Source organism: Rahnella selenatireducens, from assembly GCF_046449555.1.
Classification (GTDB): Bacteria; Pseudomonadota; Gammaproteobacteria; order Enterobacterales; family Enterobacteriaceae; genus Rahnella; species Rahnella selenatireducens.
In genome coordinates this window covers 229197-286867 of sequence record NZ_JBKEZJ010000003.1, presented here as the reverse complement: position 1 = coordinate 286867, position 57671 = coordinate 229197, and the positions used below count along the sequence as shown (strand labels likewise).

Genomic DNA, 57671 nt, shown 5'->3' with positions numbered 1-57671 from the left:
CGTTCGTCGTACTCGCGTCACTGCTGTCCTTGCTGATTTTCATCGGCGAAGCGGTTCGCGACGCCTTCAATCCTTTAGCACAACACGTCGAGGCGCTCTGAGATGACGGACTCTTTATTGCAAATCCGCAACCTGAGCGTGGCTTTCCTTCAGGGAAATCAGCAGCGCGAAGTGGTCAGCGATGTCTCCCTGCATATTCATGCGGGCGAAACGCTGGCGCTGGTGGGTGAATCCGGTTCCGGCAAAAGTGTGACCGCGCTGTCCGTGTTGCGCCTGCTGCCTTCTGTCGCCACCTATCCGCGAGGGGATATTCTCTTTGAAGGCCGGTCGCTGCTCAAGGCCGATGGCACGGCCCTGCGCCAAATTCGCGGTAACCAGATTTCGATGATTTTTCAGGAACCGATGGTTTCACTGAACCCGCTGCATACGCTTGAAAAGCAGCTGACCGAAGTGCTGACGCTGCATCGTGGTCTGCGGGGTGATGCGGCGCGGAGTGAGATCCTAAACGGCCTGGATCGTGTGGGTATCCGTCAGGCTGCTTCCCGTCTGCGGGATTTCCCACATCAGCTTTCCGGTGGCGAACGCCAGCGCGTCATGATTGCGATGGCGGTGCTGACAAAACCGAAACTGCTGATTGCCGATGAACCGACTACCGCGCTGGACGTTTCCGTTCAGGCGCAGATTTTGTCCCTGCTCGACGAACTGAAGCAGGAAATGGGCATGGCGATGCTGTTTATTACTCATAACCTGCGTATCGTGCGGCGTCTGGCGGATAACGTTGCCGTGATGCAACAAGGACGTCTGGTCGAGCAGCAGCCGCGTGCCACCCTTTTCAGCCAGCCTCAGCATCCTTACACGCAGCACCTGTTGCAGGCCGAACCGCAGGGGCGTCCGCAGCCGCTGAAAGGGGAGCCTGCAGTTTTGCTGGACGTGAAAAATCTCGATGTGGGTTTCGCGATTAAACGAGGTTTGTTACGGCGGACCGTCGGCGTTAAACACGCCGTTAATCAGGTGAGTTTTCAGCTGCGGCGTGGCGAAAGTCTGGGCGTGGTGGGCGAATCAGGTTCAGGAAAGAGCACGACCGGGCTGGCGCTTTTACGCCTGATGAAATCTCAGGGGGAAATCTGGTTTGACGGCCAGCCGCTGCACACGTTTTCGCGCAAGCAAATGCTGCCATTCCGCAGCCGGATACAGGTCGTGTTTCAGGACCCTTTCTCTGCGCTGAACCCGCGGTTTACCGTGGAGCAGATTATTGCGGAAGGTTTACGGGTTCACCGGAAAGTGAGTGCGCAGCAGCGCGAACAGGAAATGATACGGGCGATGCAGGAAGTCGGACTGGATCCCCAGAGCCGTCACCGTTATCCGACGGAATTCTCCGGCGGACAGCGCCAGCGGATTGCTATCGCCCGCGCCCTGATTTTACAGCCTGAAATGTTGATTCTGGATGAACCGACATCGTCTCTGGATAAATCGGTACAGGCGCAGATTCTGGCGATCCTGAGCGAACTTCAGCAACGCCACGGCCTGACTTATCTATTTATCAGCCATGATTTGCATGTCGTCCGGTCTTTGTGTCACCAGCTTTTGGTGCTCAGGAACGGGGAAGTGGTCGAACAGGGAGATTGCGAGCAGATTTTTACCGCGCCGCAGCAGGCTTACACCCGTGAATTACTGAGTGCGTCAGATGCGTTCGATTCGCAGGAGCAAATCGCCTGACGTTGTTATCAGGCGGTTCAGAATGGATAAAGTGCGGTGACAGATTCCGCGATCGCCGCGCCGATATTTTTCAGGCAACAAAGGGTCGCGCTTTCATCTTCACGATGGACGAATAAACACGGCTCACCGTCGATTTCAACAATCGCCGCTTTAACCTGAATATCTTCTAAGGCATCAGTTAACTGGTGCATCACCTGCCAGGCGAATTCGCCCTCATGGCTCAGCAGTTTCAGGCCGATCAGATTGTTATCTTCATCGTTACCAGGCAGCGGAATCGGTTCAACTTTGATACCGGCAAAACCTGACAACCAGCGATAACTTTGCGGCAAACGATGTACTACCGAAAGTTGGATATTATTCACGTGGTTCCCCAGACAATGATGTTAACCAATCATCTTCACGATATTTTTACAAAATAGCTACAACTGCACTGATTAAGTTATAGCCGACAGACTTTGCTTTGCCCACTTCTCGCTCAAATAATTAACATTAAATTAACGTCATTCCAGCGCAAGCTTACAGACCCAGCTATTGTTATGTCTGCTCACGATGAATCTGAGAGGCAGATCTCATTTTGGCTTATTTGTAACCTTTTCCGTCTTGATTCACAACCATTTTAATCAAATGGCGCTACTTTTCATTGCATTTTTATTTACATTTAATACACAAATCAATGCTATCAACCATCGGATAAACGTGAATAAAAAGCATAAAATCAGACAGTTAAAATCAATCCTGACTTTTCACACTCCGTTTCATGGTGTTAATTTCAACTTGAAACGAACCAGTTGGTTACAAAATTCACGGCGTCGCATCATACGTTAAAATCTGGATCTAATGTTAATAAATCCGCACAATTTGTTTGCACAATTTCTTCTTCTTTGGCTTATCATCCGCATCGTTATTACTGGTATACCCTATCGCAGAGACTACAGGGCATCATCAACCTGCTGATAAGTCTCGACATTAGCGACATATAATAAGAATCAGATAAGCAAATCCTGAGTTATTTAGCTCACACCCAATCCCAGCGAGAAATGAGATGGAAAACGATCCTTCAATCATGGCAAGCAATAAAACCGAAAATGGAACCGGTTTCAGTCGTCGCGAACTGCTGAAAGGGCTGACTTCCGCGATGGTCGCAACGACCCTTCTCGGCTTTCCCTTCCTGAGCCAAGCGGAGAAAGAAACAGCCACGCAGTCACCGGTCATCTTCGGTCAGTTCTATCTGGTATCACAGGCCATCACCGAGCATAAAAATATCAGTGAAGGAACTTCTGCCCAGATTTTCAATGCCTTCTTCCGCTCCCAACCTGACTTCCCGGCTCAGGTCAGCAAACTGCATGCACTGGTTAAACCGGGGCAGGCTGCGAAAGATTTGCAGAAAGCCGCGCAGCAGAACGGTCTGGGCGAACTGGTGACGAGTATCGTCACTGCCTGGTACACCGGCACGGTCGGGCATGGAACCGATTCCATTTTAATTTCTTATAAAGATGCGCTGATGTATCGCCCGGTGAGCGACGGCCTGATTGTGCCGACCTACTGCGGTAACGGACCGCTGTACTTCACCGCCGCGCCGCCTGATGCCGCGATGCCTGAGTCCATGAACGCCGATCGTTTTACCCGTACTTCTGAATCTGATGTGAGCAAAGCCTGATGAAAAAACCCGTATTTACCGCAGACGGCGATGCGTCTGCTGATGTGATTGTTGTCGGTTCCGGCGTCGTGGGCGGCATGATTGCCGATCAGCTGGTCAGCGAAGGTTATTCCGTTCTGGTGCTGGAAGCCGGTTTACGCATCGAACGTGCGCAGGCCGTCGAAAACTGGCGCAACATGCCGTTCGAAAACCGCGCAGGTTCTGATTTTCAGGGGCTGTATCCGCAGTCCGAAAACGCCCCTGCTCCGCTGTATTTCCCGGAAAATAACTACGTTCATCTGACTGGTCCCAGTGCGGGCAGTTTCAAACAAGGCTATCTGCGCACCGTCGGCGGCACAACCTGGCATTGGGCAGCGTCGTGCTGGCGTCACGTCCCGAACGATTTCAAAATGAAAACGCTGTACGGCGTGGGCCGCGACTGGCCGATTTCGTATGACGAACTCGAACCTTATTACTGCCGCGCAGAAGAAGAAATCGGCGTTGCTGGCCCGAACGATCCAGAGCTGCAATCCCCTTCCGAGCGCAGCAAGCCATACCCGATGGAACAGGTTCCTTACGGCTATGGCGATACGCGTTTTGCCGAGATTGTGAACCCGCACGGTTACCGCTCGGTCCCAATTCCGCAAGGGCGCAGCACCCGTCCGTGGAACGGCCGCCCGACCTGTTGCGGCAATAACAACTGCCAGCCAATCTGCCCGATTGGTGCGATGTACAACGGTATCGCGCACGTCGAACGCGCCGAAAACAAAGGTGCCGTAGTGCTGGCCGAGGCCGTGGTTTACAAGATTGATACCGACGAAAATAACAATGTGACGGCGGTTCACTGGCTGGATAACCAGAAAAAATCCCACAAAGCGACCGGCAAAGTGTTCGCGCTGGCCTGTAACGGCATCGAGACTCCGCGTCTGCTGCTGATGGCGGCCAACGACAAAAACCCGAACGGCATCGCTAACTCCTCCGATCACGTGGGCCGTAACATGATGGATCACTCCGGTTTCCACTGTACGTTCATCGCTAAAGAGCCGCTGTGGATTGGCCGTGGCCCGGCGCAGAGCAGCTGTCTGGTCGGCCCGCGCGACGGTGATTTCCGCAAAGATTATTCCGCCAACAAAATGATCCTCAACAATATCAGCCGCGTGATCCCGGCAACGTCCAAAGCGTTGCAGATGGGGCTGGTGGGTCAGGAGCTGGACGAAGAAATCCGCCGCCGTTCTATCTTCGGCGTGGACTTGTCCATCAGCCTGGAGCCGTTGCCGGACCCGGATAACCGCCTTACGCTGAGCAAAACCCGTAAAGATCCGCACGGTTTACCGTGCCCGGACATTCATTACGACGTCGGCGATTACGTGCGTAAAGGCGCGGAAGCGGCGCATAAACAACTTGAGCACATCGGCTCGCTGTTTATGGCGGAAGAATTCAACATTACCACCAGCCTGAACGCCAACAACCACATCATGGGCGGCACGATTATGGGCAACGATCCGAAGGATTCCGTGGTGAACGGCGATTGTCGGACTCACGATCACGCCAACCTGTGGTTGCCGGGCGGCGGCGCGATCCCGTCTTCCAGCGTGGTGAACAGTACGCTGACCATGGCCGCATTGGCGCTGAAAGCCGCAGACGACATGTCGAAAAAACTGGCAGGTGCAGCATGAAAAAACTTCTCACCGCCTGCCTGTTAAGTGCGTCCCTCAGTGGTTTTGCCGTTGCACAAGACAATCAGGCTGAACTCGTCCGTCAGGGCCAGGAAGTCGCGACGGCTGCAGACTGTCAGGCCTGCCATACGGCACCTGAGGGTGGAAAACCGTTCGCGGGCGGATATGAAATCCATTCGCCGATGGGCACGATTTACACCACCAACATCACGCCGTCGAAGCAGTTTGGTGTCGGGAATTACACCGAAGAACAGTTCACCCGCGCGGTGCGCGAAGGTGTGCGTCCGGACGGTGCAAATCTCTATCCGGCCATGCCTTACACCTCTTACAGCCATATGAGCGATGCCGATATGCACGCGCTGTATGTCTACTTCCAGCAGGGTGTGAAGCCGGTCGAACAGCCTAATACCGAAACCACCCTGCCGTTCCCGTTCAACATGCGTATTGCGATGGCGGGCTGGAACCTGATGTATCTCGACAGCTCGCCGTTTAAGCCGGATCCGACCAAAAGTGAGCAATGGAACCGGGGTGCGTATCTGGTGAACGGTGCCGGGCACTGCGACACGTGCCATACGCCGCGTAACCTGATGATGGGTTCGGTGACGGATAAACCGCTGGCGGGCGGCATGGTCGGCCCGTGGTACGCGCCGAACATCAGTTCTGATCCGGTCAGCGGCATTGGCAACTGGTCGCAGGCTCAGCTGGTGGAATACCTGAAAACAGGCCGGACCGCCGGGAAAAATCAGGCCGCGGGCGGTATGGCGGAAGCGGTGCAAAACAGTCTGCAATACATGTCTGACGCCGATCTGAACGCGATTGCCTTCTACCTGAAAAACAGCACGCCGGTTCGCGATCCACGCGATACACAGGCGGCAGATACCTTCGGTAAGCCGGTGAATGTGGAAGACGGCCTGCGCGGCACACATCCGTTCAACGCGAACAAAACTATCGATAACGGCGCGGCATTGTTCAGCGGATATTGCGCCAGTTGCCACCAGCCGGACGGCTCAGGCAGCAAGAATCAGGCGTATCCGTCGCTGTTTAACAACACCGCGACCGGCCTCGGGAATGCGTCGAACCTGATCTCTGCCATTCTTTACGGCGTCGACCGTCAGGTGGGGGATCATCATGTTCTGATGCCGAAATTTGGCGTGGGTTCGTATGTCGGTCAGCTCGACGATCAGCAGATTGCGGATATCTCCAACTATGTGCTGAAAAACTACGGCAACGCGGGCGTTCAGGTCAGCGCGCAGGATGTGGCGGTATTACGCGCAGGCGGCCCGGTGACACTTCTGGCGAAACTGCAACCGTTCATGGCGCCGGCGATGGTCATCGGCGTGATCATTCTGCTGGTGCTGATTTTCTGGCTCGGCAGAAAGCGTAAAGTCAGAAAAGCATAATCACGAAAGATGAAATGCAAAACGGCCCGATTTGGGCCGTTTTTTGAATACGAAAAGCGTTACCCCCGCCCGACCAGCGGCATGGCGCTGGCCATCACCGTCATGGTCAGAACGTTGGTGCCCAACGGCAATCCGGCCATAAAAGCCACGGCTTCACCGACGCGATCCACCGCAATAACCGGCTCCTCGGCAATATGCCCGTCGGCCTGCATTCTGCCAGCCAGCGCTTTATTGCCCATATCCGTGGCGGCGTTACCGACATCAATTTGCCCGCACGCGATATTAAATGCGCGGCCATCAAGTGCCGTTGATTTGGTCAGACCGGTTATTGCATGCTTGCTGGCGGTGTAAGGCGCGGAATTCGGACGCGGCGACTGCGCCGAAACCGAGCCGTTATTGATAATACGACCGCCCTGCGGAGACTGCTGTTTCATCAGTCTGACCGCCGCCTGCGTACACAAGAATGCGCCGGTCAGATTGGTGTTGATCACCGAAAGCCAGTCTTCCACCGCAAGTTCTTCGATGGGCACCTCTTTCACGTTGTTTCCGGCGTTATTGAACAGTAAATCCAGCCGTCCGTAGGTTTCCTGAATATCGGCAAACAGCGCGGCGACCGACTGCGGGCTGGTCACGTCCAGCTGACGCGCCACCGCTTGTCCCGGTGCAACCTGTGCCACGGCCTGCGCCAGCTTTTCCGTATTACGCCCCGCCAGAATCACCGTAAACCCAATACCCGCCAGCGACTTCGCGGCGCTCAGCCCTATGCCGCTGCCACCGCCGGTGACCAGTGCGATTTTGCTCATAATTTTCTTTCCCATCCCCTAATTCATTCGGGTTGCATCAAGGCGGCAAATGAGTGAATCCCCGGGAGCTTAGATCACTAAGTGACCGGGGTGAACGAACGCAGCCAACGAAGAGGCTGCCTGAAGAATGACGGGGATCAAACTGCGGCCAGCATGCCGCCATCGATAAATAACAGATGCCCGTTAACGAAGTCTGACGCTTTCGATGAAAGATAAACCGCGCCGCCGACCAGCTCTTCCGGGTTACCCCAGCGCGCGGCTGGCGTGCGCTTGCACAACCATTCGGAGAACTCTTTGTTATCGACCAGCGCCTGCGTCATATCGGTTTTGAAATAGCCCGGCGCAATACCGTTCACCTGAATATTGTAGCGTGCCAGTTCAACACACATCCCGCGCGTCAGCATTTTCACGGCACCTTTGGAGGCGGCGTATGGCGTAATGGTGTCGCGGCCCAGCTCGCTTTGCATCGAACCGATATTGATAATCTTGCCGCGCTCGCGCTGGATCATGTAACGCGCAACCGCCTGCGACACCAGGAAAACAGACTTCTGATTCACCGCAATCACGTCGTCCCAGTCTTTTTCCGGGAAATCGGTAAATTTGTGGCGACGCTGGATCCCCGCGTTATTCACCAGCACATCAATCGGGCCGATGACCTTTTCGATATGGTCAATCGCCTGATTCACCGCCTTGCTGTCCGTGACATCAAAGGATACGGCATGTGCGATAAACCCTTCTGCACGCAGCGCCTCAGCGGCCTTCTGGGTTGATTCCTGCTGCGTGCCATTGACGATAATTTCCGCCCCGTGCTGCGCCAGCCCTTTCGCCAGCAGGAAACCCAGACCGCGCGTGGAACCTGTGACCAGAATCTTTTTATTATCCAGGGAGAAGAGATTTGTCATGACGTTGGCCTTATTAAAAAGCTGCTTATGAAAAGTTAGCCCCACTACAACGGTTTACCGGCGGCCAAACTGTGATGCAGATCACTTTGAAGAATGTTAAAAAACCCTGTTACTCCCGATGTGATCGTCATCATTTTGATAACAATCTCCGGCGCTTTCTGTTTCAATAATCAGGTATCTTTTAGGGAAATGATCAGGGAAAACCCGCATGAGAAACCAGCGCGTGACATTACAGGACATCGCCCAACTGGCGGATGTGACCAAGATGACGGTCAGCCGTTTTCTGCGCACGCCGGAAAAAGTCTCTCTGGAAACCCGCGAGCGTATTACCAAAGTCATGGAAGAAGTCGGTTTTCCGCTGGAAGAAGCCCGCGGACCGGCCAAAGCGCCACGCATCGGCATTCTGGTGCCCTCTTTTAACAATCAGATTTTCTCCGATTTGCTGGCCGGTATTGAGTCCGTGACGTCCGCGCAGGGCTACCAGACGCTGGTGGTGAATTACGAATACAGCAAAGACCGCGAAGAAGAGCACATCATCAACCTGCTCGGTTATCAGCTGGCGGGGCTGATCCTCACGGATTCCGTGCACACGCTCAAAGCCGATAAGTATCTGAATGCGGCTGAAATTCCGGTTGCGCAGGTGATGGATCTCGACGATCAGAATGGCCGTATTGCGGTAGGTTTTGATAATCAGCAGGCCGGATATGACATGGCGAATACGCTGCTCGCCAGCGGCAAAGAGCATGTGGTGTATTTCGGTTCGATGTCAGACGCGCGTGACCAGAAACGCTATCAGGGCTACAGCCGGGCAATGACTGAACGCGGGCTGACGCCGGTGCATATCACGCCGAATAAGGTTTCATCAGTGTCTATCGGTGCCGGAATGTTATCGATGGCACGCCAGGTGTATCCGCACACCAATGCAATTTTGTGTACCAACGACGATATTGCCGTCGGTGTGTTACAGGAATGTGTAAAGATAGGCATCCGCGTCCCGCAGGACATGGCGATTTCCGGTTTTCACGGACTGGATATCGGGCTGGCGACCACGCCACTGCTCGCCAGTGTTATCACGCCGCGCTTCGAAATGGGCAAGGTTGTCGCCGAGATATTGCTCAAAAAAATCAAAAACCTGCCAACCATTGAGCGTGTCGATTTGCACTACCGGATTTCCCTCGGCGGCACGATTTAACGTGCCATTTTCTGCAATTTCCCTCCTTTCGTCCTGCACGCCAACTGCGGTGCAGGATCACGTTGCAGGTAACACCTTTTCTTAACATAATTCAACGTGACTCCTGTCACGAAATACTTTCCTCAAAATGCTTTTATTAGGTCATCGCCGGATACAAGCACACAGAGGAAAGACGATGAATAATAAAATTCCTAAGGCCCGCTGGTTACGTGTAATAGCCCCAATACTTATCGCCTGTATTATTTCTTTCATGGACAGGGTCAATATTAGTTTTGCCATGCCCGGCGGAATGGATGCCGAATTAGGCATCACTGCATCAATGGCCGGTCTGGCTGCCGGTATCTTCTTCATCGGTTATCTGTTTTTACAAGTGCCCGGCGGAAGCCTGGCGGTACACGGCAGCGGCCGTAAATTCATCGCCTGCTCGCTGATTGCGTGGGCGGTGATTTCCATTCTGACCGGCTTTATCACTAACCAGTATCAGCTGCTGTTCCTGCGTTTTGCGCTCGGTGTGGCGGAAGGCGGGATGTTGCCGGTCGTGCTGACAATGGTCAGCAACTGGTTCCCGGATAAAGAACGTGGCCGCGCCAATGCGTATGTGCTGATGTTCGCGCCGCTCGGCGGAATGATCACCGCGCCGCTGTCCGGCCTGATCCTGGATACGCTCGACTGGCGCTGGTTGTTCATCATCGAAGGGGCATTATCTTTCGTGGTGATGCTGTTCTGGTGGTTCACCATCAGCGACCGTCCGGAAGAAGCGAAATGGCTGTCTGAGCGCGAACGCGATTATCTGGTTACCGAATTAAACCGTGAACGCGAAGCACTGCGGGCGCTGGCACCGGTCAATAACGCGCCGCTCAAAGAGGTCTTTCGCAATAAATCTATCGTCAAACTGATCGTCATTAACTTCTTCTACCAGACCGGGATTTACGGCTACACGCTGTGGCTGCCGACTATCCTGAAAAACCTCACCGGCGGCGACATGAGTTCAGTCGGCATGCTGGCGATTATCCCTTACGTCGGCACCATGCTGGGGATTTTGGCGATGTCCGTGCTGTCCGATAAAACCGGCAAACGCCGCATGTTTATCGCCCTGCCGTTGTGCGGTTTCGCCGCCTGTCTGGCCGCGTCCGTGGCGTTTGGTCACAATATTATGGCGGCCTACGGTTTTCTGGTCGGTGCCGGCTTCTTCCTGCAAGCCGCGACCAGCGCCTTCTGGACCATTCCGGGCAAAGTCACCACACCAGAAGTGGCAGGCAGCGCACGCGGTGTGATTAACGGTCTGGGAAATCTCGGAGGTTTCTGCGGCCCGTATCTGGTCGGCGTGTTAGTCAGCCTGTACGGCCAGAGCACGGCGATTTATGCGCTGGTCGCATCCCTGCTGATTGCCGCACTGGTCACCACGCTGTTACCGAAAGAGTGCGATATGGCGCTGATTCCGGGCGCAAAAGCCAAGGCAATGGCGGATGAATATGCCCGCGCCAAGAAAGCCCGCAAACTTCAGCAAATGGAAACCCAGGGCGTGAACTGAGTACTTTTGATCCGCTGATGCCCGTCATGGTCTGACGGGCATTTTTATTCCAGCCTTCAGGCTTCTTCCCGCGTGATAATTCCGTAGTGATGGAATTTGTTCAGCACGGCTTCCATCGCTTCATCGGACAGAACCGGCACTTCCGGCGTCACCGGCAACAGCAACAGATAAAGCCTCGCCAGCACCTCAACTTCCTGCGCCAGCCACAGCGCTTTCTGCAAATTACTGCCGCAGGCAATCATTCCATGATGTTGCAGAAGAATCGCTTTGGATTGTCTGATCGCTGCTTCCGTATGGTCAGACAACGCCTGTGACCCGAAAATCGCGTACGGCGCGCACGGGATCAGCGTGCTGCCGGTCGCCGCAATCATGTAATGAATGGCCGGAATGGGCCGGTTAAGAATCGAAACCGCCGTGCAATGCACCGCATGGTTGTGAACAACGGCCTGTGCGTCGGGCCGTGCACGATAAATGGCCTGATGGAAACGCCATTCGCTGGACGGTGTTTTGACCGGATCGTGTCTGCCATCATCGCTGACCTCGACGATTTGCCGTGGCGTCAGCTCCTCATAAGGGATCCCAGTTGGAGTAATCAGCATTCCGTCACCGTAACGCACGCTGACATTGCCGGACGTTCCCTGATTCAGCCCCATGCGCGTCATTTGCAGGCAGGTTTCTATAATTTGTTCAGCCAGCTGTTCTCTTTTCATGCTTGCCCCGTCGGTTTTGGTCTGCGTTCGTTGGTTTCTGTCACCTTATTTTGTAACGCAGGCGGCGCTGACCGGTGGCCGGGCGATAAAAATGTGACTGACTTCAGATTATCCCGCATTCAGGGAGCGATCCGCGCAAACCGCCACGCATTGGCGTGTCCGTTTCAGCGCAAAATGTTAAAAACGGTCAATCGGGATTGCCGTCGTTGCCGGGAGAAGAATAAAAAATGAAAGCTGTGCGTCACCAGGCCATCCTGCAACTGATCCGTGAAACGGGCAGCCAGAGCACTGAAAATCTGGCCAGCCATTTGCAGGTCAGTAAGGAAACCATCCGCCGCGATTTGCAGCAATTACAAACGCAGAGTCAGCTGATCCGCCGCCACGGCGGGGCGAAGATCGTTAAACGGGAAACGCAGGACAGCGGGGATTCTTTCCGTGCCCGGCAAAAGAGCCATCAGAGCCGTAAAGCGGACATTGCCCGTCAGGCGCTGTCGTGGATTGATGAAGGAATGGTGATTGCGCTGGATGCCAGCTCGACCTGCTGGTCGCTGGCGCGGCAGCTGCCGGATATCGGAATCACCGTATTTACCAACAGCGCCCGCGTATGCCGGGAACTGTCCAAACGCCAGAATATTCAGCTCATCAGCTCCGGCGGCCGGCTTCTGCGCAAATACGACTGTTACGTTAATCCGGCGCTGTTCTCACAGCTGAAAACGCTGGAAATCGATCTGTTTCTGTTTTCCTGCGAGGCGGTTGACGCCGCTGGCGCAATCTGGGATTCCAACGACAGCAATGCGGAATACAAAATAGCGCTGCTCCGGCGCGCGGCGCAAAGCCTTTTATTGCTTGATAAAAGTAAACTGAACCGGACCAGTGAAGTGCAAATTGGGCATCTTAACGACGTCACTCAGGTCATTTCCGACCTGAGTGACGCAGAGCAGGAAAGCGGAAACCTTAGTCGGCCAGCGCCTGCGCCGTGACTTTAGCCGGACGGCTGGCGTAGAGATACAGTAACGTAGCGGCAATGACGCAAAACGCCATCGAACCGACCATCGGCCAGGCACTTTTGGCGGTAAACAGCGAAAGCACGGAACCAATGGCCGCGCCGGTACCAAAACGAATCGTTCCGGCCAGAGAGGCCGCAGTGCCCGCCATGTGCGGGAAGTCATCCATGATGACTGCCATCGCGTTGGAGGTCACCATCGCAATCACGCCGACATAGCCCGCCACGCCAATCACCATCGCCCAGAACGGTAGCCCGAACGCACAGACCACCAGCAGCCAGATGCCCATCGTCAGTTGAACAAACAGGCCGAAACGGAACATCTTCACCGCGCCAGCACGGCGCACGTTGCGGCTGTTAATCAGCGTCAGGATCACCAGCGCCACGATGTTCAGCGCAAAGTAGAAACCGAAATGCTGCGGCGAAACGTGATTGAGTTCGATGTAAACGAACGGTCCGGCGCTGAGGAAAGAGAACATTCCGGCGAATGAAAAACCGCTCGCCAGCATGTAGCTCAGCACACGCTTGTGGCGGAACAGGGAAACGAAATTGCCAACGGTGGTGCGCAGATGGAATTTTTGCCGCCGCTCTTTCGGCAGCGTTTCCTTGATGTAAACGCCCACCAGCGTGGCGGCGATCAACGCCGCAATCGCCATCGCCCAGAAAATCGCGTGCCAGCTGAAAATCGCCATCAGCAAACCGCCGAGCATTGGCGCGAGCAGCGGCGCAACGGTCATCACCAGCACCACAAAAGACATCATTCGCGAGAATTCGTCTTTGGTGAACATGTCGCGCATCAGCGCGTTAATGACCACACTGGCCGCTGCCGCTGCTAAACCGTGCAAGAAACGCATCCACACCAGCTGTTCGACGGACTGCGCGAGCGCACAGGCTCCGGCCGCCACAGCAAAGATCAGTACGCCCCAGAAGATAACCGGCTTACGCCCGAGGCTGTCGGCCATCGGTCCGTAAAACAGCTGCCCTATCGCAAAACCCAGCACATACGCGCTGAGGGTCATTTGCACGCTGCCCGCCGCCACACCATATTCCTCGGCGATAACGGGCATGCTTGGCAGATACATATCGATAGCCAAAGGCATCAGCATCGATATCAATCCCAGGATGAAAATCAGTCCGATGTGGGATACCGGTTTTTCTTGCACTTTCAGCTGCTCCAGTTAACAGAAAAAACTAGCGCGAGGGAACGCCAACGCTGGCAATTTCCTGCTCAGTCAAAGGCCGGTACTGGCCCGGTTCTAAATCTTCATCCATCACAATTTCACCGATCCGCTCACGGTGCAGCGCGACCACGCGGTTACCGACCGCCGCAAACATGCGTTTCACCTGATGGTAACGGCCTTCACTGATGGTCAGACGCACGAGGTTTTCTTCGATTTGCTCAAGTTTCGCCGGTTTGGTCAGGGAATCTTCATTGTGCAGCTGCACGCCCGCTTCAAACTGCGCGGCGGTATCGTCAGCCAGCGTATTTTCGAGCGTCACCAGATAGGTTTTCTCGCAATGATGGCGCGGCGAAGTGATGCGGTGCGACCACTGGCCGTCATCGGTCATTAACACCAGACCGGTGGTGTCGATATCCAGACGCCCTGCGGCATGCAGCTTGTAGGCCACCGGCTCTTCGAGGAAGTACAGCACGGTCGGATGATCCGGGTCATCGGTGGAACACACGTAACCCTGCGGTTTGTTAAGCATGAAATAACGCGGGCCGGTGATGAGATCCAGCACATTGCCGTCAAACTCGACGCGCTGTTCAGGGCTGATTTTCATCGAGCCGGTTTTGACGATTTCGCCGTCAACGGTGACACGTTTGTTGCGCAGCTCACGTAAAACGAGCGCACGGCTTACACCTAATTGCTGAGATAGAAACTTGTCCAGACGCATTGGATAGTCTTGCCTTCATGGCGATCTGAGTGATCGCGTTACTGATAAAACACAAGACCCCGCCGCTGCAACAGGGCAACTGACAGGGTTCAGGGTTGTTCGATTCGTAATACTTTCAGTTCGTATAGCTGCAACGAGTGATGATTACTTCGAGGGGGCAAATTCACTGCCGCATTGAGCGGAAGAGTATAGCCGTGCTTGGCGGCGCATCCTAGGAGGAAGAGGAAAAATAAGCAGGCTAAACATTCACGGCAGGTGATTTGATTGCAGATCGCCATGAAGAGGATTTCTTGGCATACTTCACCACTGTAGTTATTAACAGTAATCGTTATTAACAGTGATCGTAAATAACAGGCTTTTTAATAAGTCAGTCTGAGGTGATTCTCCCCGTGACCGCTTTTACCCTTCGTCCCTATCAGCAGGATGCCGTTGACGCCACGCTGCGTCATTTCCGCCAGCACGATGAACCGGCGGTGATCGTATTGCCTACCGGTGCCGGAAAAAGCCTGGTGATTGCAGAGCTGGCAAGGGTGGCGCGCGGGCGCGTGCTGGTTCTGGCGCACGTCAAAGAACTGGTCGCGCAGAATCACAGTAAATACCTTTCTTACGGGCTGGATGCGGATATCTTCGCGGCGGGCCTGAATCTCAAACAAAGCCGCGGCAAAGTGGTGTTCGGCAGCGTGCAGTCCGTCGCGCCTAATCTGGCAGAATTCAGCGGTGAGTTTTCCCTGCTGATTGTCGACGAGTGCCACCGAATTTCCGACGACGATAACAGCCAGTATCAGCAAATTATCGGCCATCTTAAAGCGCAAAACCCGCGTCTGCGGCTGCTCGGACTGACGGCAACGCCCTATCGTCTGGGCAAAGGCTGGATTTATCAGTATCACCATCAGGGCATTGTGCGCGGCGATTCCAACAGCCTGTTCCGCGATTGTATTTATGAACTGCCGCTGCGCTACATGATTAAAAACGGCTTTCTGGTGCCGCCGGAACGGCTCGATATGCCGGTCGTCAGCTACGATTTCAGCCGGTTACAGGCCAACAGCAACGGGCTGTTCAGCGAGGCAGATCTTAACGATGAGTTGCGTCAGCAAAAACGCATCACACCGCACATCATCAGCCAGATTATTGAGTTCGCGCACGACCGCAAAGGTGTGATGATTTTTGCTTCAACGGTGGAACACGCCGGTGAAATTTTCGGTTTGCTGCCCAAAGGCGAAGCGGCGCTGATCAGCGCACAAACCCACGCAGTCGAACGCGACCGGCTGATCACGGCCTTTAAGCAGCAGAAACTGCGCTATCTGGTGAACGTCTCGGTGCTGACCACCGGCTTTGACGCGCCGCATGTGGATCTGATTGCCATTTTGCGCCCCACCGAATCCGTCAGCCTTTATCAGCAAATTGTCGGGCGCGGGCTGCGTCTGTCGCCGGGCAAAACGGATTGCCTGATCCTCGATTACGCCGGCAATCCGCATGACCTGTTTACGCCGGAAGTGGGCAGTCACAAACCGGCGGGCGACAATAAACCGGTGCAGGTTTTTTGCCCGGCATGCGGTTTTGCCAATATATTCTGGGGAAAAACCACCGAAGACGGCACAGTCATCGAACATTTTGGCCGCCGCTGTCAGGGCGTGCTGGAAGATGACGACGGCAACCGCGAGCAGTGTGATTTCCGTTTCCGCTTCAAAAGTTGCCCGCACTGCGGCGCGGAAAACGATATTGCGGCGCGGCGCTGCCATCAGTGTCAGGAAATTCTGGTCGACCCGGACGATATGCTGAAAGCCGCGCTGCGCCTGAAAGATGCGCTGGTCTTGCGCTGCGGCGGCATGAATCTTGAACACGGGCGCGACGACAAAGGCGAATGGCTGAAAATTACTTATTACGATGAGGACGGCGCGGACGTTTCCGAGCGTTTCCGCCTGCAAACACCCGCCCAGCGGATGGCGTTTTTGCATAACTTCCTGCGTCCGCATCAGCGCGCGCCGGGCGTGCCGCTGGAATGGAATAGCGCCTCAGATATCGTGGCGCAGCAGGTTTTACTGCGTTATCCGGATTTTGTTGTCGCGCGGATGAAAGGCCAGTTCTGGCAGGTGCGGGAGAAGATGTTCGATTATGAAGGGCGTTACCGGCGGGCAAATGAACTGCGCGGGTAATAAACAATAGGTCTTTTAGTCCTACCCATTATCCGGTATCATACCGCCCGCTTTCGCCATGCGAAGGCTGCAGTACTCAACTCGTCACTCGGTCGCAGGTGGCGGGCTCTTGTTTTAAAACAAACAGTTCTTATATAGAGAAATATACATGTTCACTATCAATGTAGAAGTACGTCCACAGGACGAGCAGGGCAAAGGTGCGAGCCGCCGCCTGCGTACAGAAAACAAATTCCCAGCTATCGTTTACGGTGGCTCAGCTGCTCCAGTTTCTATCAAACTGGACCATGATTCTGTGAAGAACATGGAAGTTAAAGCGGAGTTCTACTCTGAAGTTATTACTCTGGTTATCGACGGTAAAGAAACCAAAGTTAAAGTTCAGGCTGTACAGCGTCACCCGTTCAAGCCAAAACTGGCTCACATCGACTTCGTTCGCGTTTAATCGCTGACTGAGTTGTTGCGCATCGGGACGCCGTGCGAGAACAAATAAAAAACGCCGCCATAGCAATATAGGCGGCGTTTTTTATTGTCTGCGATTCACCAGTTTCCTGCTCCTCCCCCTGCGAAGGGGGAGGCCGAGAAGGGGGTTTAAGGGCAAACACCCCGTTAAAGCAAACTTAACGTAATGATTCTGCTTTAATCCCCCACCCAACCCCTCCCCTTAGCAGGGGAGGAAGTGGATCGCGCCATTTTCGGGTATTTATTTGCCCGCTTTACGCTGTAACTGATCCCGCAGGTTCGGTGGCGTACCTTTAATGGTCAGCGTATCGGTCGCCGGATCCCAGAAAATACGCTCGCCCATCAGCATCGCATCGAAGTTAATGCTAATTCCGCCGCCGCTGCCGGCAAACTTGGTGAGCTGTCGCAATGTACCACGATCGGCTGGGAACGTTTCTTCGAGCTGATAACCCTGTTCCTGCGTAAACTCTTTGAATTTTTTGTCATTCCACGGTGGCAACTCTTCAGATAAATCATCCAGCGCAATTTCTTCACCGGCCTGCAACTGCTCGTTGCAGTAGGTATAAACCTGCTGGCGATAGTTCTGACGCTCGTTTTTATCGAGCTGTGCTTCAGTACAGAAATCGTCAACCGCCTGCAATAAGCCACGGTTTTGCGCTTTGGTATCCAGACCCACGGCAGCGCCCAGGAAATCCATGAAAAAATCCGACACTTTGCGCCCGACGCGGCCTTTCAGGAACGTCAGGTAGCGTGTGGATTCAGGATTGGTTTCCCACTCGGTCAGATCGATACGCGCCACGATATCGGCGTGGTTGATATCCAGATAATGGATGCTGCTGACGTCCAGCTGTTCATTGACACGCATGCTGCTGCGGCTGTTAAGCACGGCAACCAGTAAATATTCCACGGCCAGGAAACGGTAATGGCAAAACAGCACCACGCCGCCCTCTGCGAACGGATATTTTGCCAGCTCATCGCGAAGACGCCCGGTCGCAGCACGGCTGAATGACAGGAAATCGTCGTCGCCTTTGCGGCAACTGCGCAGTGACACCGCCAGTTCGCTGTCTTCGTTGAACAGGCCGTACGCTTTGCTTTTCGCACTGTAAACACGATGCAGCTCAGCCATCATTTCTTCAACGGCGGCATTCGGCGTCAAAAGCGTATCGCGCAGCACAACATCCAGCGTTTGCTCATCACGTTTATTCAACTGGTGCAGAGCGATCTGCTCAATATCCAGACTCATGGGGACTTTCTCCTGTAAGAATTGCAGCCGTGTAAGAAGGGTTTGCCTGCGGGGCGTATTCAAACACCGAAGCGCCAAAGCCGCAACCTGTTCCAGCCCCTGAAATACTGATTCATAGATGCGATCGCTACCCCGACACAACCCCCGTTATAAAAATGCGGAAAGTGGTGGCGTGATCGGCTAAGATATTGGACTTTGTCAGATCAAGAAGCACATTACTCTATGGCACAATCATCCCGTTACAGTGACGAACACGTTGAACAGATCCTTTCCGAGCTGGCGACTGTTCTGGAAAAACACCGCGCCCCGACCGACCTTTCTTTGATGGTTTTGGGCAATATGGTGACAAACCTTATTAACACCAGCGTCGCTCCTGCACAGCGCAAAGCATTGTCCCAATCTTTTGCTAAAGCTTTGCAAGCGTCGATAAGAGAAGATAAAGCCCATTAATTCACTCACTGCCCAGACCCTCTCATGGTGACAAATAGTCAGCGCTATCGCGAAAAAGTTTCCCAGATGATCAGCTGGGGCCACTGGTTCGCCCTCTTCAATATCCTGTTGATTCTTGGGCTCGGCAGCCGCTACCTGTTTGTTTCTGACTGGCCTTCCTCTCTGGAAGGGCGTATTTACGCGCTGGTCAGCTGGCTTGGACATTTCAGCTTTATCGGTTTTGCCGCCTACTTACTGATTATCTTCCCACTGACGTTCGTGGTGATGTCACAACGGCTGTTACGATTCTTATCCGCGATACTGGCAACCGCCGGGCTGACACTGATTCTGGTCGACACTGAAGTGTTCACCCGCTTCCACCTGCATATTAATCCGGTGGTCTGGGAACTGGTCGTCAACCCGGGTCAGGGCGAAATGGCGCGTGACTGGCAGCTGATGTTTATTGCCGTGCCGGTCATTTTCCTGCTCGAAATGTTGTTCGGCACCTGGGCGTGGCAAAAGCTGCGCAGCCTGAACCGCCGTAATTTCGCCAAGCCAATCGTTGTGGTATTTATCGTGAGCTTCTTTGCGTCGCACCTGATGTACATCTGGGCAGATGCAAATTTCTATCGTCCGATTACCATGCAGCGCGCGAATCTTCCGCTGTCGTACCCGATGACGGCGCGTAAATTCCTCGAAAAACACGGCCTTCTGAATGCCGAGGAATACCAGAAGCGGCTGATTGAGCAAGGGAATCCGGAAGCGCTGGCGGTGGAATATCCGCTTAACAGCATCAGTTTTGCCAAAACCGGCTCGAAATATAATCTGCTGATGGTCGTGCTCGACGGCGTGCATGAAGCGACGCTCGATCAGGACATGCCTGCGCTGGTTGATTTCGCCAAACACAATATTCGTTTTGACCAGCATTTCAGCTCCGGCAATCGTAACGACACCGGCCAGTTTGGCCTGTTCTACGGAATTTCACCAACCTATATGCAGGGCATTCTGTCCGCACGTAAACCTTCTGCGCTGGTGACATCGCTGGAGCAACAGGGTTACGAATTTGGTCTGTTTGCTTCGGACGGCTTTGACAGCCCGCTTTACCGTCAGGCGCTGCTGACCGATTTCACCCTGCCGCCGCCGGTAAAACAGTCGGATGCACAGACGGTTTCGCAGTGGCAGCAATGGCTGAACGTGCGTGGAAACGGCCCGTGGTTCTCGTTCATTAATCTGAACGGCATCAGCAGCACGCTACGTCAGGACGGCGACAGCGTGCCGGTCGGGAATACCTTTATTCATCGTTATCAGCGCGGCGCACAAAGCGTTGATCAGCAAATTGCGGTCATGCTGCAATCTCTTAAAGAGCGCGGCGATCTGGATAAAACCGTTGTGGTGATCACCGCCTCGCACGGCATCGAGTTTAACGAGAACGGCACCTGGGGTTCGGGTAACGCGATGAACCGCCGTCAGTTGCAGGTTCCGCTGATTATCCACTGGCCGGGCACACCGGCTCAGAGTATCAGCAAGCTTACCGATCACGCAGATGTGATGACCACGCTGATGCAACGTCTGCTTCACGTCACCACGTCACCGGCAGATTATTCGCAGGGTGAGGATTTGTTCGCCGCGAAACGCCGTCATAACTGGGTCACGACCAGCGACGACGGAACGCTGGTGATCACCACGCCGGACCAGACGCTTGAGCTGGAAAGCGACGGGGATTACCGCGCCTTCGACATTAACGGCAAACGGATTAAGGATCAGAAACCGGAACTTGGCCTGCTGTTGCAGGTCCTGACCGACGAAAAACGCTTCCTGGCCAATTAATCATTTTGCAGGACACCTGAAAAACCAACCTTAACCGGTTGGTTTTTTTATGGAATCAGCCCCCTCCCTTTCCCGTCAAAATCCCCTTCAGTTTATTTGACCTTCTTTATGAAAATTATGTCGTTTATGGGCTGATACAAAATCGCTACGGTAGGTTCATCAACAATAAAAACGCTATCGGAGTAAAGCCATCGTGTCGGGACTGGTCAACGGAAAATGGGTAAGCGGCGACGTCGCAAAAGAAGAGATTAAAAATGGCGCGTTTCATCGTGAAGAAACGGCTTTTCGTGAAACACACATTGAGCCAGAAGCTGGCCGCTATCAGCTTTTCGTTTCCTATCTGTGCCCGTGGGCCTCGCGCACGCTGATATTCCGCCATCTGAAAGGGCTGGAAAAGTTTATTTCCGTTTCCATCGCACAACCGGTCATTGGCGAAAATGGCTGGACGTTCGACGAGCCGCAGGATGCCGGAGATAAAATCCCAGCCATCCGACATGTTCATGAACTGTATACCGCCAGCGATGCGCATTACACCGGAAAAGTTTCCGTGCCCGTTTTGTGGGATCGCCAGGCGGGCCGCATCGTGAACAACGAATCAGCCGACATCATCCGCATCCTTAACCACGCTTTCGACGCCCTCAGCGGCAATCAGGATGATTTCTACCCTGCCCCGCTTCGCGAGGAAATCGACCACTGGAACGAAATTATTTATCACGACGTCAATAACGGCGTGTATAAAACCGGTTTTGCGAAAACGCAGGAAAGCTACAACGCCGCCGTCACCCAACTTTTCAGCACGCTTGATACGCTGGAAACGCATTTAGACAGCCACCGTTATATCGCCGGAGACTCTCTTACCGAAGCCGACTGGCGTCTGTTTGTCACACTGGTACGTTTCGACAGCGCGTATCACGGCGCTTTCAAATGCAATATCCGCCGTATTGAGGACTACCCTAATCTTTCAAATTATTTGCGTGAAATCTATCAGTGGCCGGGGATCAGCGAAACCGTCAATCTGGCGCATATTAAGCAAGGCTATTACGGAATTTTGTGGCTGAATCCGACCGGAATTGTCCCGGCGGGCCCCGAACTGGCTTTACGACGCCCCCATAACCGAGAACGTCTGAACAGTCTGGGCATCATCCAGAAACTACGCTAAAAATTGCTTGGACCCGCAAAGATAACACTGTATATTTCAACAGTTATTTTTCTTCCAGCCTGAAAACGAGGAAAGCTATGCGGGTCGAACTGATTTTTGACAAACGGAATGTCGCACGGATCCCAAATGCCAGTGAAAAAATTGAGGCAGAACTGGTTAAGCGGGTACACCGCATGTTTCCTGACGCTGAAGTAAAAGTGAAACCGATGCAGGCCAACGGGCTGAATACGCACGGTGCCAGCAAGCAGGAACGTTCGCAATTAAATCAAATGCTGGAAGAAATGTTTGAAGAAGCAGACGAATGGCTTTCGGTGGAGTAAAAAAGTGCTTTCCGGTTGCACTTGGTTACAAAGGGCAATTGAAATAAACAATCCATTTGTATGGCTTAAGATAAGATGTGCGTGTTATATAAAATTCATTATCTATCAGAGCGATGAACCGCCGTTTTATCGGGTACAGCCGGGATTAATTTCATCCGGATAATGGCCTGACGCGACATCGCTTTTCGCTTCACACGCGTCAACGACTTTGCGAAACTGCCATGCCACCGAGCCACAAGAAAAACAGCGCCCAACCTCATTTTTACGCCAAGCGCTTTGCGCTAATTTGCCTCGGGATTGTCTGCTGTCTGGCACTGCTGCTCGGCCGTGTCGGCTACCTTCAGTTACTCAACCAGCCTATGCTGGAGAAAGAAGCGGATTCGCGTTCATTGCGCTCCAGTATTATCCCCGCCGGACGTGGCACCATTGCAGACCGCAACGGGCACCCTCTGGCACTCAGCGTCGCCTCGAAAGACATCATCGCAGACCCGTTCCGTATTCTGGAATTACACAGCGATCTTAACAGTCCAAAATGGCAATATCTGGCCTCCGCGCTGAATGTCCCGCTTTCGCAATTACAGCAAACTATCAACAGCGATCCGCAACGTCGTTTCGTCTATCTCGGACGCAAAATCGAAGAAGGCATTGCCGGCGATATTGGTCAGTTGCACCTCGGTGGTGTCTCAAGCCAGAACGATGACAGCCGCTATTATCCTATGAGTGAAGCCGCTGCGAATCTGGTCGGCGTGGTCGGGACAGATAACGAAGGCCTGAACGGCATCGAAAAAGGCTTTAATGCCCTGCTTCAGGGTAAACCTGGCATGCGCCAATACCGTCAGGATCGCCACGGCAATGTCATCGGCATACTGAAAGAAGTCGCGCCGCAACAGCCACCGACCATTAACCTCAGCATCGACAGCTTTATGCAGTACGTGTTGTATTCACGACTGCGTGAAGGCGTATTGCTCAACCAGGCAGAATCTGGTGCGGCCGTGCTGGTTGATGTGAATACGGGTGAGATTCTGGGAATGGCCTCGTTCCCGTCTTACAACCCGAACAACTACGCGGGCGTTCAGCCTAAAGATATGCGTAACGTGGCCATCAGCGACAGTTTTGAACCCGGATCCACCGTAAAACCGCTGGTGGTCATGGCCGGTCTGGCGCGTCGCATGATCCGTCCGGATTCCGTGCTCGATACCCATCCGTACACCGTTAACGGTCACCTGATTAAAGACGTTGGCCACTGGCCTGCGCTGACCATTACCGGCATCTTGCAAAAATCCAGCGATATCGCGGTATCACACATAGCGCTGGCGATGCCTGCCAACGTGCTGGTGCAGCTTTATCAGTCATTCGGGCTGGGTAAAGCCACTGATTTAGGGATTGGCGGCGAAAGCAGCGGTTACTTCCCGGCGCACCGTGACCGCTGGGCGGACATCGAACGCGCCACGTTCTCCTTCGGCTACGGCCTGCGCGTCACGCCGCTGCAAATCGCCCGTGAATACGCCACCATCGGCGCGGAAGGCATTTACCGTCCGCTGTCGATCACCAAAGTCACGCCTCCGGTGCTCGGCACCCGCGTGATGTCCGCCGATGTGGTCAGAACGGTCATTCATATGATGGAAAGTGACGCCCTGCCCGGTGGCTCTGGCCTCAGCGCCGCGGTGCCCGGTTACCGTTTAGCGATTAAAACCGGTACTGCCGAAAAAATGGGGGCCAGCGGCAAATACGATGGCGGTTATATCAACTACACCGCCGGTGTTGCACCGGCCAGTAATCCGCGTGTGGCGCTGGTGGTGATGGTCAACAACCCGCAGGCCGGCAAACACTTCGGTGGCTCGGTCGCCGGCCCAATTTTCGGGCATATCATGGGTGAGGTGCTTAACCACATGAACATTGCGCCGGATGCGCTGGTGCCGGAAACGCCGCCAACCACTGTGATTAATGGTGGTCAGAAAACCGATCTGGTGCGTCGCCCGGCGACTGATGGTTAAACGAAGCGTAGAAAAATCGCGAAAAAACGCTGACCCGCTGGATCTCATCTGAAGAAGCGGTTAACGTGCGGATGTTTTGTCAGTTGAAGTCCACGCGGAGGAAGAGCGGCGCGCTCTGTCAGAAAAAAAATGAAACGGCTTCTTATCGTTTTTATCGTTTTTGTCGCGGTTTGTCTGGGCGTTATTGCCCTCAATATGCAGGGTAGCGGCCCCTGGTAAACAGCGCTCATGAGGGAGAAATCACTGTGCCAACCGGTAAGAACTTCGTTATTTTGATCGTTCTTATTCTCGTCGGGATTGTTGTGGTTGACGATGGTATAGCGCGGTTGATTCACTGGATCCTGCTACGTTAGCATCATGGCCCGCCAGACGACGCTCGTCGTTCTGCCCACAGGGCCATTTCTGCAAGTTGCCTGCTCCGCCATCAACTGAGCAACACCTGCCACGCCATCATGGCGAAGTCGTGTATAATAGCGGTATTCAACCTTAATACAGACTGGTTATGGCTCAGGACATTCATATCGCTATCGTCTGCGCACTCAGCAAATGGATTGAAGGCCACCTTGGCCGCGTCATCCATCTTGAAGAACTGGCTGAGTATTCAGGCTATTCGCTTTGGCACATGCAAAAATTATTCAAAGAATCGACAGGCATTTCTCTGGGGAAGTACATCAGGGAGCGCCGTCTGGCGAGCGCTGTTTATCAGCTGAGCAGCAGTGAAACCCCGATTTTCGATATCGCGATGGATTTTGGATTTGGTTCGCAGTCGCATTTCACCTACATGTTCCGTAAGCGTTTTAACATCACGCCTCATGAATTCCGCCAAAACCCTGACATCGAACTCGACGTTTCTCCCCCGCTTCATCTGATCCATCAGAAATCAGCCTGAGGATCGCAACCTTACAGAAATAAAAAACGCGGCCATCAGAGGCCGCGTTCTTATACTGCTTTTTTGACTGCTTGTACTCAAAGTCTTGCAAAACTAAGCGCTATTCTGTGTCTGAGAAAGGCACTCTTAGAACTGATACACCAGACCTACCGCAGTCACGTCATCGGTGTTGATACCGGCGTTGTCTGTGAAGGTGCTGCTGTCGATCAGGTTGATTTTATAGTCAACATAGGCCGACATGTTTTTGTTGAAGTAGTAAGTCGCACCCAGGTCGACGAATTTAACGAGATCCTGATCCTGGTAATTGTTGCCCAGACGGTCGCTACCCAAATCTTTACCGCGGGTTTGGTTATACGCCACGAAAGGACGCAAACCGAAGTCGAACTGGTAGCTTGCGTAGGCCTCGAATGCCTGAGACTGGTTAGCATAGCCGTAAGCTTCTGAGTCGGTAGAACCGAAGCGTGAAGCGTTATAAGCCTGAGTAAACATGGCTGCCAGATAGACATTGTTGGCGTCATATTTCAGACCACCGGTGTAACCTTCGGCTTTTTTACCGTCGCCCATAATGCCGGCTGCTGAGTTCTGCTCGTCGGTACGGTCAGAGTTGAAGAATGCACCCGCTACGCTGACACCCGCGCCAATATCGTAGCTCAGGGACATACCGTAACCGTCGCCATTCTGCGTCAGCACATTACGTGTGCCAGGTTCAGAACCGCCGCTGTCATTTTTACCCTGATATTGCAGAGCGAAATGCAGGCCGTCGACCAGGCCGAAGAAGTTGTCGTTACGGTAAGTCGCAACGCCGTTGGTACGCTGATAGAGGAACTGGTCAGCGCCGTAGGTGGAACCATCGAACTCAGGCTGCATGTCGGTCCATGCGGCAACGTCGTACATTACGCCGTTGTTACGACCATAGTCGAAAGAACCCATGTCACCGAATTTCAGACCCGCGAAGCCATAACGCGTAAATGCGGTGTTGTCGGAGCTTTCAGCCTGATTGGCCTGAACCTGATATTCCCACTGGCCGTAACCGGTCAGCTGGTCGGTGATCTGTGTTTCCCCTTTGAAGCCCAGACGGATGTAGCTCTGATCGCCGTCATTGCCAGCGTTGTTTGAAAAGTAATGCAAACCATCAACTAAACCGTAAAGGTCCAGTTTATTACCATCTTTATTATAAATTTCTGCCGCACTTGCTGAGCCTGCAACCATCAATGCAGGGATCGTGAGTGAAAGAACACGGAGTTTCATTTTTCTGTCCTCGATAGGTGTCGGACCGTGCCACTGAATGTGAATTACACGTTTTTTTACTGCTTTAGATATTGCATAACGCTTGTATGAATTTTGGCCCGACATGGCAAATCCATTCTCAGGATATAATTACTATTAATCCAGAAAGAAAATGATACGAGATTAGTTAAGATATTTCCTATTATTTAGAAGGTGTAACAATTTATTATTTTTGGACGTTTTTAGAGCTTAATATAGATGTTAAAATAAAGCACTCAAAGCTAATTTAATTTAATTATCTTTTAAAACAACAGGTTAAAAAATATAGTTACCGCACTAAGTGATAAAGGGTCTCCCCGTAAATAATATATACTTCACCTCGCTATCATCATTATTTGTTATTCTATTACCCTCATTCCCCGTCTTGTGGAAACAACAGCCGACCCTTAGTGGTCGGTTTTTTTTGATTTTTATAAGAAATAATAACTTAATGTGATATTCATCACTTAATTATATCGCGCTCGAAAAGTACTTTTCTCCATAATTACCTCACAGTTTCTCCATTATTCGCAACCCGATTTTCTTAATAGTTGATATCTAATCCCCAGGATTTATAAGGAATTCCCGGAATACTATTAATGAATATTGTGGAGAGGGTTTATTGGTCAGCGACGGTTCAGATCCGCTACTATACGCAAAGTCAGACCAATCCCGCTGATCGCTTCAGGGGAGACCGGTAGACTGCCGGTGCCACGCAATACCTTATTTTTCAACTGTTCAGGGAAACTCATGCCACAACAGGACCAGCCAGATAACATTTCCAAAGCCAGAATGCTTCTGGCAACCCGCCGTTTTCTCAAACTCGACGAGTGGCTGTTGTCACATATGCGTAGCTGGCAGAATCAGGGCGAAAGCCACAGCGATTACGGATTATTAATGCATCCGTCCACGCTGTTTGGCGGCACGGAGTTCCAGGCACTGAATCCGCTGGAGATCCTCAGCGACTGGGCGCAGCAATATCCGCAGAGCTATCACGCACATGTTTTGCTGGGGATGGTCTGGCACGAAAATGCCTGGATCATCCGTCAGGCGCCCAGTGAAGCAGACATTGAAGATCACCAGTGGCTCGGCGCCCAGCTGTGCTGCGATTACGCCGTGCTGGCTTTTCTGAAAGCCATTGGGCTGCATCCCCGCCCGACCCACGCTTTCCGTCATATGATGAATCTCAGCGGCGGCTTCGGTGAACCTTACTGGCTTAAATCTTTATTCGCCGGTGAAATCCCCAAACCATTGAATGAAAAGTTTTCGATTCAGGGCAGCGAGATCTGGCAGGCAGGTATCACCCACATTCATGCTCTCGGTTTCGAACCCGCGACACACTGGCCTCAGTCTTTGCCTGCTGCCCTGCAACAAACCCGCAAAGCAGACGATGAAGCGCTCAGTTACTGGCTGCGCATGGCGATGTCGGTACGCCACGCGGACGTCGGCACGATGGAATCCTACCTTTTATTCCATTCCGCATTCTGGGGAGGCAGCGATGAGCAGCAGATGCTGATTATCGACAGCCCGCTGTGTGCGGAATTCAGCGACGATGAACGCAACCAGTTCCGCGCAAATGCGCTGTGCGACGCGTTATCCGGCGAAATCGCTGACCGGGAATCCCCGCGCGCCGCGCAATTACAGCAACAGTTGGCAGGTTTACTTGCTCAACCGCTGGAGCCCGCCACCCGCGTCCGTTTGCTGGATCTGGCCGGGATCTGCATGGCGTACTGGCAGGATGACGATCAGGCGGGGCTGGCGGTTTATCAGGATCTGTTCGCGGTTTCCCCGCAGGCGATGCCCGGTCATTTTGCCGCGCTCTTTATTTCCCGTGCGGTGCTGGCAAACGGCCATCAGGAAGGGTTGCCGGTTCTGACGCAGCTTCTGACCCGTGCGCTGAGTCAGGCCACCGATCCTGTGCTGGTCAGCTTCGCCGCCGCCGCGTTGCAATATGGTTTGTACGGATTGCCCGCCAGACCAGAGCTGAGCAGCGGATTAATGGAACACGCCTGGTCTTTGATGCAGCAATCCGGTGACGAACAGCCGGTGAAAGATCTGGTCACGCTGGCGCACGATATGGCGATCAACGACGATCTGGACGCCGCGCATTTCCTGATGACCGAAATGGCTCGTCACGGCAGCGCCATTCACTGCTACGAACTGTACTTTTTCTACCGCAACGGCTGGCACCAGGATGTACCGGAGCAATATCACAACGACAGCAACGCGATGGATTGCGTGCTCAGCGCGGCACGTTCCGGACTGGTTCCGGCGATGTTTACCTGCGCCAACGCCCTGCGTGAGGGCCTCGGCGCAGAGCCGGATTACGAGCAAGCCATGCACTGGTATCAGCGCGCCGCAGACGCCGGACATCTCTCCGCCGCTTACTTCCGCGCCAGCTGTGCGCTGGATAACGGCACGGATGCGGAAAAACGTCTCGCCACCGGACAATGGTTGCCGGAAATTCTGCATAACGCCGCGCATCCCGATCGTGCCGAAGCTGCCTACACGCTGGGAATGGCATGGCTGACGGGCACCGGTACGAAGAAAAACCGTTACACCGCGAGCAAGTTTATTGAGTTTGCTCTCGAACTGAATCCCGAATCCGAAGCCGCCAGACAGGTGCATCAGGATCTCAACGGCTCACTGCGGGCACGCATGAATTTATGGCAGGATAAACGGAAAGCCGAAGTGGAAGATCCGATCGCGGAGTTTCTGCGTCAAGAGCCGCTGGAATAAGCTAATACTGGAGTTTTGTACCTTTTAGAAAGGTGCAAATTTCGGTTTTTCATGTGCGGTGATCACTCGGCTCAGGTCAAAACCTTGGGCTCGAAGCCCTCGAGGAAGGCACCGCGTAGCGGCAAGATTTCGCCCACACACCGATGTTCCAGAACATGTCCATCGTCCCAGCGATAGCACGCAGTTTAAGAGCCAGGGATTCTCAAGGGCGCGGCGATAGGCGGTCCTTGAGGCCGGTTTGGGTGGCAACCCAAGGTTTTGACCTGAACCGAGCGATCACCCTACATGAAAAACCGAAACTTTCTCGATCCCTGTAAAACCTTGAGGCTAGCCTGGGCTGGCCTACGGGTTAACTTACCGCTCCCTCAACGACTCCTTCACTTTATTCAATGGTTTAATCAGGTAATCCAGAACACTTTTCTGCCCGGTCTTGATATCCACGTTCGCCACCATGCCCGGCACAATCGGGAACTGGCGCCCGGCTTTGTTGGTCAGGAACGCTTTGTCCGTCCGGACGTAAACCCGGTAGTAATACTGGTCGCGCTTCACTTCATCCTGCAAGGTGTCCGGCGAAACGCCTTCGACTTTGCCTTCGAGATCGCCATATATCGACGAGTCATAGGCTGAGATTTTTACCGTGGCCGGTAATCCTGGCCGGATGTAGGCGATGTCACGCGGGTTGATGCGCGTTTCGATCAGCAACTGGTCTTCAATCGGGACGATTTCCATCAGCTTGCCGCCCGGCTGGAGAACGCCGCCGACGGTGGAGACCTGAATGTCTTTTACGATACCGTGGACCGGCGAATACAGCTCGGAACGCGTCACCTGATCCTCTTTACCCGCCATGACCTGCAACTCTGCATCCAGATCGGCGTTGTTTTTCACCTGCTCTTCACGCGCACGCACCGCGTACTGGTTGGTCGCATCGTCGATTTTGCCGCGCAGTTCACTGGCCTGCCGTTTCAGGCGGATGACTTCCACCTGCCCCGCAGCGCCCTTGGCGACCAGCGGTTGGGTCATGTTGATTTCGTCGTTCACCAGTTTGAGGGACTGATTGAGGTTAGTCACCGTCTCATCACGGTTCTGTTTACGCGATAAATAAAGCTGACGTTCGCGCGCCACCAGTTCCGGGGATTTCATGGTTTCCGGGCTGAATTTCAGCGGTGCGCCGGTCAGTTCCGCGCTCAGACGCTCAGAAGACGCGCGAAGGGTTCTGACGCGTGACGCCGCTTCGCCGTAGTTTGATTGCGAACGGGTCGGGTCGAGCTGTGCCAGAAGCTGACCACGGCTGACGACCGAGCCTTCCTGCACCATCAGTTTTAAAATCACGCCGCCGTCCAGAGAATCAATCTGCTGCGCTTTGCTCGACGGCGTCACTTTGCCGGTACCGACCGTCACTTCATCCAGCACGGCAAAACGCGCCCAGACGAAGAAGACCAGCAGGCTGCCGAGCGTCACCCAGATAATCCACGACACTTTCCGGCTTTCGGCTTCGAACTCATCATTCAATGTTACGTGTGCCATGCGGGACCCTTAGCAGCTCAGGCTGCGCCCTGTTTGGTTTCAGCCACCACCGCCGCGGCCGGAGCCGGTGTGTTAGTGGCGGCAGTTGCCAGAATTTGATCCCGTGGCCCGTCGGCGACCACCCGTCCGTTATCCATCACCACAATTCTGTCGACCAGTTTGAGCAGCGCCGGACGGTGCGTGACCACAATCAGCGTGCGTCCGACCAGCCAGGCGTGAAGCTGGCGGATCACGTAATCCTCAAGCTGTTCATCCATCGACGCGGTCGGTTCATCGAGCAACACCACCTGCGGATTTCGTAAAATCATGCGGCTGAGCATCACCATCTGGCGTTGCCCGCCGGACAATCCGCGCCCGCCTTCATTGATGATTTTATCGAGGCTGGAGGCATCGGCCTGCACCATTGATAACGCGCCGCTGATGCGTAATGCCTGCAACATTTCCTGATCGGTGGCATGCGGGTAACCGAGCATCAGGTTCTGGCGCAATGTGCCGAAGAAAAGCCGCGAATCCTGGGACAGATAACCCATCTGGCGGCGGATATCCGCCGGTTCGACTTTTGTCATGTCGACGCCATCAATCAGAATTTTGCCCTGCGACGGGCTGGCCTGGCCGGAAAGCAATTTCAGCAGCGTCGATTTACCTGCCCCGACTTTGCCCAAAATCGCCACGCGTTCGCCGGGTTTGATTTCCAGCTGACCAATGCCGAGCACGTTCGGCGAATTCTCTTTGTCGTAGGTGTATTGCAAATTGCGCACGTTGAAATGGCCGCTCAGCGTCGGGCAATGCGACAGTTCCGCATCAGCTGGCCGGTCGACCGGTTTCTTTAGCAGTTCATCCAGCCCGCGCATGGCGCTTTTAGCATGCTGCCAGCGGGAAAAGACCATCGTCAGTTGCATTAACGGCGCGATGGTGCGCGAGGAAAGCATGCTGCTGGCGACCAGCGTCCCGGTGGTGATATCGCCGCTCAGCACCAGATAGACCCCGAACACCAGCATGCCGCCGTAAGTCAGTTGCTGAACCGTCGATGCCCAGCCGGTCAGGCGCGCGCCCCACAAACGTTGCTTCATGCCCACAGCGGCGCTGACTTCATGAGTCTGCTCCCACTGACGCTGGAAATACGCTTCCGCCTGCAAGGCTTTGATGTCTTCAATGCCTTCGATGGTTTCCACCAGCACGGCATTGCGCAGCGCGCTTTCACGCATACCTTCTTTCGCCAGTTTTGCCATCGGCCACTGGATCAGAATGCCGGGAATAACAATCAGCGGAATAGCCAGCAGCGGGATGATCACCAGCGGGCCGCCGATGAAGAACATGATGCCAAGAAACAGCAGGACAAACGGCATATCGGCGGCGGCGCTGACGGTGGTGGATGTCAGGAGTTCGCGCACCTGATCGATTTCGCGCAGCTGGGAAATAAAGGAGCCGGTGGATTTTGGCCGGTCGTCATTTTTGATGCTCATTGCCCGCACGAAAAATAGCGATGACACCTTGAGGTCAATCTTTTTGCCCATGAGATCCGACACCAGCGTACGCATCAGGCGGATGATGTATTCCATCCCCGCCGCCAGCACCACGCCGAAGAACAGTACCCACAGCGTCGGGAAAGATTGCGCCGGGATCACCCGATCGTAGACCTGCATGGAGAACAAAATCCCCGCCAGCGCCAGCACGTTACCCAAAACAGAGGCCAGCGAGATTTCTGCGATTTTACGCCCGGAACCGCGGAAGTTTTCCCAGAACCAGTGTTTTTTATGCGGCTGAACAAACTGGTCGATACGCTGATCGCGCCCGCGCGGCGCCACACCGACCAGAAAGACTGGGCCGGTACTTTGTTCAAGCAGCGTGACCAGCTCCGCCGAGCGCAATAAATCGCCGCCGTCACTCAGCCAGTAATCGACGTTGCCGTCATCATGCAGCTGTTCAAGAACGGCGATACCGCCCTGCTCCAGCGTAATAACGGCAGGCAAAACTTCCTGCCGCCAGCGCACCTGATTCCAGCTAACCATGCCGATTTGCAATCCCATCAGGCCGCTCAGGCGATCAAGCTGACGGCGTAACGGCTGATGCTCAAACCAGCGCATTTGCTGGCGAAGAAAAAGAGGATCTGCTGGTTTACCGAATGTTTCGGCCACGCGCCCCATGGCGCTTATCCAGACGTCGATCGACAAAGGTGTTGCTGCTTCATTGCTCATTTCAACCTCGTTATCGAATGCTTCTGGCTATTCCCGCCGGTTCTTTCTACAGCGTCGGGATGGTGTCACCGGTTTGTTTCTGGCGGTCAATGCCCAGCATATCCACCAAATTATCGACCGCCGCGGCGTAACGCACCGTGGCGTCCCAGCCGTCGTACAGCGCACCAATACGCATGGTGTCGGCCTGAAAAACGTCCTGCTCGACGCTGAGCAAATCGTTCAGGCTGCGCTTGCTGAGTTTGTATTCATCCTGATACACACTTCGGGTGTGCGTGGCGCTGGCATACTGCTGTTCACCGGCGACGTTGCGCTGTTGCCCGCCAATCATGTCGGCATAGGCAGTTGACGCTTTCTGGTTGATATCCAGCTTGGCCTTTTCGACTTCCGCCTGCGCGGCCTGACGCTGCCCCTCTGCAGCGCGGACTTTGGCGCTGACAGCCCCGCCCTGATAGACCGGTGCATCAACCGCCAGCTGGATCTGGTCATCCCAGTAAGACCCGCCACCACCGGTGTTTTCATAGCGCGTGCGCCCTGCCTGTACCTTCAGCGTCGGCCAGTGTTGCGCCTGGGTTTGATTCACTTCTTCAATAGCGGCCTGTTGCTTGGCCTGCGCCGCCCGCACGAGCGTGCTGTTTTCATACGGGATTTTGTCGAGCGTTACGCGCTGATCGAGGAGGCTTTGCGGCAAATCAGGCAGGTTATCTGAGACCACGCCGGTCAGAACGGTCAGCTGCGCCTGTGCGGAACGTTGTTGTGCGCGGTATTGCTCGACGGTGGCCCTCATGCCTGCAATGCGGGTTTCTGCCTGCAAAACGTCTGACTGGGAACTCAGCCCGGCGTCGGCGCGTAATTTGGCCGTATCTTTCACCCGTTCCAGCGAAGCAATATTGTCACGGGCAGCCAGACTCAGCGCCTGATAACGTTTAACAGAGAGATAGGCCTGAAGCGTGCTGAGCGCCACGTCAGTCATGGTGCTGTAGAGAGAATAGCGATAGGAATCAGACAGGTATTCCTGCTGACTGATGCTGCCGCCGGTGCGGCCAAAATCGTAGAGCAGCTGGCTGAGCTGCACGCCCGCCGAGGCATTATTGCTCAGACTGCCTGCGGAATCCGTCTGGTGGGATTTACCCGCCGTTCCCTGCAATGATATTTGTGGATACCACGCACTTTTCGCTTCATCCAGATTGCCTTTGCCCACGCGGATTTGGGCCGCCGCTTCCGAAATCTGCGGATTACGCGCAAACGCCCGCAAGATGGCGTCCTGTAACGTCAGGCTGGCACGCATTTCCTCTGTCGGCGCCGCCTGCCAGTTAAACTCCGGCTGTTTATCAGCCGCCACAACACTGAAATTCCCTGTTAATCCGGTCAGGCACAAGGTGCCCAAGATGACGGCCACGGGCCGTATCACTTTCTTATTTTTCATTACCGACACCACTTAATTACGCCGATAGATTTGGTTTAACTCCTCCCCCTGCCAAGGGGGAGGCTGGGAGAGGGTTTGGCTGGCAATGCCCGAGTCGCCATTAATCCCCCACCCCAACCCTCCCCTTTCCAGGGGAGGGAGCAGACCGCGTTCCGATTGACAACTAGTTTTGCTGAACGTGTAAACCGTGTTGCACCAGTACGTCTCCCAACGTGTTGGATGTCTCGAGTGAGGCATTGTGGTAAACGTCGAAGGTCAGGCCATCCACCGTGCGTTGACCGGTTTCAGCCCACGCGCCGTCCGTCCCGATTTGCAGATTCACCAGGCTGCCCTCGCCCCCTTTGATGATGACTTCATCCGTCGGATTGTCCTTCACGTTCAGCGCCTCATGGAGATTGAGCGAGATGCTGTTGGTGCCGGACGTGCCCAAGTCGAAGATGTCGATATGTTCAACTTTCAGCCCGAGCAGGGTCAGATCCAGATGCTGGTTGGTACCCGCCAGCAGCAAGGTATCGACACCGGTTCCGCCGTCGATCAACCCGAAGTCCAGCGTATGCACTGAAATGACATCATCGCCGCTGCCGCCATGCGCCTCACCGTTGGTGGCGGTCAGGTCGATGGTCACACCACCAATTGAGAACGCTGTCTCTGCATGGGATGTGGTTTCTGATGTTGACGTGGATTCCGTAGCCGACAGTGAAGAAACCAGCGTGCTGGTCGCATGCGTGGAGTCGGTAGAATCCGAGGTGGAAGAATCTGACGTGATGCTTGTTGCCGCCAGAGTATGGGTGTCGTCAGTGGCAGACAGCAGGCTGGCCTGAGTCGCCAGCGTTTCTGGTGGCAACGTTGAACCGGCGGACAACCCGACGTGAGCGTCGAAACCGTTACCGGCAACATCCGTTGCACGCAGCTCCACAACATCCCCGGTCAGCGCGGCCAGTAAAGCCGGCAGGTTCAGGATGCTGAAGGCGTTAAATACCGCGCTGCTAAATTTAACGGTCCAGGAACCGTCGGCCTGCACCACGCCAGAAAGCGTATTCCCCAGGAGGGTGACCAGCACGATGCCACCGGCACCCACGTTACGGCTCTTACCGCTCAGGGTTAGACCCGCACCCAGAATACCGGTAAGCAGCCCCGTCAGAGAGCCCAGCGCATCCAGTGAAGCCACTGGAAGAGAGTGCGTTTTGATGGTCAGCGGTTGTGTGGAGTTGGTGACGTTACCCAGAAGGTCGGTCACGGATACCGCTACCTGCTGCGCCCCGTCTGCAATTCCCTTCAGCTCAGTGGTGGTGAATCCAACCGTCCAGGTGCCATTCGCGACGGTGCCTGTGTGCGTGATCCCGCCGATTGTGACAGACACCAGACTGCCGTTAGCGGCGTTGGTGGTACCTGTCACGCTCTGATTACTGCTGGCTTCGCTCAGGTTCAGATAACCGTCGCCACCAAACAGGGAGGCCAGGGGAATTGTCAGGCTCGGCAAATGCAGCCCGACGGTTGCTGATCCCGAGCCGGTAGTGCTGTGACCCGCGGCGTTCGTCAGGGAGGCGCCGATGTTAAGCACGCCATCCGTCAGTGCGCCCAGAATCGATGCCCCGACGTTGGCACTGAATGTCCCGTCCGCTTTCACCAATGCAGTGACCGTCGAGTTCCCGATTTTCAGGGAAACCGTTGACCCCACCGCGTTTGTGGTGTGGCCGGTGATGGTCTGCGTTAACAGCGCATCGGCGGCGTTAAGCAACCCGTCACCGAAGATGCTGTCGAGCGTAATGGTTGGCAGCGACTGCGCGATAACGCTCAGGACGCCCGTTTTGGTCGCCGGGTTACCCACGGCATCCGCCACACTTGCCACAACGTTCAGCGTACCGTTCAGCAAAGCACCGAGATCCAGCGTTGGAACGGCGACGCTAAATGCTCCACCCGCACCTACTGTCGCCAGATACGTTTTGCCGCCCAGCGTTACGCTGACCTGTGTACCCTGCGCCACATTTGTCGCCACACCGCTGATGGTTTGCGCCGTCAGCAGATCCACCACATCGAGAATGCCATCCCCGAAGATCGGGTTAAGCACAATACTTGGTACAGCGTGGATACCAATGGTGACACCCGTGGATGTCGTCGCGGTATTGCCGACGGTATCGGTAACGGTCACGTTTAATGTCGGATTGCCGTCAAGCAGATTCGCCAGATTAATGGCGCTCAGCGCTGCGCTGAACTTTCCGTCAGCACCGACGGTTGCCGTCAACGTCACCACACCCAGACTTATCGTGACGGTTTCACCGGCACGACCGTTGAGGATCGTCCCGCTGATAACCGGTGACAGTGCAGATTCCGCAATGTTGAGAATTCCGTCGCCACCGAACAGCGGATCCAGAATCACTTTTGGCAAGGCGTGGATAATGACATTAGCCGTTGCCAGCCCGCTGCCCACGTTGCCGACGGCGTTTGCAACCGACGCGCTCACGTTCAGCGTGCCATCGCCCAGTAAGCCCAGATCACCGGGTAGCAATGTGACGCTGAAATTACCCGCCGCGTTGGTAGTGGTGCCCAGATAGGTTTTGCCATTCACGACCACGCTCACAGTCGAGCCAATTGCCACACCGCTCGCCACACCGCTAATTGTCTGAGAAAGCAGCGCATCTGCGGCACTCAGCAAGCCATCGGTAAATGGCGTATTGAGCGTAATGGTTGGCAATGTCACGTTGACCGTGGCTGAACTGGTGATGGTGCCGGTATTGCCGTTGGTGGCATTCACGTCAACTTTTACATCCAACAATCCATTCACCAGATTGCTGATCAAATTGCTCGGAACGGTGACGGAGAAGTGACCGCTGGAATCGACTACCGCTGAAATGGCCGTATTATTGCCCACGGTCACCGCGATGGTTGAACCCGCTGCCACGTTTTTCACGGTCCCGCTGACCACCTGATTTACCAGCAAATCGGCGGCATTGAGCAGGCCATCGCCAAATAGCGGATCCAGGACGATTTGCGGCAGGTTATGTACCGCAACTGTCAGATTACCCAGAGTTTGGGTCGTGACGTTGCCTGCGGCATCAGCTACGGAGAGAATAACCGGCACCACGCCATCTGCGAGAGTGTCCAGCGCATGTGCACCAACCCGGATAGCAAACTGGCCATTGGTCACAATGCCTGTGAATGCGAGACCACCAATTTTCAACGTCGCCAGCGTGCCGTTGACCGCCGTCGTGGTTCCGCTAACAACTTGTTCAACACCGGTTGCCGTGGTGTTAAGCAGACTCGAAGCACCAGCCAGCAAACCGCCGACGGTATCAATTACCGGCGCGATAGAAGCCACATTGATGCTTAGCGGTTCAGAATGCACATTGCCGTATTGGTCGGTAATCGACAGCGTCAGCGCGTTGCTTCCCTGTAATAAACCTTGCAGGACCGCAGGTAGCAGCGTCACATTCCAGTTACCGTCTGCCCCTACAACTGAACTCGCCAGTACGGTATTGCCGAGTTTCACATTAACGACTGACCCGGCGCCTGCATTCGTGGATGTCCCACTCAGCACCTGGTTTACCAGCAAAGCCGCGCCGTTAAGTACCGGCAGGCCCGTCAGCAGATTGAGATCAAGCAGCTCGTTGAACAGGAGGTTAAGGCCGAGATTAACGTTGGTGACGTTGCCGTTGTTATCTGCCACGGAAGCCGAAACCAGATGCGTACCATCACCAATCGCAAAGTTAGCGAAGTCTGCAGGCAACAGCGTCAGTTTCCATGTGCCGTCGCCCTGAATCTGCGCCGTTCCCACGGTGATACCGGCAATTTTCACCGTCACCAGAGAACCGGTACCGGCATTTGATGTCCCGCCAATGACCGTGCCCAGCGTTGCTTCTGTCAGGCTCAGAACGTTATCCACCAGATCCTGACCACTGCCGACTGTAATACCTGCGCTAAGCAACGCACCGACGGTATCGACGGTAAAGGAGTGCGTCACGGTGGTGGTGTTACCAGCCAGATCGGTGAGCGTTGCAGTGTAGCTGTTATCGCCCTGCCCGAGGACATTCCAGTCAGCAGCCGGAACGCTAACGCTCCAGCCCCCGCCACTTTGCACCACGGCGGTATAGGTTTTACCGTTCAGGGTGAGGATAACGGTACGCCCGACATCATCTGTGCTGGCCGTTCCGCTAATCGCCTGGTTGGCTGCCGCTTCGGTACTGTTCAGCACGTTGTTATCTGCGCTGATGTTCCCTGGCGTCAGCACTGGCGGTGTCAGATCGGTGATTACGGTCTGACTGGCGGTGGCGGTAAGCACCGTTGCGGTAACCAGAGTACTTGAACCATCGACAAACAGAGCGGCGTTAACCGTGAGGCTCCATGTCCCATCCGCCAGAACCGTTGCTACAAGAGGCGTCAAACCCACCACAACCGCCACCTGAGTTCCCACGAGAACCAGCGTGCCCGATGCCGCACCAGAGATCGTCACCGTACCGACATTATGCTCAGCGAGATTGATGAAGTTGTCTCCATCAATTTTATTAATGCTGACCGATGGCAGGGTTGGAATAGTCAGATCGACACTGAAGTTCGGGATCGTGTCGGTCGCTGTGTTTCCGGCGGCATCATTCACCGCCACGGTAATCGTGCTGTTGTTGGTGATCGCCTGGAGCTGAGCAGGTGTCAGCGACAGCGACCAGGTCCCGCCATTACCGACCACTGCGGTTAACGGCCCGGCCACGCCCGGAATGGTGATGGTCACAGTCTGACCGACGGCCACGTTAGTGGTCGTCCCTGACAGGATTTGCGGGCTGCGGCTTTCGTTATAGTTCAGGCCGTCACCGCCGACAAAGGTATTGATGTCGATGGATGGCAGACCTGCGCCAGCAGAAGCCACGATCACGCTGCCGGAAGCCGTACCCAGGTTGCCGTTTACATCGTTCACCGTCGCGGTGATCGCCTGGCTGCCCTGACCCAACGTAATCAGATCAGTGTTAGTCAGCGTCAGCGTCCACGTTCCTCCGGTGGCGTTTGCCGTGAAGGGTCCGGCAGTGCCAATGAACACGGTAACGGTGCTGTTATCTGGCGCATCCGTGGTCCCGGTAATTGACGCCCCCGCCAGTTCAGCCGCATTCAGATAGCCATCGCCAAAGATGGTGCTGATAGCAAGGGTCGGTGGGGTGAAGTCGGTTGTGAAATTAAGCGTGTTAGTACCGGTATTGCCGTGGGCATCCGTCACTGTCACCGTGAACGTATGATCGATGCCGGTCAGAGAGCTCAGTACGCCAGCCGGGATATTGACAGACCATGCACCGGTCGTCGTGTTAACCGTAGCCGGATAGCTGTTGCCGTTGATATCCACCGCCAGCGTAACGCTTTGCCCCAGGTTGGTGACCCCGGTATTACCGTTTAAGGTTACCGTGCCTGCGGCTTCGGAAATGTTAAGCACTGACCCGAAGCTGGAAGCAATACTCGGGAACAGTTCGACAATAGCCGTGTCGAACGAAGAAGAAGACCCCGCGCTGATATTGCCGTACTGATCCGTGGTGGTTGCGGTAATGGTGTAACTCCCGGAAGCCGCCAGCCCGTCCATAATGGCGGTGCTCAGAGGTACAGACCATGCGCCGGTTTCATCCGCCGTCACCGTCGCAGTAAACGTATTACCTGCACCGATCGGGATAGTCACGGTGACAATTTGTCCGGCCGCCGCCGAACCGGTAAGAACTTGCGCAGCATTGGACTCGGCAAAGTTCAGTACGCCGTCACCGAACGGCTGGTTGATAACCGGTGCTAACGGAGGTGTGAGCTGCACTTCAAGCAATTCAGTTTGTGCGCTGCTGTTACCGACCGCATCGGTCACCGTCACCGTCACTGTCCATACGCCATTTGGCAGCGTTTGCAGCAACGACGACGGAAGTTCTAATTCCCAGGTTCCGTTGGCTTCATTGATGATCGCACCGGTAAAGTTGGTGCCATTGATGTTGACCACCACCGTTTGCCCTGCGGTCAACGTACCGGTCAGCCCGCTAAGCGAACCACCCTGTGTGGCTTCTGCCACGTTAATCAAGCCACCGAAACTGTCCGTGATAGTTACCAGTGGCAGATCATTAACCACGGTTGGCACGCTGACTGAGTTCGTATTGGTATTGCCACCGACATCCGTCACCACCACAGAAACCGTGGTACCGGTCGTGCTGTCCGGAAGCGCAATAAGAACCGACGATGGGATAGTGGCTGACCACGAACCGTCAGGATTTACCGTCGCAGTAATTTGCGTGGTTCCGACAGTTACGATGACTGACTTCACATCCGTAATACCGGTAGTTCCGCTAATTACCTGATCGGCGGTGGCTTCGGGATAGTTCAGTTTGCCATCGCCAAACGGCGTGGTGATAACCGGCACCGGTACTGGCGTGAGGTCAACCGTGAGGCTGCCGCTGGCAGAAGCCGTATTACCCGTTGTGGTATCAACCGCAGTTACTGAAACGCTGGCCACGTTGCCCGTGAGCACATTCAGCGCAGCAGCGCCGACGGTAGCCACCCAGGTACCGTTCGTGACAATCCCGTTAAAGGTTTCGGTTCCGATTTTCAGAACGACCGCAGTACCGTTCGCCAGATTGGTCGCCACACCGCTGACCAGGAATCCTGCCGCGGCCTCAGCGATATTCAGAATATCGTTTCCGGCAACTGGCCCGAGGGTCAGTGTTGGCAGGTTGTTAATCGCCAGGGTGAAGTTGTCGTTGACGGTATTGGTGTTGCCATCCGTTCCCACGACGCTGACCTGAACCGTTTGCAATCCGTCGCTCGTAATCCCCCGCAGATCGATGGCCGGTATCGTCAAAGACCATTCGCCAAGTTCATTCGAAACGGTGGTATAGGTGACGTTATTAAGTTTCACAGTGACAGTGACATTCGCATCAGCCAACCCGCTGACTGGCAAACCGGCCAGTGCTTCCGCGGCATTGAGAATGTTGTCTACACCGGTGTCCACTTCCACGGTCAGGAGCGCTGGCTGTGTATCGACGGTTAGCCCATGAATTACTGTTACCGGGTTACCGGCAATATCCGAGGCTGAAACAGTGATCGGGTTACTGCCTTCTGGCAGCGCCTGAACCTGCGCGGCAGTCAGCGCCACACTCCAGGTACCATCGGCTTGCACCACTGGCGAATACGTTACACCGTGAAGCAACACGCTGATGATATTGCCGGCCGGAACATGCGTCGAAGAACCAGTGATCGTCAGTGGCTGATTGTGTTCCTGAGCATTAATCACGTCATCGCCGGAGACGGTGTTGACGGTTAACGTTGGCAAATCGCCTGCCTGTGCAATCACGGTTGCACCGTGCGTTGCGCTGGCCGGGTTACCGGAGGTGTCCGTGGCCGTGGCCGTTACCGTCAGTGGCCCTTCAGCCAGGCTGCCCAGCGCAGAAGACGGAATGGTCGCGGTCCAGGTTCCGTCCGCCCCCACCGTGGCCGGATAGCTCACGCCGTTAAACAGTACGTTGACAGTCTGATTAACCTCCAGATGAGTGGAGGTCCCGGTAATGGTGAAGCCGTTGGTTTTTTCGGCCACGTTAATGTAGTCATCACCGGCAATATGCGTGATGGTCAGCGTTGGCAAATTGGCTTTTGCCGCATCGACTGTGAAGGTATGTGTTTCGACGGTTTGGTTACCGGCCGCATCGGTGAGGGTCGCCGTCAGCGTATATTGCGCATCGGAAAGTTGCTGAACAACACTGCCCGGCAATGTGAAACTCCAGCTTCCGTCAGGCTGCACCAATGCAGTGTAAGTGACGCCGTTAAAGCTCAGCACCACTGATACCGCCTGCCCCGCATCGCCGGAATCTGATGTCCCGGAGATCACCACCGGTTGCAACGCTTCGGCCGCATTAATGATGTTGTCGCCAGCGACGTCGCCAATACTCAATGTTGGTGCGGTGCGATCCACCGTAATCTGATTAGTAACGGAGCCTTCGTTACCGGCCGCATCAATGACCGTAACAACCATTGGCAGTGTATTATCCGGGATAGCCTGCAAAGTGGTTGACGGAATAGTGATTGACCACTGGCCCTGCTCGTCTGCCGTCACAACGTAGGTTCCACCAGCAAAGGTAACGGTTACAGATTGCCCTGCTCCCGTTGCACCGGTACTGCCGGTGATGATTTGGTCAGCAGCTGACTCCAGGCTGTTCAGATAACCATCGCCAAACGGTGCCGAAATGGTTGGCGTCGGCAGCGCGGTCGCAAGGGTAATCGTGACCGGCAGCGAAGTGGTGTTACCGGCGAGGTCAGACAGGCTGGCGTTCAGAATATAATTGCCGTCCTGCAACCCGAGCAGATTTCCCGCAGGGATTACCGTCGTCCAGCTTCCATCCCCCTGAACTATTGCCGTATACGTAACATTGTTGAAGGTCAGTTGAACGGTACGTCCTGCGTCTCCCACACTCGCAGTGCCTGACAGTTCAACATCCCCGGTGACTTCATCCGCATTGATGATGTTATCGCCTGTAATCTGCGCGACATTCAGCGTCGGTGCGGTGAAATCAACAATCGCGGAACTGGTCAGCGTTTCACTGTTATTCGCCGCATCTGCCACAGTCACCAGAATAGCTGCCGGTGACGTGAGGTTTTGCAGCGCCGTGGCGGGAATAGAAACCACCCAGTTGCCATCAACGTCAACAGTGCCGGTGTAGTTCTGACCACCAATATTGACGGTCACTGTCTGGCCGTCGCCGGTCAGACCGGTAGAACCGCTCAGCGTTTGCGCGGTCGTGGCTTCTGTAGCACTCAGATAACCATCGCCAAACGGATCAAGAATCGACGGCGTAGGCAATGTGGTGTAAATCCCCAGCGGTTGTTCACTGGTCACGGTGCCATTAGCGGTCGTCACTGTGGTCACAACGACCGCGGTGGTGCCCTCCGGCAGAGTAGCCAGTTCGGTTGGGGTTAATGTGTAGCTCCAGGTCCCATCCGGGCCAGTCTGCACCGTGACGTTGATACCGCCAGGACCGCCAACCTGAATAGTGACGTCCGTGCCTGCTGGTACATCAGAAGTCGTCCCGCTGACAATCACGCCAGCGGCCGCTTCCTGCGCATTGATTTTGTTGTCGCCGGCGATGATGTTAATGCTCACACCACCCAGCGTGTTATCTACGGTGAAGTTTTCTGAATTGCTCACCGGGTTACCGGCCAGGTCACTGACGGAAACATTGATAGTCACCGTGCCATTTGCCAGCGCACTGAGTGTTTCGGCAGGAACAGAAACACTCCAGACACCGCCTGCCGTCACGGTCGCCGAGAAGGTTGCGGTGCCGATCGTGATATTAACAATCTGTCCGGCTTCAACATTCGTCGTCGTACCGCTCAGGGTTTGCGAAACCTGACGTTCAGCCGCATCCAGAAGGTTGTTTCCGGCAAAGTTATCGATAGTGATTGCCGGCAATGTTGCCGGATTTGCCGCCAGATTGACTGTTTCACTGGCCGTCGCCGTGTTACCGGCTGCATCAGACAGCGTTGCGGTCAGCGTATAAGCTCCGTTCGTGACACCAGCCAATACACCGGCCGGGACAGTAGCCGACCAGGTACCGTCAGGCTGAACAATCGCGGTGTACGTCAGACCCGCCACAGAAACTGTAACAGTGCGCCCGGCTTCAGCCGCATCGGTCGATCCCGTCACGGCCAGATTTCCTGCCGCTTCGACGACGTTAACCCGCCCGTCGCCAGTTAGCGGATTTACCGTCAGCGACGGAGGAGTGAGATCCAGAGTTATCTGACTGGTAGTCGTCGTGGCATTACCTGAAGGATCATTAACCAGCGCCGAAACGGTATAACTGCCCGCAGGTAGACCAGCCAGCGCCGTGGAAGGTACGGTGGTGGACCACGAACCATCAACCAACACAATGGCAGTAAAGAATTTATTGTTGAAACTGATGGTGACTGTTTGTCCAACTTCGTCCGGCGAAGTTGAGCCACTGAGGGTAATTCCCGTGGTCACTTCTGCGGCACTGACCAGACCATCGCCGCCCACCGGCGTAATGCTTAACACTGGCGGAGTCTGATCGAGTGTGACCTGCCCGGTCGTGACGGTCGTGTTGCCTGCGGCATCTTTCAGCGTGGCGGTCAGAGTGTAGGTACCATCAGGTGCACCGGTGAGCGTACCCGCCGGAATGCTGGTGCTCCAGGTACCGTTCCCCTGTACCAGCGCGGTGTACGTCTGATTATTGAAGGTCAGCGTAACCGTTTGTCCCGCATCGTCCGGTGAAGCCGTACCACTGAGCGTCAGGCCGTTCACGGCTTCGCTGCGGTTAATAACATCGTCCGTTGCAACCGGGTTAAGAGACAGGATTGGTGCGTCGAAATCAACCACAACATTGCCGGTAATGGCACCGGTGTTCCCTGCCGCATCGGTAACCGTTACGATAATCGGGTCACTTCCGGTAGGCAGATTTTGCAGCGCAAGACTTGGAATACTGACAGACCATGAACCGTCAGTCGCCGCTGTCACAGTGTAAGTTTCACCGTTTAATACGACTTTCACCGTCTGACCGTCGCCGGTCAGACCTGTTTTGCCGCTCAGCGTCTGGTCGGAACCCGCTTCGGTAGTTCCCAGCAAACCATCGCCAAATGGCGTATTGAGCGTTGGCGTCGGTACCTGAGTATAAATTCCCACATCCTGCTGGCTGGTGACGGTGCCATTGTTGGTCGTGACCGTTGAGACAATGACATGGCTGGTGCCGTCTGCCAGACTCTCGAGGGCCGAGGCTGGGATCGTGTAACTCCAGCTGCCGTCAGCCAGTGTGGTCGTGGTATAGGTGATCCCACCCAGTTTGATGGTGACCGGGGTTCCTTCCGGTACATCGACCGTGGTACCGCTAACCAGCACGCCCTGCGCGGCCTCATCTGCATTGATTTTGTTATCACCGCTGATGGTATTGATGGCAATCCCGCCCAGCGTAGTATTCACCGTGAAAGCGCCGGAACCCGAGACTTCGTTACCTGCGCGGTCAGTCACAGTGACATTAACGGTAGCATCCCCATTTTGCAGGGCACCCGCCGGAATATTAACGCTCCATGCGCCGCTTGCCTGCACAACTGCCGTGTAGGTCAGGCTGCCAATGGTAATTTGTACTATCTGGCCCGCCTCAACGTGCGTGGTCGTGCCGCTCAGGATTTGCGTGACTTGATTTTCTGCCGCATCAACGATGTTGTCTCCGGCAAAAATGCCCACGGTGATGGTTGGCAGTTGAGACGGGTTAGCCACCAGAGACACGTTTTCTGATGCCGTGCCGATATTGCCAGCAAGGTCAGTCACACTGGCGGTGAGCGGGTACTCTCCGTTAGCCACATTCAGCAGTGCATTCGCCGGAATGTTCACCGTCCAGCTACCATCATTTTGCACAATGCCCGTGTAGGTGTGACCCGCCACGGTCACGGTGACCGTTTGCCCTGCTTGTTCGATGCCTGCGGTCCCGTTAACCGGGATCAGCGCCGTCGCTTCGGCGTTATTAATCACGCCATCCGCCGTTACCGGCTCAACAGTTACCACAGGCGCAAGGGTGTCAACTGTGACGGCGACATCTTTGACGCTTGAGTTTCCGACTGCATCTGTCGCCACCACGTGAACGTTAGTTCCGCCTTGCCCCAGAGCAGTCAAATCTGCTGAAGGCACGTTGGCGGTCCAGATACCATTTGCACCTACGGTCGCCTGATAGTCTTTGCCACCCAGTGTAACCGTGACCGTCTGACCCGCGCCGCTGACCCCGGTGGAACCGCTCAGGGTTTGTGTCGTGCCCGCTTCTGCTGCGTTAAGCAGCCCGTCACCAAACGGTGTGTTCAATGTAACGGCTGGCAGGTTGTGAGTGATCGCATCAAAGCTCAGGCTGTTGCTGACAGGATTACCCGCCGCATCCGTGGCAGAGACGTTAATGGTATATTTTCCGTCGGACAACGCTGCCAGATCTGTGGCTGAAACCTGCACGCTCCATCCGCCGCCCACACCAACACTGGCCGTGTAGGTTTTGCCGTTAAGCGTAAGGGTCACGACGCCATTCACCGGCACGTTGACCGAGGTTCCGCTGATGGTGATACCCGCCGCCGCCTCAAATGCATTCAGCAGGTTGTCACCGGTAACCGGCGCAACAGATAAACCACTCAAGGTGTTATCGACAGTAATATTTTCAGTGCCGGTCGCCGGGTTACCAGCTTTGTCCGCCACGGTCGCCGTCAGGGTCAGGGAGCCGTTTTGCAGCGCCTGCAAATCCGCTGAAGGAATGCTTACACTCCAGTTACCGCCAGCCTGCACTGTTGCCGTGTAAGTCACGCCGTTGAGGGTAATGCTGACCACCTGACCCGCTTCGATATGGGTGGTGGTTCCGCTGAGGATCTGCGCGTTTTGCTGCTCCGCACCATCCACCACGTTATTACCGGCAAAAGTATTGAGTGTGAGGGTTGGTGCGCTGCCAGGATTACCGGCCAACTGAACGCTCGACGTCACCGTTGTGCTGTTACCTGCGGCATCCGAAATCTGCACGCTTAGCGGGTATTGACCGTCGGCCAACGCAGAAAGCGTGCCCGCCGGAACGGTGATGATCCACTGACCGTTTGGCTGTACGGTGCCGGTGTAAGTCACGCCATTGAGCACGAGGGAAACCGTACGCCCGGCCTCGGAGAGTGAGGCCGTACCGGTGATGTCTACTGCGGCAGCAGCTTCAGCAATATTCACGTATCCGTCGCCGCCGACCGGATTTACGGTCAATACTGGTGCGGTAAAATCAGTTGTCGCCGTGGAAACGACCGTTGCCGTGTTACCCGCGGTATCCGTCGCGGTGACAGAAATTTGTACCGGCCCCTGAGGCAGAGTCTGCAAATCTGCGGAAGGGATACTGACTGTCCAGGTGCCATCTGACGCTACTGTCGCGGTGTAAGTGTGCCCACCCAACGTGACGGTGACGGTCTGACCGTCGCCGGTTTTACCCGTGGTTCCGCTGAGAGTTTGCGCGGCAGCGGCTTCTGTGAGATTCAGTAATCCGTCGCCAAATGGCGTGTTCAGTACCGGCGTTGGTTCGATGTTGTCGATACCCACGTTCACACTGTTAGACAATACATCGCCGTTAGTGCCGACCACGGTGGCAGAAACCGCGGTCGTCGAGGTATCTATTCCTGCGATGTCTGAAGAACTCAGCAACAGACTCCATTTGCCGTTTGCACCGACCAGTGCATACCGGGTCAGCGTGCCAAAAAGCACGGTCACCTGGGCACCCACGGAGACGCCGTATGTTGCCCCGCTGATGGTGATACCGGCTGCGGTTTCCACGGCGTTAATGACGTTATCACCAGTCACAGGGTCAATCGCAATTCCGTCGTCGGTGCTGGAAACGATGAAGTTATCACTGCCGGATGCCGGGTTACCGGCTTTATCAGAAACACTGACCTGAATTGTTTGCGGCCCGTCGCCCAAAGTGATCATATCGGCAGCGGGGATCACAACACTCCATTTACCGCCAGCCTGAACTTCTGCCTGATACTGATGGCCATTCAGAGAAATTGTGACAATTTGTCCGGCTTCGACGCGCGTTGTTGTGCCGCTGAGAACCTGAGCTGTTTTAACTTCGGCGCCATCGACAGCATTATCCCCCCCGAAAGGATCGACGGTTATAGCAGGCTGAATAGCCGGATCCGCAACAACGTGCAGCGTGCCTGAGTTGGTCGTGGTATTTCCGGCAGCATCAGTCAGCGTTGCCGTCACCGTGAAATCGCCGTTCAAGCCTGTGAGTGCGCCTGCCGGAAGTGTCGTGCTCCAGGTACCATTATCCGCCACGATGGCAGTGAAGGTCTGCGTGCCAATGGTGATAGTAACCGTTCTGCCCGCTTCGGAGGCCGATGCTGTGCCGGACAACGTTAATGCGCTGGCTGCTTCTGTCAGGCTGATTTGCCCGTCGCCTGCAAGCGGATTGACAGTCAGCGTTGGCGCAACGGTATCCACTAAAACAGACGAGTTCAGCGTGGTGTGGTTACCGGCGGCGTCGGTGACGTTAATCACGACAGCGCTGGTGCCTTGCGGCAACGTCGCCAGCGCCGCAACCGGCAGGCTGACGCTGTAACTGCCGTCAGCAGCTACGGTGCCGGTATAGGTTTTTCCATCAATGACAATACTGACCGTCTGGCCTTCGCCCTTGAGACCGGTATTCCCTGTAAGCGTTTGTACATCACCGGATTCCGCGGTATTGAGCGTGCCGTCGCCAAACGGGGTATTGAGGGTTAACTCGCCTGGATGAACAGCCACGTTGAAGTCGCTGGTGGTAGAAATTTTATTGCCATCGGCATCGGTCATGCTGATGGTCAGTGTCGCGTTGCCATCGGTCAGCGCCTGTAAAACCCCGGCAGGAATGCTGACATTCCAAACACCGTTTGCTCCGGTAGTGCCGGTATAGGAGACACCGTTGAGTGTGACGGTTATCGTCGTGCCAGTCGCAACGTTCGTCGCCGTTCCTGAAATCACCAGCGGAGACTGAGCTTCAACCGCATTAAGCTGACCGTCGCCGGAAATCGGGTTAACGGTCAGAATGCCCGCGTTGTCATTGACAGAAAAATCGAGCGGCGTGGTGGTCTGGTTGCCGGCGGCATCGGTCAGCGAGGCAGTCAGAATATTACTTCCATTTGCCAGTGCCTGAACTGCGCTCGCCGGAATGGTCACGGACCACGTGCCATCTGCACCCACAATGGCGTTGTAATTAGTGCCGTTCAGGGTGACAACCAGCGTACGCCCCGCTTCAGACACCGAGGCGGTACCGGTTACCACCAGCGGTTGCTGATGTTCAGCGGCATCAAGAATGTTGTCATTGCTAATCGGATCCACCATGACAACCGGTGGTGTTCTGTCAACCACCACGGTCACGCCTTTTGATACAGACTGCCCGTCAGTACCCGTCACAGTGACGGAAACGACATAGGTACCATCGGCCAGATTTTGTAAATCAAGCGACGGCAGGTTGATATCCCATTTGCCGTCTGCACCCACTGTGCTGGTGTAGGATTTTCCGTTGATGGTCAGGGTGATTGTCTGACCCGCAGTCACGTTACCTGCTGTACCCGAGAAAATTTGTGCTATGCGTGATTCTGCAGCATTAAGGATGTTGTCACCGGCAAACGCTCCGAGGGATAACGTGGCAGCCTGACCATTTCCGCCGGTGTTGCCCCCGTTGTTGCCGCCGTTATTGCCCCCGTTGTTGCCGCCGTTATTGCCGCCGTTATTGCCCCCGTTATTGCCGCCGTTGTTGCCGCCGTTATTGCCCCCGTTGTTGCCGCCATCGCTTCCGCCGTTATTGCTGCTGCTGCCACCACCACCACCACCGCCGCCACCTGCTGCAATCGCGATTCCCGCGCCGAGCGCCACAACGCCCAGCACCGCGGCTAATACGCCCGGGCTAAAACTGGAGGAATCTTCGAGTAAAACACCAATATCCGGGATGGTTTGATAAGCGGGAACAATCGGTACAGCACCCGCGGTGGCACCGGTATCCACAAACGCGGCGTATTCAATCGGATGAACACCATCATCGAACACCAGAACGCTGTCTTCGGCACCTTCGGTGTTGAAGAAGCTGTGGTAACGAACGGTGCTGCCGTCTTTCATGTGGATGACGAGATCATTGCCCACGCGCTCATAGCTGGACACCGCTTCACGAGTTCCGTGAATGCGAATTATGCTGGCCTGATTGAGGGTAACATCCTGACTGGCGCTGGAAACCTGAGAGATGACTGCACCATTTTTACGAGAGAGAACATCAATAACAACGCTACCGTTCTGAGCCATGTTGTACCCCTATAACATCCAGTTGAGACTCACACGCGCATGGCCCACGCTTTCCGGTTCCGGAGAAGGGAGGTTCAGCAGGTATGAAGACCATTACGAAAATGGGTTAACTTCCAACTGGTGTTGGGGAATTCCATAGATTACAAATTGTGCAATCTACAAATTTATGAAGGTCTAAATGTTCTTTTTATGTAATCGTTACGGTAACTGTTTGCCCGAAACTCCATAAGTTATATGCATGATTTAAGTTAAATGCATAAAAAAAAGATAATCTTTAAGACAAAAATTATTTATCGTTCGGAGTGGAAATATAAGTTTGACGGGGGGCAATTCCTGTTCTAGCCCAACGCGTTAAAAACAACATGATGATAAACAACAAGTTTGCAACTTCTCCTTAAAGACTAAGCGGGATCATTATTAATAAAATCAAGCATTAGCCGCACTGATAACTCATCAAATTGACTTACCAATTGTGTGATCGCCTCTTAGATTTTCTGGCACTAATGTATTCCGCCGGTAAATAATTAAGACTATGCGCAATCACAGTGACTTATGCTTTCTGATAAAATACCCGGTTAGTAAGTTTGTGTGATGTTTTTCAGAATCTGATAGCGGTTAAATGGCGACGGCGCCCATGTTTGTTTTGCCGCGCGGCTGGGTGATTTTGCTCGGGTTTTTATGTTTTGTGATGTTTATGGATGAAGGTTCCATGCTGGACTGGGGCGCGCGGTTCCTCACCACGGAACGCGGCGTATCCGCCCATCAGGCCGGTCTGGGGTATGCCATATATTCCATTGCGATGACCATTGGTCGCCTGACCGGCGACCGTATTATTGCGGCAATGGGACGCTATAAGGTGCTGACTTTAGACAGCCTGTGTGCCAGCCTCGGGCTGATTTTGCTGACCACGGTGGACAATCTCTGGTTTGCCGGGCTGGGCTTTATCATGATCCGATTTGGTGCGTCGAATCTGGTGCCTATCATGTTCAGCGCAGCAGGAAACCAGACGGCGATGCCTGCCAGCATGGCTATCGCCTCCGTGACAACACTGGGTTATGCAGGTATTTTGGCGGGTCCTGCGCTGATTGGTTTTATCGCACAACTGAGCAGTTTGTCCGTCGCATTGGGCTTCGTGGCCGCTATGATGTTATGTGTCACGGCCTGCGCCAAAGCCGTACTCCGATAAAAGAGTGATAACAAGAATGAAGGAAAAGACTCATCATCATGGCTGGTAAATATTTATCGCTGACATCAACCAACATCACGCGCTTCTTCTGGTTGTTCATTCTGCTGCTAGTGGTGGGCTTGGGTCTTTACGGTTACAACTACACCAATGCGTACATGAACGACAAACTGCACACAACGCAGACCTTAGCCGATCTGTTGCAAAAGCGTATCGATAAATACCGTTACATGACCTACCAGATTTACGACAATTTCACGGGCCAGCCATTAACGCCCGATGCCGTGAATGCGCAGGAAGTCCGTCTGCGTCAGGATATGTTCTTCGTCTCCAAACCCCACAAGAAAACCGATGCCCTGATCTTCGGTACGCACGACAGTTCAACGCTGGATCTGACCCTGAAAGTGTCGGCATTTCTCGACGACCAATGGGGCTCGACCACCCTGCCTTACTCGCTGTATTACCTGAACGGCCAGGATAACAGCATGATGCTGATCACCACCGTGCCGTTGCAGCAGCAGGATTCCCGGCTGAAAGAAAACTATTTCACCAGCACGCTGCAATCGCGACGTGCGGAAATGCTCCAGCAAGCCAATACGCTGGATGAGCGGGAAAGTTATTCCCCGTTACGCAAATCCCGTCAGAGCAGTGATTATTCATTTTCACTGCGTACAACGTTCAATAATCCAGGCCATCTTGCGACCGTAATTGCCTTCGATTTGCCGATGAGTGACCTGATCCCGGTGAGCATGGCGCGGGACAATTTCCAGTTCAACGGCAATACCGCTGACGTTAACGAAGGCGATCCGACCGACGACAGCGCCGCAAGTACCATCACGCTGCAAGGCTGGTCGCTGGTCTTTAACGTCCCGCTGAACAACTCCCCGCTGTCGCTGACGTACCATGTGCCGCTGTTTAGCCTGGTGGTGGATCTGTCTCGCAATAACTTCTGGCTGATCCTCATCAATCTGTTCCTAATGGGGCTGGCGATGACCAGCATCTATTTCATTCGCCATCAGTACATCCGCCCGAGCGAAAATATGGCGGCGCAGTTGCAGATGCAGCAGGCGCTGAATCAGGAAATTATCTCCGGTCTGCCGCTCGGTTTACTGGTCTATAATTTCAGTAACCACAGCGTCATTTTAAGCAACAAAATTGCCGATCAGCTGTTGCCGCACCTGAGCCTGAATAAAATCGCCAATATGGCCGAGCAGCATCACGGTACTATTCAGGCCACCGTCAATAACGAGGTGTATGAAATCCGCATGATCCGCAGCCAGATTTCACCGGAAACTTACCTGTTTATGCTGCACGATCAGGATAAAGAAGTGATGGTGAACCGGACACTGCAACAGGCCAGACGCGAGTTCGAAAAGAATCTGCAGGCCCGAAAACTGATGCTGCATAATCTGGGCATCGAGCTTAATCAGCCGCTTCAGGAGCTGAACGGACTTGCACTGGCACTGACCGAAGAACAGAAACCGGAAGAGCGTCTGACGCTGGAAGCCAAGTTGCTGAATGAATCGCGTAACGCGCTGACGCTGGTGGATAACATTACCCTGCTGACGCGTCTGGAAACACAGGACTGGCAGCCATCCAGTGACAGCTATGTGTTGTCGGCGATGGTCGATGAATTACTACTCGAGGCCCTGCCGCGACTTAGCCAGAAAGGGCTCGGTTTGCTGAATCATTTCCATGTTGCGCCGGAAGCGACGTTCGCGGGCGATATGCAGGCGGTGAAGAAAATTCTGTCCCTGCTGCTTGATTACGCCATCGTCACCACATCACTGGGTAAAATCACGCTGACCAGTGAGCAGGACGAAGACCGCCCGGATCAGCTGATATTCCACATTAACGACACCGGTAGCGGAATTTCGAAGGAAGAATTGAGCAATCTGAATTATCCTTTCCTGAGCCAGACGTTAGTCGATCGCTTTAACCACGGGTCCGGAATGACGTTCTTCCTGTGCAATCAGCTGTGTAAAAAGCTTGGCGGCCAGCTCGAAATCCGCAGCAAGCTGAATATCGGTACCCGCTACACCGTTCGCGTGAAGCAACGTCCGCAAGTACAGGAAGTGGAAGCCGAACATGAGAAGCTGCTCAATGATGTCACCGTTTTGCTCGACATCACGTCTGAAGAAGTTCGCGGCATTGTCACCCGGACCATGAATGCGTATGGCGCGATGTGCATTGTGGCCGATGAACGCCAGGTATTGCGGGAATATGATGTTTTGCTGACCGACAATGCGCAAAACAGCGACAAATATACATTGCTGCTGACCGACGATGAAGCCGGTTTCCAGCCACTCGAAAAGCATTTTATCCGCGTCAATTACAACATCAGCAGTGCGCTGATCGACGCAACCTTACTGTTAATCGAACAGCAATTTTCTGTTTCCGATGACAGTGTTTCACCCGAAGAACCCGGCGAAGACTCTCTCGACCAGTACGAAAAGCAGTTAAAATCAAGCGATTACTATCAGCTTTTTGTCGAGACAGTACCGGAAGATCTTGAGAAACTGTATAATGAAAACCAACGTCGTGATTTTACATCACTGTCACAAACAGCACATCGCCTTAAGGGGGTATTCGCCATGCTGAATCTGACTCCCGGCAAGCAAATGTGCGAAGCGTTAGAACAATACATCGCAGACGGCGATGCATTACAGATTACTGAAACCATCAATCACATTGATTCTTTTGTCTCCAGACTGCTCCAGCAAGGTAGCTAATCACATGAATAATATGAACGTAATTATTGCTGATGACCATCCTATCGTCCTGTTTGGTATTCGTAAGTCCCTTGAACAAATTGAATGGGTGAACGTTGTCGGTGAGTTCGAAGACTCGACAGCACTGGTTAACAGCTTAAGTAAACTTGACGCCCATGTTCTGATTACTGACCTTTCCATGCCGGGCGACAAATTCGGCGACGGCATTACGCTGATCAAGTACATCAAACGTCACTATCCGCAGCTGTCCATTATTGTTCTGACCATGAATAATAACCCGGCGATCCTGAGTTCTGTACTGGATCTGGATATTGAAGGGATTGTCCTGAAACAGGGCGCACCTACCGATTTACCGAAGGCACTGGCCGCGTTGCAGAAAGGCAAGAAGTTCACGCCTGACAGCGTTGCCAAACTGCTGGAAAAAATCAGCGCCAACGGTTACGGCGACAAACGTCTGTCTCCGAAAGAAAGCGAAGTTCTGCGTCTGTTTGCAGAAGGTTTCCTGGTGACTGAGATTGCGAAAAAGCTGAACCGCAGCATCAAAACTATCAGTAGCCAGAAGAAATCTGCGATGCTGAAACTGGGCGTGGAAAACGATATCGCCCTGCTTAACTATCTGTCTTCCGTCAGTTCCCAGCCGGTGGACCGAGACTAACGTTTCACTGGTTTATGAACGTTAAGACATGAAAAAGGCACCCCCGGGTGCCTTTTGCTTTTCTACTCCGGCTCACCTTCCCGCTTCTTACGCACCAGCGCACTGTAGTAACTCAGCGTGCTGCGCAACGTATCCAGCGTAACCGGTTTTGACAGACAGTTATCCATGCCCGCTTCCAGACAACGCTGACGCTGTTCGGCCAGTGCGTTGGCCGTGACACCGATAACCGGCAGTGTATGGCCCAGTTCGCGCAGTTTTTGGGTCAGGCCATAACCATCAAGACGCGGCATGTTGACGTCACTGAGAACAATATCAATGTCGTGAGAACGCATGGCGTCCAGTGCGTCCATACCGTCATTGGCGGTCACCACGATGTACCCCATTGTGCCCAGCTGATCGGCCAGCAGACGCCGGTTGATCGGATGATCATCCACCACCAGCAAGGTGACATCGCTGTAATCGTGTGCCACTGACACTTCCGGTGCCGGTAAACCTCCCTCTTCCGCCGACGTTTCCAGATGATAAATGCGGTTGAGCAGCGCGGTGATTTCCAGCGGCGTCGAGGTGCTGTGAACCCAGTATCCCGGACGCGTCTCGACAGGCGGCCCGATGTGCGCGATAGAAAACTCAATCTGTGCCGCCAGTTCACCTTTGTGGATCAGCGGCGTATCGGTGATCAGCACGTCTTCGCGCTGAATTTGCATTCCCGCCTCACAGCGCTGAATATTCGCGCCATGATAGCGCAGCAACTGCATCAGATAGCTTTCCAGATAGGCGTTACGCACATCCAGCCAGACCGTTTTATCCTGCCAGTTATCCAGCGGTTCTTCCGACGGGAAGGTGGCGTTATACAGCGGAATACGCACGGTGAACGAACTGCCCAGACCCGGCTCGGATTCGACGTCAATATCGCCATCCATCAGGTTGATCAGTTTTTCGCAAATCGCCAGCCCCAGACCGGTGCCCTGGAAATGACGCTGCACGCCGGTTCCGACCTGGAAGAACGGGTCAAACAGACGCGTGATTTCACGCTCGGGGATGCCCACACCGGTATCGCGCACCTGGAATTCGAGATAATTGCCACAGGTTCTGACATTCAGGACGATGCAGCCTGTATCAGTGAATTTGATCGCATTATTCAGAATGTTGGAAATGACCTGCTGCAAACGCACCGGATCGCCGTTAAACGACAGCGGCACGTTATGTTCGATAAAGCAGTACAGTCCCAGACGTTTCTTCACCACCAGCGGCAGATAGTTGCCCGCAATGTGGGTGATCACTTCGCGACATGAGAATTCCTGCGGCTCTATTTTCAGTTGCTCGGATTCAATCTTCGAGAAGTCGAGAATATCGCTGATGATCTTCAGCAAAAGCGCGGAAGAGTTATTCATCGCGGTCACCAGACGGTCAACGCCCTGCGGCAAGCCCTGCGTTTGCAGCAAATCGAGGTTACCGATAATCCCGTACAGCGGCGTACGCAATTCGTGGCTGACTGTCGCGAGGAACATAGACTTCGACTGGCTGGCCTGTTCCGCCGCATTCGCCATTTCCTGAAGCGACTCTTCCATTTTCACCCGCGAGCTGACGTCAATCAGAACGCAGATCGCCACGTCTTCGTTACGGTAGCGTGAGTGAACGAAACTCAGCTGGATGTTGTTGTTATTTTTGGTAATCACATCGACGAAATTAACCTGCTGATCGCAAATGATCCGCGTAATACGCTGGCGATCTTCCTGCGTCAGCATACTGATATAGTTATGTGCCAGTTCGTTGCTGAGAATATTCACGCCATCGCTGATACGCAGGATGGAAATGCCCACAGGCGCCGAGGCGACAATTTTGTGATTGAACTGTTCATGTTCTTCCAAGCGAAAAGCGTTTTCTTCCGCCGGTAAAAACATCTTGCGCTCAAACACCCAGGCCAGAATAAACAGCAACAGGCCGGAGAAGATGTTCAGTAATATGGCATTGAAAATCAGTATCTTGAACCGTTCAATCAGCGTATTGAACGGCATGGAATAGACCACGCTCAGCGTGGATGGCGTCAGCGGCTTTTTGTAGATGAGATCTTTATAGCCGTTGGTGTAGCCAAAATAGGAGCTTTCCTGCGGGTAATTCCCCAAAGTCGCAGTGTAACCCTCGTCTTCAGAGATACTCAGCAATGGCTGATCGTCTTCATCCAGCAGAGTCACGCCTGTGTGCTGGGCGTTCGGGTTCAGCAAATCTTCCAGACGCAGATTCTGCTGAATGCCCATCAGCGCTTCAAGTTTATTACCGACATAAATTGGCGTTAACACGTACAGATAGCCGGAATCTTTATTGCCAGACTGTGATACCCAATACAGGCTGTTGGCTTTGTCCTGATTCTTGCCGTTACGGTATTGCAGGATTTTCTCGTGCAAAGATTTCAGCTGTTCCTGACTTTCACGCTCAAGCGGTTCGCTGCTGATACCGAAATCCACCAGGCACAAATTCTCGCCGCTGATATAGAACACGCGGTTCAGATCATAGGCATCGGAGAAATTGTCTTTCCAGTAATGGATCATGTTGCCGAGTGAGGCCAGAGAATTACGGTAGCTGCTGTTTATCTGGGAACAGTCGGACTCCGGAAACAGCGAGAGATACGTCGGTGGCGTATTTTTGGTGCTGATCATGCCATTGATGATATCCAGCCCGCTCATGGAATCGCTGAGACGCTTTTCGGCCATAAACTTTATGCTGTGCATCACGTCATTGGAGTTTTTGACATAACTCTGCGCCAGATCGTAGTTGAGGTTATCCTCATCACGGACCTCGGACTCTTTGTTGTGAAAGATATTCAGCACATAAAAGGTGGTCAGCAACACACCCAGTGTCCACAACATAAGCGCCAGCACCCGGAAAAGGTAACGGGAGATTCTCAGCGTTGTGCGAAACGATGCAAGATATTTCAAGGATTAACCATTGGTGTAGCGGCTCAGTGAGCAGGATACGATTAGGATTCAGAATACACTATTGTCGTGGTTTCTAAAAAATACGATGTTAATAAAAAAAGGCATAACACGTTGCCATGTTATGCCCTTCATTCATCTGACTACGAAAACTTATTCTTCTTCGTCGTCTGGCTGCTCGTCTTCACTTTCAGCATCATCTGACAAATCGGCTGCTTGTGCCGCTTCCAGTTCGCCCGCTTCGGTGGCAACGCCATCCAGTTCTTCATCTTCTACCGGTTCTGCAACACGTTGCAGGCCGACGACGTGTTCTTCTT

Annotated in this window: 33 protein-coding genes and 1 pseudogene (2 of these 34 cut by a window edge); 20 read left to right on the top strand and 14 right to left on the bottom strand. The window is 54.2% G+C overall.

Going from position 1 to position 57671, the window contains the following annotated elements; translation table 11 throughout:
- Together ACLBVC_RS07040 and yejF are read left to right on the top strand one after the other, a co-directional pair.
- A protein-coding gene (locus ACLBVC_RS07040) for an ABC transporter permease (protein WP_410149037.1) crosses the window boundary here: on the top strand, window positions 1-101 show its final stretch. The gene continues 949 nt to the left of window position 1, outside the view; only the last 101 of its 1050 coding nucleotides appear in the window; its start codon lies off the left edge, out of view; it ends in the stop codon at window positions 99-101.
- Window position 102: 1 nt separating this feature from the next.
- Entirely contained in the window at window positions 103-1716 is a 1614-nt protein-coding gene (gene yejF / locus ACLBVC_RS07035) for a microcin C ABC transporter ATP-binding protein YejF (RefSeq protein WP_410149036.1), read from the top strand.
- A 17-nt stretch (window positions 1717-1733) separates the two neighbouring features.
- Here the strand turns inward: yejF and ACLBVC_RS07030 are convergent, their stop codons facing one another.
- Window positions 1734-2078 carry a YejG family protein gene (locus ACLBVC_RS07030; RefSeq protein ID WP_015689537.1) on the bottom strand — a complete coding sequence of 115 codons (345 nt, stop codon included), beginning with the start codon at window positions 2076-2078 and terminating at the stop codon, window positions 1734-1736.
- A gap of 680 nt (window positions 2079-2758) precedes the next feature.
- Between ACLBVC_RS07030 and ACLBVC_RS07025 the strand changes: the two genes are divergently transcribed.
- From ACLBVC_RS07025 to ACLBVC_RS07015, 3 genes are read left to right on the top strand one after another with little or no spacing between them, the layout of a single operon-like run.
- Entirely contained in the window at window positions 2759-3373 is a 615-nt protein-coding gene (locus ACLBVC_RS07025) for a sorbitol dehydrogenase family protein (RefSeq protein WP_410149035.1), read from the top strand.
- Window positions 3373-5028 (top strand): GMC family oxidoreductase, encoded by a 1656-nt coding sequence (locus tag ACLBVC_RS07020; protein ID WP_152324322.1) that lies wholly within the window; start codon window positions 3373-3375, stop codon window positions 5026-5028. The genes ACLBVC_RS07025 and ACLBVC_RS07020 overlap by 1 nt, the downstream gene beginning before the upstream one ends.
- Window positions 5025-6428, top strand: coding sequence for a c-type cytochrome (locus tag ACLBVC_RS07015; RefSeq protein ID WP_410149034.1), 1404 nt, complete (start codon window positions 5025-5027; stop codon window positions 6426-6428). The genes ACLBVC_RS07020 and ACLBVC_RS07015 overlap by 4 nt, the downstream gene beginning before the upstream one ends.
- 59 nt (window positions 6429-6487) lie before the next feature.
- Here ACLBVC_RS07015 and ACLBVC_RS07010 read toward each other — a convergent pair whose 3' ends face one another.
- On the bottom strand, window positions 6488-7231 hold the full coding sequence (locus ACLBVC_RS07010; RefSeq protein WP_410149033.1) for an SDR family oxidoreductase: 744 nt from the start codon (window positions 7229-7231) through the stop codon (window positions 6488-6490).
- 137 nt (window positions 7232-7368) lie between these two features.
- Complete coding sequence (idnO, locus tag ACLBVC_RS07005; RefSeq protein ID WP_410149032.1) at window positions 7369-8133, bottom strand: gluconate 5-dehydrogenase; 765 nt, start codon at window positions 8131-8133, stop codon at window positions 7369-7371.
- A 208-nt stretch (window positions 8134-8341) separates the two neighbouring features.
- Between idnO and ACLBVC_RS07000 the strand changes: the two genes are divergently transcribed.
- Window positions 8342-9325 (top strand): LacI family DNA-binding transcriptional regulator, encoded by a 984-nt coding sequence (locus ACLBVC_RS07000; protein WP_410149031.1) that lies wholly within the window; start codon window positions 8342-8344, stop codon window positions 9323-9325.
- A 175-nt stretch (window positions 9326-9500) separates the two neighbouring features.
- On the top strand, window positions 9501-10856 hold the full coding sequence (locus ACLBVC_RS06995; protein ID WP_410149030.1) for an MFS transporter: 1356 nt from the start codon (window positions 9501-9503) through the stop codon (window positions 10854-10856).
- Window positions 10857-10912: 56 nt separating this feature from the next.
- On the opposite strand, the gene ACLBVC_RS06990 is transcribed toward ACLBVC_RS06995, so the two are convergent.
- Window positions 10913-11566: an L-fuculose-phosphate aldolase gene (locus tag ACLBVC_RS06990; protein WP_410149029.1), complete on the bottom strand. Its 654-nt coding sequence runs from the start codon at window positions 11564-11566 to the stop codon at window positions 10913-10915.
- Between the two features lie 227 nt (window positions 11567-11793).
- On the opposite strand from ACLBVC_RS06990, the gene fucR reads away from it, so the two are divergent.
- The gene (fucR, locus tag ACLBVC_RS06985) at window positions 11794-12546 is read left to right on the top strand and encodes an L-fucose operon activator (RefSeq protein WP_410149028.1); all 753 of its coding nucleotides are present in this window, start codon (window positions 11794-11796) and stop codon (window positions 12544-12546) included.
- On the opposite strand, the gene ACLBVC_RS06980 is transcribed toward fucR, so the two are convergent.
- Both ACLBVC_RS06980 and rsuA read right to left on the bottom strand, forming a co-directional pair.
- A complete protein-coding gene (locus tag ACLBVC_RS06980) occupies window positions 12521-13732 on the bottom strand; it encodes a Bcr/CflA family multidrug efflux MFS transporter (protein ID WP_218520799.1) in 1212 nt (403 codons plus the stop codon). The two genes, fucR and ACLBVC_RS06980, sit on opposite strands and share 26 nt — an antisense overlap.
- Before the next feature lie 28 nt (window positions 13733-13760).
- Window positions 13761-14468, bottom strand: coding sequence for a 16S rRNA pseudouridine(516) synthase RsuA (gene rsuA, locus ACLBVC_RS06975; protein WP_410149027.1), 708 nt, complete (start codon window positions 14466-14468; stop codon window positions 13761-13763).
- A gap of 389 nt (window positions 14469-14857) precedes the next feature.
- Here rsuA and ACLBVC_RS06970 point away from each other — a divergent pair, with 389 nt between their 5' ends.
- Complete coding sequence (locus ACLBVC_RS06970; protein ID WP_410149026.1) at window positions 14858-16621, top strand: DEAD/DEAH box helicase; 1764 nt, start codon at window positions 14858-14860, stop codon at window positions 16619-16621.
- A 148-nt stretch (window positions 16622-16769) separates the two neighbouring features.
- Complete coding sequence (gene rplY / locus ACLBVC_RS06965; protein ID WP_410149025.1) at window positions 16770-17060, top strand: 50S ribosomal protein L25; 291 nt, start codon at window positions 16770-16772, stop codon at window positions 17058-17060.
- 258 nt (window positions 17061-17318) lie between these two features.
- Here the strand turns inward: rplY and yejK are convergent, their stop codons facing one another.
- Window positions 17319-18320 carry a nucleoid-associated protein YejK gene (yejK, locus tag ACLBVC_RS06960; RefSeq protein ID WP_410149024.1) on the bottom strand — a complete coding sequence of 334 codons (1002 nt, stop codon included), beginning with the start codon at window positions 18318-18320 and terminating at the stop codon, window positions 17319-17321.
- Between the two features lie 222 nt (window positions 18321-18542).
- Between yejK and ACLBVC_RS06955 the strand changes: the two genes are divergently transcribed.
- The 6 genes from ACLBVC_RS06955 (at window position 18543) to ACLBVC_RS06930 (ending at window position 24938) form a co-directional block, all read left to right on the top strand.
- Window positions 18543-18770, top strand: coding sequence for a YejL family protein (locus ACLBVC_RS06955; RefSeq protein ID WP_104921319.1), 228 nt, complete (start codon window positions 18543-18545; stop codon window positions 18768-18770).
- A 24-nt stretch (window positions 18771-18794) separates the two neighbouring features.
- Window positions 18795-20576 (top strand): LPS biosynthesis-modulating metalloenzyme YejM, encoded by a 1782-nt coding sequence (yejM, locus tag ACLBVC_RS06950; RefSeq protein WP_410149023.1) that lies wholly within the window; start codon window positions 18795-18797, stop codon window positions 20574-20576.
- A gap of 193 nt (window positions 20577-20769) precedes the next feature.
- Window positions 20770-21735, top strand: a complete 966-nt coding sequence (locus ACLBVC_RS06945; protein ID WP_410149022.1) for a glutathione S-transferase family protein — start codon at window positions 20770-20772, stop codon at window positions 21733-21735.
- A 77-nt stretch (window positions 21736-21812) separates the two neighbouring features.
- The gene (locus tag ACLBVC_RS06940; protein ID WP_104921316.1) at window positions 21813-22055 is read left to right on the top strand and encodes a DinI family protein; all 243 of its coding nucleotides are present in this window, start codon (window positions 21813-21815) and stop codon (window positions 22053-22055) included.
- 221 nt (window positions 22056-22276) lie between these two features.
- The gene (locus ACLBVC_RS06935; protein WP_410149021.1) at window positions 22277-24049 is read left to right on the top strand and encodes a penicillin-binding transpeptidase domain-containing protein; all 1773 of its coding nucleotides are present in this window, start codon (window positions 22277-22279) and stop codon (window positions 24047-24049) included.
- Window positions 24050-24551: 502 nt separating this feature from the next.
- Entirely contained in the window at window positions 24552-24938 is a 387-nt protein-coding gene (locus ACLBVC_RS06930; protein ID WP_101076072.1) for a helix-turn-helix domain-containing protein, read from the top strand.
- Between the two features lie 126 nt (window positions 24939-25064).
- Here the strand turns inward: ACLBVC_RS06930 and ompC are convergent, their stop codons facing one another.
- Window positions 25065-26186, bottom strand: coding sequence for a porin OmpC (ompC, locus tag ACLBVC_RS06925; protein WP_410149020.1), 1122 nt, complete (start codon window positions 26184-26186; stop codon window positions 25065-25067).
- A gap of 768 nt (window positions 26187-26954) precedes the next feature.
- Between ompC and ACLBVC_RS06920 the strand changes: the two genes are divergently transcribed.
- On the top strand, window positions 26955-28943 hold the full coding sequence (locus tag ACLBVC_RS06920; protein WP_410149019.1) for a DUF4034 domain-containing protein: 1989 nt from the start codon (window positions 26955-26957) through the stop codon (window positions 28941-28943).
- Between the two features lie 354 nt (window positions 28944-29297).
- Here ACLBVC_RS06920 and ACLBVC_RS06915 read toward each other — a convergent pair whose 3' ends face one another.
- The 4 genes from ACLBVC_RS06915 to ACLBVC_RS06900 form a co-directional block, all read right to left on the bottom strand.
- Window positions 29298-30467, bottom strand: coding sequence for an HlyD family efflux transporter periplasmic adaptor subunit (locus ACLBVC_RS06915; protein ID WP_104921308.1), 1170 nt, complete (start codon window positions 30465-30467; stop codon window positions 29298-29300).
- Window positions 30468-30484: 17 nt separating this feature from the next.
- Complete coding sequence (locus ACLBVC_RS06910; RefSeq protein ID WP_410149018.1) at window positions 30485-32662, bottom strand: type I secretion system permease/ATPase; 2178 nt, start codon at window positions 32660-32662, stop codon at window positions 30485-30487.
- Between the two features lie 46 nt (window positions 32663-32708).
- Window positions 32709-34085 (bottom strand): TolC family outer membrane protein, encoded by a 1377-nt coding sequence (locus tag ACLBVC_RS06905; protein WP_410149017.1) that lies wholly within the window; start codon window positions 34083-34085, stop codon window positions 32709-32711.
- A 163-nt stretch (window positions 34086-34248) separates the two neighbouring features.
- Entirely contained in the window at window positions 34249-49854 is a 15606-nt protein-coding gene (locus ACLBVC_RS06900; RefSeq protein ID WP_410149016.1) for an Ig-like domain-containing protein, read from the bottom strand.
- 631 nt (window positions 49855-50485) lie between these two features.
- Between ACLBVC_RS06900 and ACLBVC_RS06895 the strand changes: the two are divergent.
- The 3 genes and pseudogenes from ACLBVC_RS06895 to rcsB form a co-directional block, all read left to right on the top strand.
- Window positions 50486-51040, top strand: a pseudogene (locus ACLBVC_RS06895) (MFS transporter); the annotation flags it as partial.
- A gap of 38 nt (window positions 51041-51078) precedes the next feature.
- A complete protein-coding gene (gene rcsD / locus ACLBVC_RS06890; RefSeq protein WP_410149015.1) occupies window positions 51079-53769 on the top strand; it encodes a phosphotransferase RcsD in 2691 nt (896 codons plus the stop codon).
- Window positions 53770-53773: 4 nt separating this feature from the next.
- Complete coding sequence (gene rcsB, locus ACLBVC_RS06885; protein ID WP_104921302.1) at window positions 53774-54424, top strand: response regulator transcription factor RcsB; 651 nt, start codon at window positions 53774-53776, stop codon at window positions 54422-54424.
- Between the two features lie 62 nt (window positions 54425-54486).
- Here the strand turns inward: rcsB and rcsC are convergent, their stop codons facing one another.
- Complete coding sequence (gene rcsC / locus ACLBVC_RS06880; protein WP_410149014.1) at window positions 54487-57357, bottom strand: two-component system sensor histidine kinase RcsC; 2871 nt, start codon at window positions 57355-57357, stop codon at window positions 54487-54489.
- Between the two features lie 150 nt (window positions 57358-57507).
- Window positions 57508-57671, bottom strand: the 3' portion of a protein-coding gene (gene gyrA, locus ACLBVC_RS06875; protein ID WP_410149013.1) for a DNA topoisomerase (ATP-hydrolyzing) subunit A. The gene runs 2485 nt beyond the window's last position; only the last 164 of its 2649 coding nucleotides appear in the window; the start codon falls outside the window, past its right edge — the gene reads right to left on this strand; the stop codon is at window positions 57508-57510.

Bases quoted from the DNA above. Each gene is read 5' to 3' on its own strand.
- yejF (WP_410149036.1), top strand. From the start codon at position 103: ATGACGGACTCTTTATTGCAAATCCGCAACCTGAGCGTGGCTTTCCTT.
- ACLBVC_RS07025 (WP_410149035.1), top strand. From the start codon at position 2,759: ATGGAAAACGATCCTTCAATCATGGCAAGCAATAAAACCGAAAATGGA.
- ACLBVC_RS07020 (WP_152324322.1), top strand. From the start codon at position 3,373: ATGAAAAAACCCGTATTTACCGCAGACGGCGATGCGTCTGCTGATGTG.
- ACLBVC_RS07015 (WP_410149034.1), top strand. From the start codon at position 5,025: ATGAAAAAACTTCTCACCGCCTGCCTGTTAAGTGCGTCCCTCAGTGGT.
- ACLBVC_RS07010 (WP_410149033.1), bottom strand. From the start codon at position 7,231: ATGAGCAAAATCGCACTGGTCACCGGCGGTGGCAGCGGCATAGGGCTG.
- idnO (WP_410149032.1), bottom strand. From the start codon at position 8,133: ATGACAAATCTCTTCTCCCTGGATAATAAAAAGATTCTGGTCACAGGT.
- ACLBVC_RS07000 (WP_410149031.1), top strand. From the start codon at position 8,342: ATGAGAAACCAGCGCGTGACATTACAGGACATCGCCCAACTGGCGGAT.
- ACLBVC_RS06995 (WP_410149030.1), top strand. From the start codon at position 9,501: ATGAATAATAAAATTCCTAAGGCCCGCTGGTTACGTGTAATAGCCCCA.
- ACLBVC_RS06990 (WP_410149029.1), bottom strand. From the start codon at position 11,566: ATGAAAAGAGAACAGCTGGCTGAACAAATTATAGAAACCTGCCTGCAA.
- fucR (WP_410149028.1), top strand. From the start codon at position 11,794: ATGAAAGCTGTGCGTCACCAGGCCATCCTGCAACTGATCCGTGAAACG.
- rsuA (WP_410149027.1), bottom strand. From the start codon at position 14,468: ATGCGTCTGGACAAGTTTCTATCTCAGCAATTAGGTGTAAGCCGTGCG.
- rplY (WP_410149025.1), top strand. From the start codon at position 16,770: ATGTTCACTATCAATGTAGAAGTACGTCCACAGGACGAGCAGGGCAAA.
- yejK (WP_410149024.1), bottom strand. From the start codon at position 18,320: ATGAGTCTGGATATTGAGCAGATCGCTCTGCACCAGTTGAATAAACGT.
- ACLBVC_RS06955 (WP_104921319.1), top strand. From the start codon at position 18,543: ATGGCACAATCATCCCGTTACAGTGACGAACACGTTGAACAGATCCTT.
- yejM (WP_410149023.1), top strand. From the start codon at position 18,795: ATGGTGACAAATAGTCAGCGCTATCGCGAAAAAGTTTCCCAGATGATC.
- ACLBVC_RS06940 (WP_104921316.1), top strand. From the start codon at position 21,813: ATGCGGGTCGAACTGATTTTTGACAAACGGAATGTCGCACGGATCCCA.
- ACLBVC_RS06935 (WP_410149021.1), top strand. From the start codon at position 22,277: ATGCCACCGAGCCACAAGAAAAACAGCGCCCAACCTCATTTTTACGCC.
- ACLBVC_RS06930 (WP_101076072.1), top strand. From the start codon at position 24,552: ATGGCTCAGGACATTCATATCGCTATCGTCTGCGCACTCAGCAAATGG.
- ompC (WP_410149020.1), bottom strand. From the start codon at position 26,186: ATGAAACTCCGTGTTCTTTCACTCACGATCCCTGCATTGATGGTTGCA.
- ACLBVC_RS06920 (WP_410149019.1), top strand. From the start codon at position 26,955: ATGCCACAACAGGACCAGCCAGATAACATTTCCAAAGCCAGAATGCTT.
- ACLBVC_RS06915 (WP_104921308.1), bottom strand. From the start codon at position 30,467: ATGGCACACGTAACATTGAATGATGAGTTCGAAGCCGAAAGCCGGAAA.
- ACLBVC_RS06910 (WP_410149018.1), bottom strand. From the start codon at position 32,662: ATGAGCAATGAAGCAGCAACACCTTTGTCGATCGACGTCTGGATAAGC.
- ACLBVC_RS06905 (WP_410149017.1), bottom strand. From the start codon at position 34,085: ATGAAAAATAAGAAAGTGATACGGCCCGTGGCCGTCATCTTGGGCACC.
- ACLBVC_RS06900 (WP_410149016.1), bottom strand. From the start codon at position 49,854: ATGGCTCAGAACGGTAGCGTTGTTATTGATGTTCTCTCTCGTAAAAAT.
- rcsD (WP_410149015.1), top strand. From the start codon at position 51,079: ATGGCTGGTAAATATTTATCGCTGACATCAACCAACATCACGCGCTTC.
- rcsB (WP_104921302.1), top strand. From the start codon at position 53,774: ATGAATAATATGAACGTAATTATTGCTGATGACCATCCTATCGTCCTG.